Origin of the sequence: Marinicrinis lubricantis, assembly GCF_042658665.1 — a bacterium.
GTDB lineage: Bacteria > Bacillota > Bacilli > Paenibacillales > KCTC-33676 > Marinicrinis > Marinicrinis lubricantis.
On sequence record NZ_JBHSQV010000033.1, the window covers coordinates 1 to 55169 of the forward strand.

Sequence of the window (55169 nt, forward strand, 5' to 3'; positions counted from 1 at the left end):
GTAAATCACTGCCATTTTCAACTGGGTTAGTTTCGTGATGCCTTTTTTCCTGACTCGTAGGAGGTTATCCTCAAAACTTTTTCCAATTTACACGAATCAGGGACTTGACATCATACCGCTGGACTTTTTAATTTTGAACATCTTCGTAAGGCTTCCGTTCCATTGTATTCAGAACAAAGGACAAGAAATGTAAAGTTTAATGCGATTCAAGCAAACAATGTCTAGATAACTGACTTTTTTTGTACTAATCTAGCTGTAATTCATTAAGGAGGGATACACGAATGACAAAAAAACGTTTTGCACATGTTGGGACAGGAGGACGCGCTGCCTTCTTCTATGAAGCACTCGTTGGTAAGTACCATGACAACAACGAACTGGTTGCGTTTTGCGATACGAACCAAACAAGAATGAATTATGCGAATCAGCGGCTGCAGGAAAAGTTCTCGCATTTTAAGCCGATCCCGACATACAAAGCAGACCGATTCGACGAGATGATCCAAAACGAAAAGCCGGATACCGTCATCGTCACCTCTGTCGACCGCACACACCATACCTACATCATTCGAGCGTTGGAGTTAGGCTGTGATGTCATCACGGAAAAGCCGATGACCGTCGATGAGGAAAAATGCCAAGCCATACTTGATGCTGTAGAGCGCACTGGCCGCCATGTCCGTGTCGCTTTCAACTATCGTTACTCAGGTCATGCCACTAAAATCAGAGAGCTCATTCAAGAAGGGATCATCGGAGACGTATTGCACATCAACTTTGAATGGCTTCTCGATACGAGACACGGCGCAGACTACTTCCGTCGCTGGCATCGTGATAAACGCAACAGCGGGGGCTTATTGGTCCATAAATCGACACATCATTTTGACCTCGTCAACTTCTGGATTGCCAGCGAGCCGCAGCAAGTGTTCGCCATGGGCGACCTGATGTTCTACGGCAAAGAAAATGCGGAGAAGCGCGGCGTCACGAACTTCTATCAACGAGCGTACGGCAGTCCCCACGCGGAAAATGATCGATTCGCGCTGCATTTGGATAAATCGGAGTCCCTGAAAGGACTGTACCTCGATGCGGAGCACGAGGATGGCTATCAACGCGATCAAAGCGTATTCGGTGATGGCATATCCATAGAAGACACCATGAGCGTTCTCGTACGTTACAAAAATAAAACCATCCTTAACTATTCCTTGCACGCCTATGCCCCTTGGGAAGGTCATGTCGTTTCCTTTAACGGTACAAAAGGAAGAATCCAGCTTCGGATCGGTGAGAAGTCTTATGTCAATGCCGGTGGAAAACAAACCGATGAAGGTGCGACAAGAATGAGACAGCTGCTCGTTCAGCCGCATTGGGAAACACCTTACGAAGTTCCGCTTGAAAACGCTCCCGGAGGTCACGGCGGCGCCGACCCGATTCTGCTTGAGCAGCTATTCGGCAATCCGCCAGAAGATCCGTTAGGTCGTACGGCAACACATGTAGACGGTGCCATGTCCATTCTAACAGGGATTGCCGGCAACATTTCGATGCGCACCGGCAAGCTGGTCAATATTAAAGATTTAGTGCATTTCTACTCCTAATTCAGATATGCGAAGGCCGGCCTTTCTTCAGAGAGGTCGGCTTTTTTGTCCGCTTTTTTCATGAGAAGAGCCGGGATCCGTTTCATACCGGTCCCGGCATCTACTCGTTACATTATTGTCCTGAATCTGTAATTTTCTGATTCGACTCTTCCGCATACTCTCTGAAAATCGTATTGAAGTCGCCTTCCAAAACGACTCTTGGTGCCGCTTTCGCGTATGGAGTTACCAGAGATCTATCAAAGTCAGACTTGTAAGAGATCGGAGCAAAATCATTGTAGAATGCAGCCCCGAAGTTTTTCCCCTTAAACATGCTGTCTTCGCCGAACTGCTGAATGATGCTGTCATTGTTAACGATCGGCATGACACCCATTCGAGACAGCTTCGACTGAACCTCGTCAGAAATTAAATACTTAATGACTTCCATTGCCGCATCCTTATTTTCTGCCATGTTGGTCACACTGAAATACGTCGGGTAAGCTTGCGTACCCACTCCAGGCGCGTCGTCAAACGTAGGCATCGCCACCATATCCCAGTTCATCTTAGAGAACTCTTCCGGGAAAACGAATGTGATCGATGACAACCATCCGAACATCGCTAAATCTTGTGCTTCTAAAAATTCCTTACGGTAAGGCAGCTTATTCGCATGTGCTACCATATATTCTCTGTAACCCGATGCGTCAGCCGGCTTTACGAAAACGGTTTCATAATAATCTTTCCAACGCTCATCTACATCTAATGTCGCCTTCTGTGTTTCAGGATCAACGAACGGAATGGAAAGCTGATTCATGAGAAGCATATGCGTTTCGGAAGTTGACAACCCGGCGTAAATTTTATCGCCTTCCGTACGAGTCAGCTTCTTAGACAGTTCAGCAGCTTCCGTCCATGTCATGCCATCCTTCGGATAATCGACACCAAATTTGTCGAATAGATCTTTGTTATAGTACATGACCATCGTGTTGTTGAATACCGGTAACCCATAGATTTGGTTATCGCCAGAAATTTGCCTGATCGCATCCATCGAAGTCGATTCTAACTGTGTCAGATCGATACCATGCTTCTCGATCAGCTCTGTCATATCATACTGCATATCAGCGCCAAGCAAATAGGTGGAGAAGCCTCCGATGGATTCCCAGAAAATATCGATTCTTTGACCTGCAGTGATCAGCTCTGAAAGACCAACCTCATCCGTTTTCGGAATATATTCAATCGTGTAATTCGGGAATTTCTCCTTCAGCAAGTCGCCGAAACGCTCATTCCAGCTTTCGACCGAGTCTCCACTGTTGGAATACACATAAAGCGTTAATTTCTCATCTCCAGTTGATTCGTTGTTCGTTGCAGGTTGTTCATTGTTATTGCCTTCGCTCGTCGTCGTCGGATTGTTGCCTCCGTTGTTCGAGCCTCCCCCATTTCCATTACCATTACCACATGCAGCAATCGTAAACATCAAACAAATGGCTAACATTAGACTGATGATTGATCGATGACGATTCATCCAATTCCCCCCGCTATGAATAATTTCATTAAACAAATTCAACTCATAAAGCAAGATTTTCGTTCATGTCGTTCATTCTCAACTTCGTTTTGTTCGCACTCACCCCCTAATCTTAGTAAAATCGGACTTCTGTTTGAAACATAGAAATTATGAGCCTGACGGATTGCTGTGAATGCGCAATTGCTGCTTCGGCTTCATCCGGATATGGTAAGTTCCATCATGAAGGGTTGAAGCATGGTATTCTACATCATCGCCTGACAGCACATAGGATTGGAACGGTTCTGGAAGCTTCAACGTGATATCGGTCGCTCGATCAGCATAAAGCACCGCGTCGAACTGGCCTGTGTTAAGGTTCCAAGAAAAGTCGATTTTACCCGTACAGAAGTGGAAACCGCTTGCTCTGCCTTGCTTCCAACGATCTGGAATGGCAGGCAGCACCTTGACCAAACGCGGGGAAACATAAATTAACATTTCCTGCACCGCATTTGTAATTCCGAGATTCGCATCCAGCTGAACCGGCGCCTGGATTTTATTCATGCTGACTCCCATATCGCGCCAATCGTTGTGGACAGTAAAGAAATTACTAATTAAACAGCTACGGGCTAAAATATCGAGAGACTCTACCGCTTTCTCTCCATCGCCGAGCCGGGCATAAATGGAGGACATATGTGCGAGCGACCATCCCGTTTGTGCTCCAATCAACCGTTTATTAACAGCCGTCTCAAAGCCTTTAAACAGCTCCGGCAGTTCCTCTCTCGCAAGCTCCTGGCCAGGAAAAATCGGATATATATGAGACAAGTGCCTATGATTGTAACGATCATGAAACGCCGGGTGCTGCCATTCTTTGACTGCTCCCTCCTCGTTCATCTCATAAGACGGCATTCGCTTCAGCAACCGCTCCCACTTGGGGATTTCCTCCAGGTATACTCCGCTTGCCCGGCTTCCTTCGATCAAATTGGAGAGCAGCTCCTTCACAATCGCGATATCCATCGTTGAATTGATCGTTGTAGGCATCGGATGATCCAATGACTCTCCGTTACCTGGCATCATGTTGGAAGGCGTATTTTCCGGAGAAACTGAAGGATAAATTTTCATCTGTCCTTGCTCGTCTTCCACTAAGAAATCCTCGTAAAAGGCGGCTGTTTCCCTCATGAATGGAAGTGCCTCTTCAATTAGAAATTCTTGGTCCCCAGTGAACAGGTAATAATCGAAATAATGTCTGGCAAGCCATCCTGCCGCACCCGTCCAATTCAATATGACCGGAACGATTTGCGTGGGTACCCCCATACCTGGCGTTGTGCCCGCGGGGATAAATATCCCTTTGCAGCCGTACAGTTTTCTTGCATTATCGCTGAACGTATCCATCAAACTGCGATAGTGCCGAAACAATGCTTTCATCAGCGGCGTTAACCCGCCGACGGGTGCGTGCCAATTCATCATTTGAATATTCTCGTTCGCCATATAATGGCACCACATCAAACGGTAATCTCCGCCCCACAACCCGTATAAAGGCATGGGCAAGCCTTGTTCGCTTGTCGCGGAAATATAGAGGTATTTCCCGAATGCCCAAAGCTTTTGAAACAGCACATTGGGTGCTTCTCCCGCATAAGAATCCAGCAGCAGCTGCTCATTCGGGATTCCATTCTCGTCTTCGCTTAATTCCAGAGACGTTGCATGATAGAGTTCTCCATGAAGCTTCTTGTGCTTTTCCAAAAGCTGACCGTATGCTTCATCCACTTCAGCCAGCTCCGATTTTAACCGATTCCATTCGAGCATTCTGCTGCTTTTCACGAATAATTTAACGAGGATGAGAGCTCGATCCGTACCGCTGATTCGAAGCTTTCCGTCATCTGCCGCCGAAAGTTCGCCGCCGTTAGCCAGAACCACACGCAGCACGGCTCCGTAATCTTGACCATCCTCATTCTTTGCCGCATAGAAAATATAGTCTTCTTCCGCTTTGAATTGTGCGGTTTCTCTAATTTGATTCAGCTTCGCGGCTTGGTTTGGGTTATCGCTTGGATGAATATCAAAATAAATATTTGTTTCCATCACGGGTTGATCTGCACGAATTTCATAGACAATCATGTGGTCTGAACGGGAGACGAACAACGTTCGTTCATATGAAACCTCACCATCTCGCCAAGTGACGGAAACTTCACCCGTTGCCATATTCAAACGACGCTCATATTCGCGAAAGGCGTTTCTTAACGTCATCGAAAGCCTCAGGTCCCCAGCAGGACGTGGTGAGGAAAGTCTGCTCGCATAGCCGGATTCCTTTAATGCATTTGTCAAATTCCAGCTGGCCTGCATATATTCTCCTTCGTCAATCAAACGCCTAGTCTCCGCCAAAGTATGGCTGACGTCAGGCAGCGGATCTACTTTCCCTCCATGCCACAGCTCTCCGTGGGTCAGCATGATCGTTTCATCTTGAATTGCACCATAAACCGATGCTCCTATGATGCCATTACCAGCAGGAAGTGCCTCTCTCCATTTGCCCTTCCACCAAGAAGCCGGATACTTCAGTATGAGCTGGTCCGAATGTGCATGCTGTCTATGTTCCTTATGGCTTGCCTCAATTGTCCTTTTCTGAGTAAGAGTCATCTCCAATGCTCCTTCCGCGAACTTAACCAAGTCAAGAATGCGTTTACATTTTATCTTGCTTCTTGACATCCAACCATTAAAATCTCCGTGACTTGACATTCCTACAACAATTTACAACGTCTATTGGGTTTTATTCAAAGCTTTTAAAGACATGCTTCTTTATTAAGCCCCATATCATATCTTTCATCTCGTTTTTACCATGTACGAAGTGCAATGATCTACTCATTTCTTGCCTAATAAAAATCAACTTGATCTTTTTTGTCATTAATAAACTCATCTTTTCAGCTTTTACCGCTACTCAATTGGTAACAAAAACGGTATAGTATAGGCAAACGGATCTTCACCGAAGGGAGTTTTCGAAATGGACGGTTTTGCAATTTATCCAGCAAAGCGCAAAGGTTACTACACTATGCCCAAATACCATTACCATGACTATTACGAAATCTATTATTTGCTTTCAGGAGACCGTTATTACTACATTGAAAACAAACGATATTCCATTCAAAAGGGCTCGATTCTGTTCATCAATAAAAACGAAATCCATAAAAGTGTCGATTCGACAGTCCCAGACCATGAGCGCTTTTGCCTTTATTTTAGTTCAGATTTTTTAAACCGCTTTCACGAGGATCAGAAGAAGCTTATTTTAGCTCCTTTCCTCCATTCTAATAAAAAAATTCAGTTCAATCTCATGGACCAAAGCTATATTGAACGGCTTTTGTTTCAAATGCACAATGAGTTCAACCAACCCGATGGCTATGGACAGCCTGTCTTCTTTGAGTCACTGCTTGTCCAGCTGCTGCTCTTTTCTGCACGAAAACAAAAAAGGGATCGTCCCGAGCATCAGGAAGACCCAATGAACTCGAGAATGTCCCAAATTATCGCTTACTGCAATGAGCATTATCGCAACGACCTGCGTCTTGAACTGATGGCCGAACAGTTCCATATCAGCTCTTTTTATTTGAGCCGTTTATTTAAACGCACGACCGGATTCACGTTCAAAGAGTACATCAATACGCTGCGTATTCGTGAAGCGGAAAAGCTGCTTCGAGATACGAATGTAAAAATGATCGATATCTCTGAACAGGTCGGTTTTGCTAATGTCTCCCATTTCAATCGCAAGTTTAAGCAGGTGACTCGCATGTCACCGCGAGAGTTTCGAAAATTCATTCACAAAAAAGAGTAGTTAAGCGAGCTGATCCTGCCATTTGCTTCGGTATTGTCCGGGCGTAACACCTTCATTTCGTTTGAAAATTCGGTTGAAATAACTGTGCTGGTAACCGACATGCGTTGCAATATCACTAATTTTCAAATCCGTCGTGCGGAGAAGCTCCTTCGCCCGGTCCATGCGATACTGAGTTACATAATCAACAAAATTGACACCGGCAATTTGTTTGAATGCCTTACTGAGCGTATAGGAGGTCGTGCCAACCATTTCCGCACAGCTTTCCAATGAAATGTCCTCCATATAATGCTGCTGCAAATACTCCATCGTCACTTCCACCATATGCTTCAGCTGCACATTGGACCGCTCTTCAATTTGTGCGATGTATGGATGAATGACCTCTTCCTTAAAGCATTTGGCCAACTGCTGCGGTTCCCTAATTTGTGCAAGGCGATCAAACATGTTGACTCCTCCAAACAGCTGATCCGGCTGCATCCCCGACTGCATAATCGTATACTGGATGCTGCCAAACAACTGCAGGACACACTGCTGTACCAAATACTCCTTCCTCTGTCCGATAAACACCTCTTCAAGAAACTGATCGATGAGCTGCTCCGTCTCCTCAAGCTGTCCCATCCGCATCGACTGAGTGATTTCGCGATCCAAGAGGAAAGGGTATTCACCGCCGCTTTCTTTTGCGATTGGAATCAGCTCCTCCATATCGATAATCTGATTTTCATCCTTGAACAATCGGAAACTCGCCGCCTGCGTCACATCCATAAAAAGCTCAGGCAGCGTGCTGACCATCACGGTTGGACGACTGATCGTTATCGTGACCTTCAGCTTAAGAAGCCGGTTGATCGCGTCGGTGAGCTCCCTGGCAAAGACATGTATCGCTGCATGATTCGGCTCCTCAAGAGGCGTGATAATAAGAATGCCGATCGATAAGTTATGAAAGTTTAAAATATTGTACTGTTCAAGCCGCTGGGAAGCCAGCTCATCGATAATATTCGCAGCAGCAAAGGTTACGAGACCCTCGTCTCCATCTACAAATCGATCCTTCAAATGAGATAAGCCCGTCAGCTGCAAAGTGGCGATCGTAAATTGTTTATGACTGACCTGCCATCCATAATGCTTCATCCGCTCTCGCAAATCCTTCTCGGTATATGCATGCAAATGCCCTTGAATCAGCTGAATGAGAAAACCGTTCTTTACCTGGGGCATCTCCTCCTCCAGCCTCAGCTGAAGCGACTTGCTCTCCCGTGTGATATGCTGCCACTGCCTTTCAAGCAGCTTAAACTCATCCATTCCCTGCTTTCCTAGCTCTGATGGGGCATCCCTTGTTAACAAACGCACTAAACGCCCTATAGGGGAGTAGATTTTATGTGATGCAATCCATGCTAAGACAAGTGCCGTGAGAAGGACGCACCCGCTAATAATCAATATAATTTTCGATGCCAATACCACAGGCGAGGTAATCGCTGTCATCGGTGCTGCCGCCACATAAGTCCACTGCTTATTCAATCGATGGAAGTCACCGTATGATACGGAGTACACTGTTCCTTTCCAACGCTTTACGAAACTTCCGCTGTGCTCACCCGATTTTTGGATATCCTCTCGCAAGGATCGCTCGAATACCTCTCCCTCTGGACCATCCTGAGAAGAAATTAGTATGTTATGATCTTCATTCATTAAGAATGTCGTGCCCTCATGATAAGGTGTAAGCGTCATCAACAGATCCAGCAGATGTTCCGGCTTGAGTGTAACGACCAGTGCTCCAAATGGATGATCGTCATTGCCTAAGAGATGTGAGAGCATGATGACCGGCTCAGTTTTGGACGGCCCATCCTGCGAAGCTCCTCTCCATTGGATGGGCTTCGTAGACCAAGCGATGGGTGTCCCCTGTCGCATGAACGATTTGTGCTCCTCTATGACCTTCGGATCATGCACTTGGCTGTAGTCCGGATTAAATAAATAAGAAGCATCCTCCTGTTCTACATAGAGAGAGACCTGTTCGATCATCGGATGCGAACCTTGAAGAACCTGCAAGGCTTTACTCAGATCCTGTGTTTCCTTGAACCGAAGGGACAGATCCTGCTGCATTAAATCTTGATCGAATCTTGGATCTGACGCCCACTGGGAAAGTGCCAGTTCAAAATAAGAAAAGGTTTCATCCACCGCGTGAACGCGTTCCTGCATTTGGCTGCTGTGCAGCGCTTTCAAATCTTGTTCAATCGAGCCTACCGCAAATAAATAGATTCCGAGTCCTGTAATCAAGCCCGGAATGCTTGTAACCAGTAAAATGACAAGCAGGCTTTTTCGATAGAAGCTTCCTTTGGGATATCCTTTATTCTTCATCCGCCGCCACTCCCACCTATTCTTTTCCAGATCTGAACAAGTACATTATAAGTAATGTACTTGTTCATTTCTATGAAAAGCAATAAGCAAAAACAATATCAAATTAACAATTTCTCTGGGCGCATCGCTTTAAGCTGCTTTTCATACAATTCCCGATATAATCCACCTTGCTGCAGCAGTTGCTGGTGGCTGCCTCGTTCCACAATACGCCCTTGATCCATGACGAGAATCAGATCCGCACGAACAACTGTCGCAAGCCTGTGTGCAATGATGAAAGTGGTGCGACCTTCCATAAGCCGCTCCAGCGCTTCGGTCACCAGTGCTTCGGATTCAGCATCCAACGCAGAAGTGGCTTCATCTAATATGAGAATTTGCGGATTTTTCAGAAGTGCGCGTGCGATCGCGATTCTCTGCTTCTGTCCTCCTGATAGTCGAAGGCCCCTCTCCCCGATCAACGTATCATATCCATATTCCCAACGCGTAATAAAATCATGAGCATTCGCCGCCTTCGCTGCGGCTACGACCTGCTCCAGCGTCGCTCCTGGGTNCAGATCAGCGACATCGTAATCTCGCAGGTCACGGCCGTCTAATGTCACCCGTCCTTCATCAGGATCATAGAAGCGAGGAATAAATTGGACGAGTGTCGACTTGCCGGCCCCGCTAGGCCCAACGAGTGCAATGACCTCACCTGCTTTCGCGTGAAGTGAAATATCAATGAGTGCTAAATTTTTCTCCTCTACCGTGGGAGGCGGATCCAGCTTCGTCTTCGGAGGAAGCCAGTAAAACTTCTTGAACGGCTTAATGGTCTCCGCAATGTCTGGATCGATTCCAGCTTGGGTCTCTTGCGGACGCTTAGGTCTTTCGGAAACATAAGTAAACGTGACATGCTCGAACGCGATCTCCCCGCGGCATTTCGGAAGCGATTTCACACTTGGCGCATTCTGTACATCTGGTTCGTAATCAAACACTTCAAAGATTCGCTCAATATTCGACATCGAGTTTTGTATGGTGACGTTTACTTGGGAAAAGCGCTGAATCGGTCCATACAACTGTGACAGATAAGCTTGAAAGGCGACCAGTCCTCCAACGGATATTTGTTGATGGAGGACCGCGTAGCCGCCGACAAACCAGATCAGCAGCGTGCCGATATGATTGAAGGTTTGACTGATCGAACCGAGCAAGTTGGACAATACATGTGCCTTCATCGCATATTTTCGATGATACTCTGCCTGCTTATTGAAGCGGCCGAGCTCCGCTTGCTCCCGGTTGAAGGATTGTACAACCTTCATACCGCTGATTCGCTCTACCAAAACACCGGAGATGCGTTCCATTTGCCGATGTACCGAGCGCCATGCGAAACGAATTCTTACATTCAAATTGGTAAACGTCAAATAATAAAGTGGAAGCAGCCATAAAGATAGCAGTGCTAGTTCAAGATCCAATGTAAATAACATAAAGGCGGCAAAAAAGATCAAGAATAGATCAACGACCAAATTGATCACGCCGCCGCCTATGAGATTTTGAGCTCCATTCACATCGTGCAGTATTCGCGATACAATACTCCCGATCTGCCTTGTATCAAAAAACTTCTGCGACATGGTCTGAATATGCTCATACAGCTTCCTTCTCAGATCAATCGCCATTCGATTACCTAAATCTGCGGTGATATAATTGCGGACATAGTTAATGATAATGCCTGATAAATAGATGAGTCCCAATACAATCACGATTTTATCAATTGTCCAAGACCCTTCTACGCCCAGGAGCACTTCATCGATCATGATCTTCGTCATCCAAGGTCCTGCAAGCGGCACTGCAAACTGCAGCATGCCAAGTGCGACAATGATAAAAATCGTGAAACGATATGGCTTCACGAACTGCATATACCGCCTGATCAGCTTTTTTCGCGCCTGCTTCTGTATCTCACCATCGGCGATCTTTTGCAACCGTTCGTCCCCCCTTCGAATCTACCCGCTGTTCAGTCAGCCTTCCATCATTTGCATGAGCTCTGTTCCGGCCAACAGCACGATACCGATTCCGTGTGTATCATTCAAATTCCATGATAGACGATCTTTATAATAACTGGCAGTGAATGAATAGCCTGAGCCCTTGCAGACGCCGTACACATTTCCGAATTTATCTAAAGCATGGCGTACAATCGCGGTCCAGCCGCGCATCGACGATTTTGCGTAAGGCAGCGTATCTTCCAACCAGCCCAGTCTTACCCCACGTGCAAAAGAATAAATAAACATCGATGTACAGGACGTCTCGGCATACGAATCATGGTCGGTCAGCACTTGATGCCACATACCGCTCGGCCCTTGGAGCTTCAAAAATCCTTCGCACAGCTCCCGATAAAACGCCATCAGCTCCTGGCGCATCTCGTGTGTTTCCGGCATCACCGTAAGCAGCTCCGTCAGCGAGAACAGCACCCAACCATTCCCTCTTCCCCACGGCACGCCTGTCTGTTTATCAAATTTCATGTCATATACATGAGACATGATTTGCTGCTCGGGCATATAAAGATACTTTTTGTACTGCAAAAACTGGTGGGCTGCGTCGTTTAAAAACGTTTCCTCGCCAGTCAGTTCATAATATTTGGTCAAAAATGGCGTGCTCATATAGAGATCGTCGCACCAAATCGTATCCTGCATAAAATCTGTACTTCCATGAGCCCGATACAGGGTGCCGTCGGGCAGGCGGTCCTGAACGTTCGAAATATAATGGGCGACACGATCAACCGCTTCGCGGGCACCGCGAAGCGGCCTTTGATTCATCGCGGTTAATGTGACAGCACCGAATGAGCCGCAATCATCCAATGTATCAATCGCTGACAGCTGGTGATTCAATCCTGCTGCACCGTATTGCTCCTTATCCCAAAGAGCGTACCGATCATAGGAAGTACAGCATTCAATGTGCTTCAACACGTAATCCGTGTAATCTGAACGTCCCAAGTCAATGCCGGATTTCAGAATCCCGTATAATGTTACCCCTAAAGGATAATTCCACTTGCCGAACAATGCATTTTCCATGAACGGACGAATCCATGTATCCGGTTCATCGATTTTCCAATACGTCTCTCCTTCCTCTGCAGGGAATACACGATCCATCCGGCAAAGTTCCTCTGGATCGAGCTGCTGTGCGACAGGTCCTAAATAAAACCATGATTCATTCGATCCTTGAACGGAAACCGGCGGTTCAAAAGCGTATCCGTCCGATAATGAAGTGGTTGCAAACCCCCATACTTGCCCCGTACAGCTGCTGCGAATCACAATATGCTGCTCGGCATAACGCGGTGCAAGGGGAATTGCGAAGCTCCCCGCGTGTTCTGCTTTATACACCAGCTGTCCATTGAGCCACACCTCGAGCGAGCCTTCATGCGTGCCGCACCACTCACCTGGACGATCTGCATGCAAACTGTCGAGCGTCGTCCAAGCATACGCCGTACGACCTGCATGCAATCCAAAGCTGCGGCCAAATTGACCTAATCCTCTTTCCTCCGGCGTCCACTCCCGTCTTGGGTACCAATTCAATTCGGATTCTTCTTCCGAAAGCCCTTCAACAAGGAGCTCTTGAAGCTCAGTAAGTTGACACGGCTCACAGAAAAGCCAGCCCTCTCGTCCGCTTCTCTCCACTGATGGCATAATGAAGTGGAGCGGCATGCCCTTGATCGAACTGGTGCCGAATCTTCCACCGCAGCCCGTTGCCGTATGGGTAAAGCATAGAACGAAATGATTCCATCCCTGCTCGAGCTTTACGCGAAATCCTGCTTTACGTTCTGGAAACACATCATCATTAAGGTTCGATCTGTGGACAGGTTTGCCGTTAACGAATACTTGGACCGGACCCAAGCAGCTTAAACTAAGACCGATCGTCATCTCGCGTTCTGCCCACAGCTTCGACCATGCATACACCGCTTGACCTTCTGCCATATGTGGAAACTGCTCATTAAAATCAAAGACGTAGCGATATTCGCTGTCCCTCTTGATGCCACCCCGGTAACTGGCTCTAAAAACAACAGAGTGAGCTGGATGCTCACCGATATAACGATTGATCATCGTCTGCAGCACCCCCTCCACTTGACGGGGATGCTGATGGTACATGCTAAGGTTTGGACTTACATAGCTCAGGGCTCATCGACTCCTTTCCGTGTACAACCTTGCTGGCAGTTATTTTATAAAAAAAATCAGCTGATTCACATCTGATATAATTCGATTCTCACCGGACCCATGAGCCCCGATGGAAGACTTTCTTTATCGTAGCGGTTGGAAAGCGAATTGGTCACATTCACTCTTAATTTGTTCAATCCCACTTGCAATTGCTCCTGAACTGAAAGGCGATATGGCTTCCACATTCGAACACCAACCTCTTCTCCATTCAAGAACACACGTGCAAGCTCGTGCACTTCTCCCAAGTCCAAAATGACATCGGAGTATGGAATATCTGGAATCCACTCAAGATCGATTTCGTAGCTCACTGTTCCGGAAAAATGCTCATGCCCCTCCCACGCTGTCCATGTTTGTAAAGAAACGAACTTAGAACGATCAACGAGACGCCATCCTTCATTCAATTCAATGATGGAATGAAGCTGAGGCAAAGTCGGATTGGATTCGATAGCTTCCCCTTTCGGATCAACGACTGCGACAAGCGACTCTCTTCGATCCAGCTTCAATTGAATCGCTAATCCCTCATTCTGTTTAGCGATAGGGACCGTTCGCACACTTCCGTTCCATGCATCCCACACCTCGGTATAGCCCTGCTCAGGAATGAGCAGTGTTCCTTCGATCGCAGTATCGCCTTCATTCGAAAGCAAATAGAAGCTGACTCCATCTTTTACAACATGGCTCATGCGAAGTCCAGGGGACAACGGTTCAAATACAGGTATTTTCTGGTGCGCAGCACGCAGTTTTTCAATGAGTTCATTCTCGGAGCTTACTCGCCATTGCCCGATATTCGGACGATGTTCGTCTCCCGCTGCTGGGGTCTCCGCACACAGCTCAATGACCGTTCCTCCTTGACTAATAAACTGTTTCAACTTCGCCCAGCTTTTTGATTCGTACGAGGTGCCCTCTTCTAATAAAATCGTGTTATACCGCTGCTCTGCAATGAAGAGTTCCCCTTCTTTCAGCTCGCATTCATCCTGAAGCAGCTCTTCCTCCAAATAATTGAATTCGATTTGCTGTTCGAACAGAGGCTTTGCCAGCTGCCAAGAAAGGCGTTCCGCTTGACATAGAACCGCCAGCTGAGTTTGATTCACACTATCCGACATGACCCAGCTGAGACGCTTGATATACCTGGAGAAATGCGCATAATCCTGCCACCAGATATTGTTTGGTCCAACATCCGGTGCTCGCTCATGCAGCCTTTTGCCCTCGATAGAATAATAAAATGCATGCGGCGTAATCATGTTGACGCCACGAACAAACAACCAATCCAAATACCATTTCATATCATCCGCTGTAAGTGCCCAGCTTTGATTTTTGCCGCACACACCAAAGCATTCATTGAGGTTTCTGGAACGTCCGCGATGCCGCGCAGCATCCGAAGAACACTTGCCCATCGTGCTGTGCTTTCCGGTAATGCCTTTGTCATCTTCGGGCGCTAACCAACGCCATACAATGTCCTGTCCCGGAATATGAAAATATTTCAGCAATCCGATATCCTCGCTGCCTGCAGGATGACCTGTAAGCGCAATCCCTCGCTGCTCGCACCATTCGTAAAGAGGTCTATAGTAGACCTGCTCCATTCGCGTACGAACCGCTTTACGGAAGTTCGCACGGATTTGTTCCGTATTCGGTCCGACTGTCGACCATAATGCGGGTAGATCCTGCTCGCGGTTTCCGGCTGCTGTAAAATCGTTCAAAAATCCATTGGTCCAAGGAACGATTCCTTTGCGATGCTTACGACCCAACAAATCCGGTTCGTCCGTGAACATGGCAATGACAGTGCTGCCGAAGTGTTGGCCTATATGCTGTTCATAGCGTTCATGCGTCAGTTCAATGAACCGTCTGACGGCATCCGGATTCAGCAGATCCGCCGCACGAGGCGCATCCGGTTCCCCGTCATCCTGGCCGTAGTGAATCCCGCGAATCGTTCCTTTCGAGAAGCATTCGATAAACGCCAGAAGCGACCACTCCCCTGCATCCGGCGCAGCGAAGGATACGCGACCGTTTTGAGGACGTAGGATCTGATTCGATGCGGGATCAAGCTCTCCGTTACTTCGCTTCTTGGCAGCTTGAACGGAAACGAGATATTCCCCGTCTTCCAGTGCAGGCTGCCACTCAGCTGAAGCGTCTTGAAGTACGGTATGCTCCATCATCCGAAGCCCTCTGCTGGCGAATTCGGGATTACTTCGCACCACTTCACCGTTCGCCGCACCTGACGGGTACATTCCCTCGTCATAAAGGATGACCTGCATATTCAAGGATGCGGCTTCCTGTACAGCGGCTCTCACCAGTTCCATAAATTCATCCGACAAATACTTCATGCTCCCCGGAATACCGATCCGGGGATGTAGCACGAAGCCATCGACTTCCTTTTCATGAAAGTCGTGAATTTGCCTGAGCAGTTCTTCTTTCGTTAGCTGATCGTTCCAGAACCAGAACGGAATAGGCGAATACTTCGTATCCGGTTCCAGAAATTTGCTACGCAGCGTTTCTAACATTCAGCTGCACCCCATTTCATCGTTATTCGACCAGTCCAGTACGGTCTACCCCTTCAACGAACCAGCGCTGTGCAAAGATATAAAGCACAAGCGGCGGCAGGATCATAAGGAAGGAGGCGGCCATCTTCATCGGTTCATCATAGATCGATGGTCCGATCTCCTCCGCTCTCGCATTAATAGCGCTCGTGATGCTGGATACGCCGACCGAGAGAGGCTGATCCGACAACCCGTGCAGGAAGATCGTCGGCGAATAGGAATCGTTCCAGTTCCATACGAAGGAGAACAGGAAGACGACGACAATCGCAGGGCGAGCAAGCGGGAGCATGACCTTCGCGAAGATGCGCAGTGCACCCGCGCCATCCATCGTTGCGGCCTCTTCCAGCTCCTTCGGCTGTTTGGAGAAAAACTGTCGATAGATGATGACGAACAGCGCCCCCTTCACCCCTTGCCCGAACAATGCCGGCAGAACGATCGGAATGTACGATTGCAGAACCCCTAACTGACTTGCCGCAATCAGCTTTGGCAGAATCGTCAGCTGCGGCGGTACAATAAATGTGAGCAGCAGGCAGAAAAACCAAAAGTTCTTGAGCGGAATATCCAATCTGGCAAAAGCATAACCTGCCACTGCACAGCTCAGCGTCTGACAGACGGCAATGACCAGTGACATGGACACACTGATTGTGAATGCCTTCGGGAACTGCAGCATATCCCATGCATCCTGCAGCATGCCGAAGTATACCGATCGCGGCACCCACTGTACTGCTGGATCGACGAGGTCGGTGGAATCCTTGATCATGCTTGTTACCATATAAATAATCGGATTCAAGTAAATATAAGCCGTATTGATTAAGATGAGATACAAGAAGCATTTAAAGATCAGACCTTTATCTGCTTCCAGCCCAATGACCTTGGTCTTGAGCAGCTTAAGCGTGCTGCGCGGCAAGGCTTTCGTTTTATTCCATGCAATCTCGGGTTTAGCCATGTGTAGACCTCCTTATCGGTAAGCTTTAGACGGCCTGGATATTCTTGAAAAAATGAAGAAAATGATGCCGAGAAACACGAGAATAATGCCGAAATAAATCCATGCCAGCGCACTCGCCACGCCGTAATCCAGTTGACTGACTCTCGTGATAATCGGGTTCGTTGGAAATGTAAACAAGTCGACCACCGTGTAAATCATGTTTAATAAAATAAATGGCGTCATTTCCGGCAGCGTAATTTTCCAAAACGTCTCCCAAGGGGATGCGCCATCGATTCGCGCCGCCTCATAGATCGAGTTGGATATCGTTTGCCGCCCTGCAAGGAAGATCAAGATCTGCACGCCGGAATACCATAAAACGAGAACGAATGAACCAAGAACGGAGATAATCGGCGCCGCCCACGTTTCAGGGAAGATCTCCTGTACGAAGTAGGAGACATTATAGCGGTCTAGGAAGCTGATGTTTCCTTCGCCCTGGTTCATGAACTCCTGTATGATTTGGCCTGTTGTAAAAATAACCGGCAGGAAAAAGATGACCCGAAATGCCGTTCGTCCGGCAAAACGCTGGTTGAGCATGATGGCGATGAGCAGTGCGAAAATGACGATCACCGGAATCATGATCAGCGCTTCCCTTAAGAATGGAAACAATTCTTCATACAGATAACGACCGTTCTCGAACAAAATCGTCCGATAATGCGACAGCCCTCTGTACTCCACCTTTAATCCAGTGGCCAATATTTCTAGATTGTGAAAGCTCATGTAGAACGAATATGCAATGGGAAAAGCCATGAATACAAGAAATCCAATCACCCAATTGGAAATGAACAGCGATCCCCATAATTTCCGTTGGACTGCGGCACTCATTTTTCGCTTCTTTTTATTCAATTGCCGTCAGCTCCTTTCAGGACCGCGTAATCCATTGCAGCCACATTGGTTCCTTCATACAAATAAGGGTAATCGGTATAGTTCACGACAATGGTCGTTCCATTCTCGTATGTTGTCGCCATGACTCCTTGCGCCAGCATTCGATGATCTACGATAAATTGATTCTGTACTTCTGCAAGCGCGGCATTGTAGCGCTCATATTCCGTTACAATCGCATCCTCCCACTCATCGAACTGAGAGCTTTTAAGCTGAATGCCGTAGGCCTCCGTTAACATATCGGTCTCCGAAGCCGTCAATACAAAGGATGGGTATGCCCCAAACTCAATATCCTTCAGAAAATCGTTCGTATACTGCTGCCGTTCGTTTTCTTCGCTTGAAGTATACGTAACAAGTCCATGCAGCGCGATTTGTGCGAATGGAACCGCTTTTCTGGAGAACAGGTCGTACGAATAGTCATCCGCCAGATCATGTATATGTGACGCGTGACTTACCGCATAGAAATTCGGCATCTCAATCTCCACACGACCCAACGCATCTCTAACCTTTTGTAATATCTCTTTTTGCAAAAACATTGCCTCAGTCCGGCTGCTGCCTAATCGATTATTGTAATCGCTCGCCAGCATCCCGCCGGTTGAAAGCATGAGCAGTCCATCGACCTGTAACTCTTCATAATCGGATAGATCATCCTCTACCGCATCCAATATAAATCTTGCGCTAGCGAGCGATACCCTGCTGCCGCGAATGCGGAATTCTTGAATCGTTCCCGCCATATCGCGTATGGCGTCATACTGCCCTCTAAATCCGTTCACACCGGTATTGTTGAGGTCGTAATTGACGCCTAACGTAACCGGTATATTCATAGAATGGGCAAGCTGGACGAAAGTTCGCATTCCCTCATTCCCGCCGATCCGTTCATCTACATCAAAATAGCCGCCGTAGGAGCTGTAACCGTCCTCCTGCCAGCCTAAATACGTTACGTTCATGTTGCCTATCCCGTTTTGATGAAGCGTCTGCAGCATCCCGCCGGCTTCGTCCGTTGTCGTCGCCTTCAAATATTTGTCTCCGAACATCCCTTCGCCGACATCTGCTCCAACGATAGACAGATAAAGCGGAATATCTTCCACTGTATTTTCGATCCTGCTCATCCCCTGCTCTTCCATTAAATAAGTACGATAACGTGATGCCATGCCCACGTAGTCGGCTTCATCTTCAGGGAGGATGTAATAGCGCATGACGCGATCGGTTCCGAATCTATCTTCCTTATTGTAGGTCGTGAAGCTGGTGCCTTTATTGCGATTCGTAATTTGTTCAAAGGACGACCTGTAGGTCTGCTGTGCTGTAATCCAGTTGTACTGGCTGTACAATCCTGCCGGAGCCGCGAACACATCACTATACTCTGCGCCCTCATGAATGACGGCCAGCATCGCTTTTGTACCTGATCGAAGCCCATAGATCGGCATTTGAGCAGGATATCTCGATGTGAAGCCTGATTGGGTGAGGTAGGAAATATCGACGCCATAAATGCTTTCCTGGTAGCCACGGTTGACTGCCACCCGATTCTCGTCAAAGTCGATGATGGCTCCAGAACCGTCAGGAATCAGCATATATCCTTCTCGATCCGCAGAATGCTCCGCGGCAAAGAACGGAAACAGTCTCACCCACAGCAAACTGTAACGGTCTTCCTGAATGCCGCTGTCGATGATCCTTGTTTCGACATAGTCATCCTCGATGCGGATCTGTACCGGAATTTCGATTCCCAGCTCCGGCATAGCGTATACCCACTGCACACCGCCTTCGATCTCCGTCACATTCTCAATCGTTCCGTTTAAGCTGACGAAATTGCTCTCCCGAGCAGGCGAGTTATAGATGGTGAAGTCCATGTATTGGAACATAATCGGTGACGCCAAATGCCGTCTCCACATGCCTCCAATCTCTTCATTTTCCCAATCCAATGGATCAGGAAAAGATCTCCAGATTTGTCCGTTACGTTTATCTTCAACGATGAAGTGCCCCGTCGTCCGATCCACTTTCAGACGCAGTACATCCGTCTCCGCTGCTTGCTCAAACACGCTGTCAGCTGGTAGAATAACATCTTTTTGCTCCGGCTCCCCCGCTTCGGGAAGCATCGCAAAGGCGGAGTCGTCACCTCGGAATTTATATTCCACTCGGCTGGCCGCTATGACAAGCAGGACGGCCAGAAGTCCCATGATGATTAGTTTCCTATGCTTCCACAGCCTCATCGCAGCACCACCTCCTGGTACACTTCATAGATGAATACGATCAGCTCATTCGTCAATCCGAAAATGAGGAATATCAATACCGCCAAAATCATTAAAGCAAATATGGACAAGATGATATTCAGCATCGTTTCACCTACGGAGTAATTGTGAAGCGCCTGCACCATCCAAATAAACATGAGCGCCAACCATATATACATTCCATTTTGCAAATAATCGTAAATTGTTCCTTCGGCATGCGTCATGATATTGGAAAGTATCGCCAAAGGCAATCCAACAATAATAAAAGGAACTAAGGCGTAAGCGCTGCCGACGAAAACATCCTTAAATCGGCCCTCTCCATGATAGATGGAGCTGACCAAATAATTGCACACGACAAACCCGAACCATACGCCAAAAAACGGCAGTAACACGGATCCGATGTTGATGCTCGACGGCGGGACTGGATTAAAGGCAAAGCTGGTCGTCGTTTCCGTGGCCACTAATGCGGTGCTTGTAGCCGCCAGCAAAATAAACGCGCTCAGATAGCTGCCCTTATTCTCATACCTCAGCGCCGTAAACCCATCGACCGGATGCCGGATAATGACCAATGTCTGCTTCAGTTGATCCAAAAGTGCCATTCGATTCCCGCGCATTCCTTGCTGCCATAGCCTCTTCACGTTCCATTTGCGCGATAGCCTTCTCAGGATGAAGAACAGCACCGCGATGATGATGACCGTGTTTGCGAAAATAGAGAATCTTTTTTGAAACCACTGCAGACGTATTTGCCAAAACGATTCCGAATAGCCGACCGCGTTCCCCGCTCTCTTAAACAGCTCAGCAGCCTTTTCATAATCTTCCTTCTTATAAGCGACGCGAGCTAAACCCAGAATGGCGGGCAAATACTCCGAGTTAAGGCGTAAGACCTCTTCCCATGGCTCCTCACTCTCCACATATCTTCCCTGCTGTGTCAATCGGTTCGCATGGTGAACCAACGCTCCGAATTCCGACAGGCGATAAGCCTGCAGCATATTTTCCTGAGAATCGAGAACGAACAGATCTCCCTTGGAATTGATTTCAATCGCAGACGGCGTCTTAATGAGTCCGAGCTGCGAGGTCGCCGCCGATGAAGGCCCGCCCCAATAGAACAATAAGTTGCCGCTGGCGTCATATTGGCTCAAATACGTATAGTAAGAGTCTAGTACCGTAAAATTTCCTTCCTGATCGACGGCCACATCGATGATCTGCGGCTGCATGGATACTCCGTCAACAAACCGCGCATCGAATCGGTTATATTCCCCAAACGATTGCTTCGCCGTACCGAATTTACTGTATTGGGCCAATATATTTTCGCCTTGATAATTGAGCTTCTTGATCTGCTGCGAGGATACGCCTTCCCCGCTGGTTACGGTATAAATAAATCCTTCATGATCAATGGTCGCATTGTTGATGGAAGGCGGAATTTTACTTGTTTCATTCTCGTACATTTCCCGTGTATAGATCGCCCGCTTAATGGCGTCCATGAAAGAGAACGGCGCTGCGTTCGCTCCGTAAAACCGCTTAAATTCTCCATCGGGATCAAGCTGTACCATCCCATAATAGCCGCCCATGGTCACAATATAAATGTATCCACGCTTATCAACGACGACCTTCGTCGGGTCAAATTTCAACGTTTCCGGCACATTCCTTGACTCTGGACGGTGATACTCATTCAGCAGCTCCCCCTCTTGAGACAACCGGACAACCCGCTTATTGCCGGTATCGGCGATGAAGATATCGCCATTATCCGTAACGAACACCCCTTGCGGTCCGTTGAGCGCATTGTCTTCCAGCTGATAATACCGTAAAAATTCTCCCTCTGGGTTAAATTTGACGATTCGATTATTCCCCGTATCCGCAATGTAAATATTGTCCTTATCGTCAATAAACACATCGCTCGGTTTTTGCAGAGGTGATGGCACTTGAATCGACGGGTCTTCTGAATCGGGCACCGTTAATTCCGTGCCGATCATTTTATAAGGTGTATATGCCGGCTGTGTTATGATTTGATGGCCGAAGCTGTCCTTCGTAAACGTGCCGTAAGTGACTTCGGCAGCAGCTTTGATGGGTGCCAGGCTTGCTAGGACAACCGCAAGAAGGCAGAGGATTGACAGCCGGGCCCATGTTCGTACATTTGAACGCATGCTTTCTCCTCCCCTTTATTTGATCCCGGAGTGCGCCATCGTAGCGATCACTTTCCGTTGGAAAAACAGGAACATGATGAGCGAAGGCAGGAACATGATCAGCGCGGCAGCCGCAGCGGCGGTCTGTCTGGCAACCGAATTGGCCAGATTTTGCGTAATCGTCGTCAGGAAGAACGGGAACGTCTTCATCGCATCATCCTGCATAAACAAAGTGGATGTCGAAATGTCTCCCCAGATCGACTGGAATGACAATATCGCCACCGTTGCCGCAGCCGGCATGGTCACCGGAATAATGATACGCATAAAGATGGTAATTTCCCGCGCCCCATCGATCTTGCCTGCCTCGATCAACTCATTCGGCACCTGTTCCATAAACTGCTTCATGAGAAAAACTCCCATCGTACTGGCGACATGCGGAAGGATGTGTGCCCAATACGTATTCATCAATCCTAGATTGGCAACAACCACATATCTAGGAATATTGACGGCCTCCTGAACGAACATGAGCGAAATGACGATCATACCGAACAGAAATTGGTGCCCTGGGAATTTGTGCTTTGCCAGCGGATAAGCGCATAACGCACTCGTGATCACAACGGCTGCCGTTCCGAGTCCCGCCACCATGACGCTGTTGAACAAGTAGCGTGTAGCCGGTATGACAGAATCCCGCGTCACAACAAACAGCTCGGTGAAGTTGCTCAGTGTCGGCTCCCGCACGAAAATATTCGGCGGAAAGATAAACAGTTCAGAATACGGCTTCAACGCATGATTGAATATATAGATTAGCGGCAGCAGCATAAACAGTCCGAATAAAGAAAGGAACACGATGAGCACCTTCTGCGTCATATCCATCCGCATGCCGCTTTTTCTTCTCCATTTAAACCACTTGCCTGCTGTTTGACTCCACACGCTCATCTCAATCCTCCTTCGATCCGAACAATTTCCAGCTCAAACGGTTAAATACAAAAATGAATACGAGCAGTACGACGGAAAGCGCTGCAGCATACCCCATCTCAAACCGGATCAAACCGAAGTCATCGATGTGATTGACGAGCGTGTGTCCCGCGTATTCCGGTGTCGGCTTGGTCTGTGACAGCTGTTCACCGATCGCTCCCGCTTTGAAAGCGGATACGATCGCCATAACGGAAGCGAACAGCATCTGCGGCCGCATGTATGGAATCGTAATGTACCAAACTTCCTGCAGACGGCTTTTCACCCCATCGAGACGAGCTGCTTCATACAGCGTTGGGTCAACATTCAAAATTCCGGCAAGCATCGCCAAAAATCCAACACCCATACTGGACCACAGCGTTACGATGATCATCGCATTCATCAAGTAGGCAGGATCGAGCACCCACTGCTGCGGTTCTTCGATCAGCCCGAGACCCAGCAGGAAACTGTTCAAATATCCAATGCTGTCTCCCGCAAGCAGCGGAAGCCAAATGATCTGCATGACAACCCCTCCAGTTAATGAAGGGGCGTATATCGCAAGTACAAACCAAATTCTGAATTTATCCGGAATCTGGGCGATCAGATAGGCCAGAATAAATGAAAGAATTAATCCTCCAGGGCCGACAATAACCGCAAACTTAATCGTATTGGGGATGGCATGCTCCAAAAAAATCGTGTCCTGCGAGAAAATGTAGGCGTAATTGTCCCAACCGATAAAATTAGGAAATTGAATCGTATTAAAGTCTGTAAAACTGAGACCGAATGCCGCCAAGACAGGAATCACGATAAACGCCAAAAAGCAAATCACAAAAGGCGCGATAAACAAATAGGATAGCCGGTACTGCCAAATCCTTTTACCAAGCAGGCTGAACCGCGTCTGAAGTGTTGGCTTGCCAGTAGGGACGTTCGTCTTCGCCAATGGAGTCTCATTCAATGACATAGGTATCCACTCCATTCCAAGGTTCTTTCACACGAGGCGGATCGTAGGTGTCCACGACCTGTCCCGCGTCATCAATATATCCGAATTCATTCGCTTTCCTCCATATTTCACGATCGATACGAAGTACAGCCTCTTCCAGCGAATCCCGGTAATTCTGTCCGCTCAGTACCGTCCGGTTCCAAGCATTGAGCAGTTCCCTGGAGATGAAGTATGAGCCCGGAATATTGGCAATATCCTTATACCAACGCCACTGCTCCAGCATGACGTTCAGCTCCTCTTGATTCCACGGCAGCTGCGTAAACGCTTCTAGATTGGCCGTGTTCCAGCGGAAAGCCACGCCGTAAAACCCTTCCAAGTCGTTGCCGAATCGCTGCTGCGTCTCTGCAGACAGCCACCACTGAATGAACTTCCATGCTTCGTCTTTATGCTGGGTCTTTTCAAACATCATTGCAGCGGTTTGATTGCCTCCTGTCCATCTGGACACTTCACCATTATCCTGCTTAACGCCGGGCAATGGCGCCATTCCCCACCAGCCTTCCAGCTCAGGAGCCGCGACCCGCATTTGCAAATACATATTGACATCTGCGATTCCGATCGGCATATCACCATCACGGAAATGCTGATAGAAGCTTGGTACCTGACGCTCAATTCCATAAATGGTAAACAGATCCGTCAGCATCTTAAAGCCTTCGAACGCTTCTGGTGAATCCAGATCTGACGCCATGCCGTCTTCTTCGTAGAACTCGGCTCCATATTGGTATAAGAACGTCATATAATCGTTGTACGGGATATGGAAGTTATAACCGTTTTGCTGCAATGTCGGCAGCATTTCGATCACGTCCTCCCAAGTATCCGGCACTTCCAATCCAAGGGTCTGTAAAATATCTTTGCGATAAAACAGAACTTGAAAACGCTGCGTTTCGGGAAGCGCATAATAACCATCAGCGTAGTAGTACGGCAGCGTAGAGCCCGGCGAATATTGCTCGAACAGCTCGTCGAACCCAGGATATTGGGATAGATCCTCAGCTGCGCCGCGGACAGCCAGTTCAATCGGTCTGCCCTCGGTAATGCCCAGCGCAACATCCGGCGCCCTGCCTGCGGCATTCGACATGACGAGCAAGTTCTCATCCGGCAGCAGATCCACCTTCACCTGAATCCCCGTTTCCGGCGTAAAGTATTGATCAGCCATCTCCTGAATCACATTCACGTAATCCCGGCCGTAATTCACCCATACATTGATGACATCCTCGTCATCGTAAGACAATCTTCCATCGTCGCTGAACGAGTGGAAAAATGCGGATACGGAACGGCCCATTTTCTCATCCCATCTTGCCGTCATCCTAGGCATGTCAGTTCCAACCGGAGCGACATACAGCTTATCCAGCATGAGCGGTGCGTGGGTTAAACTGTCCGTCAACGATCCGATGCGAGTCGATATCATCGACAAATCTTCAATTTTGTAAGGAATATCGTTCGGAAATTCCAAAATATCCTCTACATCTGTAATGGAAGTGGACAGCGCCTGCGAATTCGCATCGACTTCTCCATTCGCATCCAGCAGAAGCGCTCTCATCACCTTTAACTCAGCCATGATCGCTTCAAGCTGCGTAATCAGCTCCGGAAAATCCTCTTGGACTCTCCAAGTCCGATTTGGATCATCCACGCCTCCCACGATGGTATTGATATCCTCCGATAAATCCCGAATCGCAAACAGAACTTCTGCCTGCTTTTTCAACACTTCGCTGTATGGACTGTAGGTTGTTGTCATCGTCATCGTATGTTCGCCTTGTTCTAGGAAAAATTCATACGGCTTCCCCTGTTCATCCTCAAGGGTAATGCCCTGCCATGCCGTAGAATATCCGAATGGATAGGCCAGCAGCTCCTGGAATGGAACTTTGCCGTCGATATATATTTTTCGGAATACTTTTTTATTGGATTGGTAGCTTTGAAAAGCGCGCATACCGATCGTATAATATCCGTCTTTGGGAACGGTAAAGGTCCACGTCACGGAACCCGACCCCTCCTGCCAACGGGTGCCTCCGACCGCGTTAAAAATAGTCTTATTCCGAGCGTCCGGTGTCATAAGCGGATCCTGATCGACCGCTACCTGGATCGCCACATCACTTTTCGACAGCATATTCTCGGCTTCGATGATGATGACCTCGCCATCCACCTTCTCTGCATCTGGCTGAGATTGCTTCACCTCTGCATAAGTGTGAATCGTAGTAGGCGGCGTGAGTTCAATCTTCTCTATGACAATGGGAGTAAACGTTTGAAACCGAAGCGTATGCTTGCCCTGGCTTAAATTCCATCTCAGCGGAAGCGAGTAGGCGCCTTCCGAATCTTCGAACGGTTTACGAGTCCACTCTTCAAGTTCTATCGGTTTCGGCCGAATTTCATCCCCAAACTCATCCTTCTTGAAAGGCTGTTCATCCTTAAATCTTCTCGGGAATGAAATCGCTTTCGCCTCCCGAAATGGAAATGCCCCATCAATCGATACAGCCAACACGGCTGCCCGATAGTTTTGATAAGCACTTGATTTATCGATATACGATTGATACGTTAGCGCTATCTCATATAATCCGCTTTCTGGGACTTCGATTTCGTATTCGATCCAATTCGAGCGGTCGCTGTTCCAGATCAGGACGTCATTCTTGCCCCCATAGGAGCCAATCTCGAACTTCGCCTGTTCGGAATGTGCCGACATGTCACTTCCTTTCAGTGTCACCGTGCTATTCGCAGCTTGAACCTGCTCTTCCTCCCAACGATTCAATATATCGCTGTAGTAAGGTTCTGAAGCGCTTTCAAATTGCTCAGATAATTGCTCTGCCGCAAGCAAAGTGGCTTCATCCAATACTAGAGACGATGGATCGATTTCTTCATCGGGCAGCAGCACTACGATCAGTGCGATACATATGGCCACAATCAACAATCGCCTTACCCAAATCATATACTCACCTCTTCCTGTCGTGCATTTCGATTCTATTCATATCTCAGACCGCTTGTTCGGTCAAAAAAGAGAACCTTGTGCATATCCATGACCATTCTAATTTTCTCATCGTCCTCAAAATGATTTCGAGGATTAACGCGCACAACCAAATCCTTATCGGTACCAATATCCACGTAAAGAAAACGATCCGCTCCCATCAATTCACTGAATAAGTGCCTTCCATAAAAGGCTGCGTTAGGGAAGGCGTCGAATACGATCGGCTCGATACTGATATTTTCTGGACGAATGCCGAGCAGAACGTAGCGTTCAATTAAATTGTGCTGGCGGAGCACCTTAGCCTGGCCGTCCGGTATTTGAAGCGCATGCCGATTGGTGTGAAATTCAAGCTTATCGCCGTTTTCAAGTATTTTTCCTTCGATAAAATTCATTTGGGGCGAACCGATGAAACTGGCCACAAACATATTTTTAGGCTGGTTGTAGATCGTTTCCGGGGAATCGACCTGTTGAATGATCCCGTCCTTCAGGACGACAATTCGGCTTCCCATCGTCATCGCTTCCGTCTGGTCATGCGTCACGTAAATCGTCGTGACACCGAGCTGCTTGTGCAGCTTAATGATTTCAGTTCGCATATGAACGCGAAGCTTGGCATCCAAATTGGAAAGAGGTTCATCCATCAAAAATACTTGCGGATTGCGGACAATAGAACGCCCCAAAGCGACACGCTGCCTCTGTCCCCCGGAAAGCTCTTTCGGCTTTCTTCCCAAATAGGCTTCAATTTCCAGAACACGTGCGGCTCTTTTGACCGCGAGATCGATTTCGTGCTTTGGCATCTTTCGTAGACGCAAGCCAAATGCGATGTTTTCGTACACGGTCATATTGGGATACAGCGCATAATTTTGAAACACCATCGCAATGTCTCGATCCTTTGGCGGCTGATCGTTGACCACTTCACCATTAATGAGAATTTCTCCCTCAGAGATATCCTCCAATCCAGCCAGCATCCTTAGAGTCGTTGACTTGCCGCAGCCGGAAGGACCAACGAAGACAATAAATTCCTGATCATCTACATCCAGATGGAAGTCCTTTACAACCGGTTCTTTGTCCTTTCCATATCTCTTATACACATGGTTAAACCTGATTTGCGCCATTCATACTTTCCTCCTCGCCAATAGGTTGCAAGTGGTGGTGGTGATGTCTCACTTGGTAGTCTTTTATTTAATATGAAGTGATGTGAGATTTCCTGCAATCACACACTTTTGCAGCACAAAAATAGACTTCAAATCTCCTGAACTAACGTCTTCGGACTTTTTTGCATGCTTTGTATTATTTTGAGCGATCGTGTGCAAACCTTGCTGTACAGCGGATGAATGGCCCGCCGCCCTCCTGCTTGAACAAAAAAACAGGGAGGAGCTCACGAATGAAACCCTCCCTGTAAATACTTGTTTATTACATCGTTTTTAGGAAATCGGCGCTGAAGTCGGTGAGCGAAAGACCGCCCTGAAGGCGGCCCTCTCCACCACTCGACGTTCACCTAATGTTACGACGTTTACTGTTCCATGTACACCATGACGATCATTGAAAGATCCGCTACATCCACCTGACCATCTCCATTCAGATCGTATACTGCGTCGTAGGCTCCTCCGATTCGCTTGGCCACCGCTACGATTTCGTATAATTCAATCGAACCGCTGCCATCAAAATCACCCGGTATCGTTCCGATAGAAATCGAAGCAATAATGTCCTCATCTAATGGAAACAATTCATTCGTCACATCGGCATCGGATTGCGCCAAAGTAGACTCCTTGCTTAAAATCACCTGCGTATCTCCAGGCGATAAGGCTCGAAATGTGACCACGGCAACGTCGATGTCCCCCCGCACAGCATGGTCGCCCAACTGGGAAGCTATGAATTGTATTATTCCAGGCTCGGACATATCGGATTGGAATAATACTTCATGGCCAGACTTGAACGATTCACTGACTTCAATTCGCTCAACCGTAAATTTCTGTGCATCATAGAGCAGTGTTGCGTCGACAGCGTAGAGATCTCCCGCATTTTTCACGGAGGCTGTTAAGTCGATCGTACCATTCACATAGATCGGATTGGAAGGTACGCTCAATTGAAGCATTCCTGCGCCATCCGGCTCTTCGCCCGGGAATTTGCCGTTGATGTTGAAATCGTCGTAATAGGCCGTCGTCATCCATGCTAATGAACATGAAGCAAACATGCGTGCGGTGACGGCGTTATCCGGCGCGACCGCAGACAGCTTCACTTCCTGCCAATTACCTTGGCCCGTTTGGATGTGAGCTAACGTATCGGAACCGACTTGTTTGCCTTCGGCATCATAAAATCTCCATAATACACTTGATCGGCCGCTTTCAATGAACAGCTGTACAGAAGCATCATATGCCTCTCCTGGAACAACTGCAATCGGATCACTGGCCAGCGCTACCGACTCGTTTGACGAAGTATCGGTAATCTTCAAGCTATTGCTGCCGCTGTACGCTTTCTCGCTGCTTATCGAATAGGAGATGTTCGGCGTTTCTTCACTGAAGAAATAACTCCATCCTGGAATCGATCCGTCGCTGGAGGTCTGCTCAAAGCTGCCGTTCATTACATTTAAATGCGGTAACGGCGGGTCCGTCGGTTCGGTGTCTTCTCCTGAAGTGACCGGAATCATATAAAGACGAGTCGATTGTGAGTAATATATATTTCCGTCATCTCCCAACGTAAACAGCGCCGTGTTCATACCAAGGCTTTGAGCTTCCAACGTATCGGGATCAATCACGGTCAGACGGCCTGCCAAGTCGGTATATAGCAGTCCATCCGCTCCCCATCGTATATGAATCGGACGCCACATCCCGTAGTTATCGGTTTCTGGATATACGTTTACGCTTTTCTCCACTTCATAGGTGTCTGGGTCTAATGCGAATATCGTTCCATTCGCTGCTGCCCACAACAATCCATCCGGTCCGAAGGTTAGACCGCTGATCATGGGCACATTTCTGGATTGCAGCAATTCTGGCGTGAATTCGGCAATCTTCTCTTCTGCAGCCGTATCCCATACGAACATCTTGGCCAAGCTTGCCGTTGTATCTGAGTCCAGTCCGCCATAAATCGAAGTCGAACCATATATTTTGCCGTCCTTATAAGCAAGTCCTACAATGCTTTGATCCTGCACGATATTGCGGAATACTTTATGCTTTGTTTCCGAGGTCGACGCGGAATCATAAACAACGAGTGCGCCTCCCAATTTACCGTAATCCGGGATCGTTCCCATGTACATCGTGCTTCCCGCCGTCAGATTCACATAAGGACGATCCTGCTCTTCTCCGATTTGGAATAATTCCTTCGGATTCGTTTCATCTATGGGCAGCGTAGTATCGAGTTCATAAATGTGGGCTTTAGGATATACATTGAATAAGGCCTTATCGCCAATAAATCCAATGCTTTCTGCTTGTCCCATCGTAAAGAGTTCGGTTTCCTGAGTCTCTGGATCATAGATCGCAGCCTTGCCTCCAGGATATCCGCTCATATAAAGTCTTCCGTCCGGTCCTTTCTCCAGCGCTTGGATGGGTACAGGAAGTCCCTTTACAATCGGCTGCTGGATGATGGCGGTTTCCGTCTCGATATTGAAGTACGCTACTCGACCGTCGAATGTAATACTGACGAGCGTCGCTCCCGGAAGCTGCTCATTTCCGTTAATATACGCCCATCCGCCGCCTTTCATCGAGAAATCTAACTCCACCTTCAGTTCTCTCGTCTCAAAAGAGGCAAGATCAAGCTCAACCAGCTTCAAACCGCCGTTTCCGTTTAATTTGAAATAGGCTTTTCCATTCATCGGTTGAGATACCCGATTGCCGTGAAAGTTATTGAACTGCTCGGTTCTCCACTGCTCAAGCTCTAGATCGTAAACGATCAGCTTACTGAGTCCTCCGCCGCTCAGATGGGCAAATAAATACTGATCGACAACGTCCAAATTATAAACATAAGGATATTGGCCACCCGTAACTTCTTCGACAGGAGGTAGCGGAATCACCGTTTTCTCACCCGTCACTGGATCCAGCTTCACAATACTGCCCGTTGAACCTATGCCCGCGTATATAGCACCGTCATGGAACGCAAGCGAACGTACATAGCTGTTCGTCTCGGACATCCGTCCATAGTCGCTGAATTGCTTTGTTTCCGGATCAAATCTCCACACTTTAGCATTCGGATACGTACCTCCATATACCGTTCCGGATTCATCCACCGACAAGCCGTAGATGGCGGTTTCACCGGCAACAATGACGCCCAGGTCTTCGATCTCCTTCGTTGAAGTGGAGTAGCGGTATAAGCGCTGATTGGAGGCAATATATACGTAGCTGCCATCCGGAGAAATCACATGTGTCCATGAATCCTTAGCTAATGGAAGAGGGATGGCTCGGATCACTTCATATGTGTCTAAGTTGATGACATTGAACTGTGCCGGCTCCCCCGAAAGGGTCGTATACAGGACATTGTGGCCGTCTTCTTGTCCAACGACACTATCATAAATTGCAATCGTCGAATCCGACTCCAGAGGCTGTCCGATTTCGATAGGCTCGCCGAATGTTGTACGAATGGCTGCCTGTGCTTGCTGTGTCGGGACGATACATAGCAGCAGTGCCGCTGCCAGCAGCATAACCACCCATTTGGGCATGTTTCTCATAAGAATCATAGGAGTGCTCCTCTCTATTCTTGATTCAATAGCCTACTGCTCATGAATTGATAGATGAATACAGCCATATCCGCTCGTGTCGATGACGCCAGAGGATCCAAACGATTCGTGCCGTCGCCCTTCACCCATCCGAGACTTCGTGCAACATAGACATCTTCTCTTGCCCAGCTGCTAATGAACTGATCATCGACAAATCGCTGTGCTGCTTCCGAATCAATTTGCTCAGAAACGCCTGCAGCACGTATGAGCATGGAGACCATCTGCTCCCGGCTCACGAGTTCATTAGGATGAAATTGACCAGCGTATCCTTGAGCCGCACCTTCACGATAAGCCGCTTCCACCGCACCAGCAAACCATTGGCTTTCCTTAACATCCGTGAATACCCCGCTGTGGGCAGTGGCTTCCCAATCAAACACTCTCGCTAATACAGCCGTAAATTCTGCACGGGTTAACGCCCGATTCGGGGCAAAATAGCTCTCGTCCACTCCGCTCAGGATATGCTGTGCGGTTAACACGTCAATCGCACGCTGCGCCTGCGCATAAGTGCTTGATAAGTCGGTAAAGCTTTGAGTACGTTCTAACACGGCATACTGGCTGAAATGATCCAGTTTGACAGTAAAGATCCAATTCGCTGGATCGTGCTTGGCCTGCTTCATGTATTCCCATCGGCCTGTCTTCTCATTGAAGTAATAAAAGCCAAGTTTCTCGGTATCGAGTGAACCTTCTTCGTACTGAACCTCCACAGTCACACCGTCTGTGAAAGAATCGATCCACTCCAATGTGCCTTCGTCGTCCCAGCCAGCCTCAAACTGATAGATTGCTGCTGGACGGTAACGGACGGTACCCTCAAGAGACTCGCTGCCTGATTGTGATGCGATGCGGATGACTACATCCGAAGGCTTGTCTGTGAACGAATCAATCGGAAACGTCACGATTGCGCCATGCGCCCGAACTTGAACATCCAGCTGTAATTCCGATAAAGTCTCTATCATTTGCGCGGACATTCGTAAAGGGAGATTCCCACCTCTCTCGATCGAAATTGAAAATGGAATTGTACGATCGAAATCCAGTTCCTTGTCGTTCGCTGCAGCTAACCATTGTTTATACATTTGAATCAAATTCTGAAAAGTGGTCTCTTCCAGCAATAAATACGATGAGGAATCTAGTGATGAGAGGTGTGAATTCATATGTAGTAATTTTCCAATCAATTGATGAGCCGCTTCACTCACGCTTTGTTTTTCTACAGCGGATAAAGAATCCGAACGGCTTTCAAGCCATTCCAGCAGCGTTTGCAGCGCCTTTTGAGGATCATGTTCAGATAATAATTGCTCCAGCATGTCCACCAGTTCCTCACTCACTCCGCCAGGATTTCCAGGATTGCCTGGATTTCCAGGGCGTCCGGGGTTTCCAGGGTGTCCGGGGTTTCCGGGCTGCCCTCCCTGATCGTTACTTGGAGTGATTTGAAGTCGAAGGGGGGCTGCGTTCACTATCGGGATTACTTTTAGATCGTTACGGCCATATGTATTGACATATTTTTCGGTAGACACCGCCTTGAGTTGTCGCAGCTCGATAACAGCACTTCCGGCTTCCAGTGCCTCGAACGTGAAGGAAGCCAATTTGATCTGCTCTTTAAACGCCGTATCTGATAAAGAGCTGCGGGTAAGCGGAAATAATGTGCGTTCCAAATCTGCTGCAGGATCGGCATTTTTGAGAACATCATTGTAGCTGCTTGAAATCGACCTCTGTACGATTTTCAGCTTTTGAGGATCGTACACGACTTCGAATTGAATACCGTATAAATCTGTCACCTGCTCGATGACGACATTCACTGTCACCGATTCACCTACTTTTAATGCCTTGCTAGAGCTGCTAAGCACCGCAGCAGAAGAGCTAGTACCGCTCGCCCCTATAGAAGGGGTTACAAGAGACACGCAGACGATGAAACTCCAAAGCGCCGTGAACCATTTTTTCATTCTTGCAAACAGCTCCTTTTTCCACCGTTATGGGTAAATCATGAATCATATCCAGTTCATGTTGTTTATTATTCCTGTTCAGCCCCCTTCACGATATATTAGGGGAATTTTCATCCCCATGAGTTCTTTATAGAAAATTTTAAGACGATGTCTTTAAATCAACAATGAGGCAATCTTTTGATTTATATCGTGATATTATGATATTTTCAGAACATTCACGCATTTCGTCTTTTAACGACATAAATCGAAAGGTTATGCAGACCCACATCATCATTGTCTTCCTTCCCATTCGTACTTCATGAACTTCAATGTTCATCATGAAAAAAACCGCCTTTTGAAAAAAAGACGGTTTGAATCTTTTATTTATCCTCCCATTTTTCTTTTGAACTCCATGGGATTCAGGCCAAAATGCTCTCTAAACAGCTTCGAAAAATGAATACTGTTCTCGTATCCTACCCGCATCGCGACTTCATAGCTTTTCATCGAGCTTCTCAAGAGCATATCCCTTGCGTGCTGCATCCGAACAGCTACGAGGTAATTCCAGATCGTCATCCCGGTCTGCTGTTTAAACAAATTCGATATATACGTCCTGCTCATGGATACGGCGTCTGCCACATCCTGCAGGTGAATTTTTTTCGCATAGTGTTCTTGGACATAGCGTTTCACTTGCTCTACCGTCTGGTGCTGGGCCGAACCGTTTTCCTGAATGACCTGCTCGAGTTCCTCCCTAATTTCAGATTTCGATAATCGAATGCGATCTTGAAAACGTCCAACATCAGGCAGAGATTTTTTTCTATCGATTTGATACCAATATGCGGTACTGGACCAATCTCCCTGCTCGTCCATATCAGCCGCCGGCTCGATGCAGAACCGGAATGAATCTTGGAAATATATAGGGTCTTCAATATGAAATCGAAAGTAGGAATAACGATCTTGATCCAGTCCTTTTTCGTCTTTATAAGCATCATAAGGTAAAGAAAATGACTTCTTGAGCCTCGATTTCACGGCATTAGGCGCAGACGTCTTCGCGCGGCTTACATTTCGCGGCCATCGCTCATCGTCGACACACAAAATTTCATTACCCGTACTTCGCCCTCCTGAACCGGTAGAATCGGTATGTAAGACAAACCCGACAAAGTGCCCCCTGCCTTCCGCCTCCAGAACCGGATATGGTTCAGCGGGAATCATAAACGATTTCATTTTTCTTTTTATATTGGGAATCTTTATTGGCTTTGGCGCGGTGACCCGTTTTCTGTTCCAGCTGCAATGAAACCTGCCCATCGCATCACAATTAAAGACACCTTTTTGATAATCAATAGAAAAATACAATAGTGCCTCCTGTGCCGTATCGTTCGTGATCGTAATCGTTGCACCTTCAGCAAAAGGCATGGAAAACCAACAGTGCATGCCGAATTCCGTCGATTGGAGCGGCAGGCTCATCAAAGGAGCCTCTTTAGCCGGGCCCTTACCAAAAAAATCGCCTAAGGGACACTGTACTGAAGGATCGGCTTCGCCATCCCAATACATCCGAAGGACTAACCCTCTCATTGAATGGATCGATTCGTTCGTCATCATCCAAATATGTTTGATGATCCCGACTCCTTCAATCGTTGCGAGTGTAATGGTTTCACCTCCGGGTATGCGCCAATAATCTTGTGCATCATCCAGACCGGTAGACGATATTCTATGGCTGGTGACACCCTTCTTCAACTGCGCCAATTTAAGCATTGAAGTTGTTCCATCCATCATCAGGCTTTCCTCCATTCACTCCATCGTACCGTTACCTTTATCATACCAAAACTTTTTTCATGTTCGTTGTCCATTAAACGTCTATATTGCATATTCGACACGAAGAAGCTAGACGGTCTGGAAAATGATGCGTCAATCCGTCATAATAACGGGTATAGATGCGATAGGAGGAATTCGGCACAATGAAAGGAAAAAAGACAGCGGAAGACCATAATGAAAAGGAATTAAAGCTGCTGAAGGAAAAGCTGGGAATTGACAATTTATCACCTGACGGACTTAGAGACGCGCTCAAGCAGCTCACGGATAAAAAGGTGATCGCCGACTTTAAGATTAAGAAGGAAAAAGAATAGATACGGATCAACTCACAATCTACCAACCATCACCTGCTTGATCCCATTGAGCTTTCTGCCCAAAAAAAGAAACGGGACGAATCATCGTCCCTTGTACTTCGCTCAATCTATGAGACAAAATGCTGTATGACCGTTCCGCTCCTTCTGGCCGCCTCCGCGGCAAAACCAATCGCATGGCCATAGATGGATTGGTCCAGACTCGTATAGGAAATCGAAGGCTCGGCTCCCAGCAGCACATCGACGAAGTCTTCGACGAGCCTCAAATCTCCGCCGCCGTGGCTGTCCCCCTTAACGTCCAACGCGATCATTTGTTCTGTATACCTTCCTGCATGAGCGATATCTGGCTTGCGAAGAACAAAGCAACCATCATCCATGGTCCCTTGGATTTCGCCTTTCGTTCCAATGATATGCAGGGTTCTAGACGCCTTCGCCGCGCCTCCCACCATATTGTGCGATGCCGTAGCCCCATTCTCAAATTCGACAATGACGGATTGATGATCGACTACATCGTTATCGCTGTGCCAAACACAGCGTCCATATGGGCTTTCATCCCGCAGCTGCTTCAGCTTCTCCTCCGCGCTTATTTTTTGTCCCAAATGCGCATTGTCCCAAACATATTGTCCCCATAAGGCTCGTTCCAAATAGTGCTTTCTGGCCGAATACACACAGCTGTCTTCCATCTTGCAATCGACTAAACATCGTTTCCCCGCACCCTCTGGGGCTTTTTCGGGCCTAAAAAACATCCGCCCTCCATAGCTGCTGACACTCGTCGGTTTAACCCCGCCCATCATCCATGCGAGAATGTCCAAATCGTGACAGCATTTCTGCAGCAGCATCGACGAGCCGCATGCTTTCTCGCTGTTCCATTTGCCCCGGACAAAGGAAACCGCCATATGATCATAACGAACATGCTCTGCCGTCTGTACGTTCAAAATATCTCCGATGTCTCCCGCCTGGATCATGCGGCGAATCGTCATATAAAACGGAGCATAGCGAAGTACATGGCAGATCATCACCAATCGTCCACAGCGCTCAGCCGCCTGCCTGAGCTTCCATATTTCGTCCATATCGATTCCAATCGGCTTCTCTAACAACACATCATAACCCGCTTCCAATAATGGCACTGTCGTCTGCACATGCAAAAGGTCCATTGTGCCGTTAATGACTGCGTCCGCAAGCTTGGGACCAGCTACCATTTCTTCGACAGAAGAAAAACAGTGTTCAGGACCGACATCATGGGCTTTTGCAGCCAGCTCTCTGCGTGCTTCGTTCGGTTCCACGATCGCTACAATTCGGAGACGTTCCGGGTGCTTGATCGCGTAAGAAGCATAAATCATGGCCCTTTGACCCGCACCTACAATAACAGCTGTGATCGGTTTTGATTTCATGAGTTCACCCCTGTGCCGTAGGCATGTCTGCGAATCATCGCATTCACTTCCTCTCGCTTCGAGAGCAGCCATTCCGATTCGCGAGGGTAATGTTTCCAAGTGATCGGCTCATCCAAGCCATCCTCCAGCAGCTGCATAACGCGCTCTCTGCCGACATAGCTTTCTAACAATTCCAAAGCGCGCAAATCCTGTAACGCTTCATGAAATACCTTTAATCGAAGCGATTCCACCGGTCCATTATCCCCGGGGTAGACTAGGAAAGCATCCCCAGAAGGAAAAGCCAACCCGCTGTCCGTTATACGATACGGATCGATCGGATGTACGGAATATTGTGCATTCCAGAAGTTATAGCCCCAATGCAGAAAACCCTCGATCCGATATTTATACAGCTGAATGCCAATGATTCGATTACGAACAGAGGGGAAACAAAAGAACCGGTTAGATACTTGTAGGTATTGGGAGCAGCAATAATAGGTCCACAATCCCTGCACACCCTGCTCAAGAAAGGGCTCGAGATGGTTATTTGCCGGAATCGGACATGGCACTAAGCCTTGTTCATAAAAGGCATAATCAGATAATGCATCGATTCTCGGAAATTGAGCCAAATGGCGATCCAAAATGGATGCTGCGGTTTTGTAGGCTTCCAGATGCTCCAGATGCGGTTCATCCGATACGTGAAAATAACTGTACTTTTCGATTCCATACTGCTTAATGAAGCGGACGAGTTCAGGTAAAAATTGATCCAAAAACTGCCGGTATTCCTCGCCGGCCGCATCGGTGTGCCAGCCAAACAGCAGCTTCAGCTCTCCATCCTCAAGACCTACAATTTTCGGAGCATGCTTTGCTCCCCATTGCGTAAATAGATGCGAAAATTCAAAAAATTGAATGCCTGCAGCTCTGCACATCTGAACCCACCTGAGAAGCGCAGCGAATCCAAATTCATAGCGCCTGCCTATTTTTCGCACCTCTACGAGCTGGGCTGTAGGTCGTTCACCCCCTACGGCCGTATCGAGAGGCGGAGTAAAGAGCGGGGTCAAAATCATATTCATCCCGTGCTTTACCGCCGTTCTCACATATCGTTCCATTAGGTGCCAATGCTTCTCACTGAACATTGCGGTATGGTGAGCCGCTGCAATACAATCGCAATGAAACCATTCGGTATGAATAAGCCTTTGGAGTGGAAGCGCAGCGGGAAGCAACTCCAGCTCCAAGACGGCTTCCGCCAGCAGTTCCCCCTGAGCGGATTCGGCCATGACACGGATCGGATATGTACCAGGCGCTGCCTTCGAATCGCGATCCACTTCGATCCAGAATGCACGCCATTGGCCTCCGGGCAATTTACACAATCGATCCGGCTCCAAGACATAAAGTGGATCGGGGTAAAGACCTGGTTCACTGCGAAGCACGAAATCGTCATGATCGCTGTATACAGGCAATTCGGACGGTACAAGTCCCACTTCATAGACGGATATATAAGGTGCTAACGGCGATTCCACACGAAATCTCAATAGGGTCATCCGTTCCGTGGAATAAAGTGCAGCTTGGAATGAGATGTTCTCTTCCATCAGAGCGGTTAATCGTGTCATTGAACGTTCTCTCGGATGTTCATCCGGAAATACCTTTGAGAGTGAGCTGATCAGCTGCAGGATCATTGGATTCTCCCCCATTACAACGTTCTCATATTCCATATTCGAACGGGTGCATGTTGAGCGGACATTTACTTTGTATTCACTTGAATGCAATCCCACCTCATTAGAATTCATTCGAACACACTGCTTCAGGCAGCATCACATGGTAACTTTCCGTTTATTCCTACCTCTCAAAGCGGCTCTTCATTCCTGAAGAGCCTTGACAGCGGTTTAATTATCTTTCGTACCAGTATCCAGGGATCCCTCTCTCTAATCTCATTAACGCTTCAAGGTAGAAATAGTCTCCCCAAATCATGAAATCATCCGGCCCTTTTCCGGCCAATACGTGATATGATCCATGCTTGATCAGGCCTTCCGCTTCAGATTCGCCCATGGTCGAGTAATTTTGCTTCAGCGAAACCATCGTGCGCTGAATCGCCTCAAGCAGTGTGCCCCGGTCGGCATGGTCTTCACCGATATGCTGTACAATTTCAAGCATGCCGCATACGGCAATTGCAGAAGCTGAGCTGTCACGAGGCGTACCTTCCTCCACCGGCACATTGAAATCCCAATAGGCTACTGCGTCCTCGGGCAGCTGCTGGATGAAATATTTCGCTGCGCGCAGGGCAGTATCCAAATAGAGCGGATCACGAGTATATCGGTAGGATAGAGCGAATCCGTACACAGCCCAAGCCTGCCCGCGAGACCACGTCGAACCATCCGTATACCCTTGATGGGTGTTGCCGCGTACAGGGGTTCCATCTTCCATATTAAAATCAAACGTATGATAAGAGGAATCGTCTCCCCGCATTAAGAATCGTCTGCTCTTATTCGCATGCGTAACGGCCGCATCCCGGTATTTGGAATCTCCGGTTTGTTCATAAGCCCAATACAGCAGCGGAAGATTCATCATGCAGTCAATAATAATTTTGCCGCCTATAGCCGGGTCACCCTTTGCGCCCCATGCCTGAATATATCCGCCTTCAGGTCTCCAGCGGGTCATGAGATGATCCGCTGCCTCAAGTGCCAGCTGTTTTGCTTCTTCATTCTTATCAATGAGCCAGCCTGCAAAAGCAGATGGCATATACAGAAATCCTATATCATGATGATCGAGCGATGTTTTCATCCGAAGCCGCTCGCGGAAATTGTCAATTTGTCGGTAAGCCGCATTCTTAAAAAATTCGTCGCCCGTAAATTCGTAGCTCAGCCAAACGAGTCCGGTGTAAAATCCTTCAATCCAATCGTTGTTGTCTCCCCATTGATAGCGGTTTCCTTCAGTAATATGAGGAAACTGTTCACCGTGATTCATCAAATTCTTCTTCGTCTTTGCCACTGCATCTTCAATTGCTTGCTGCCACATACCATCAGCACTCCTTTTTCAGATTTCACAATCATAGACGATGATTACTCCTTGATCGCCCCGATCATTACACCTTTCACAAAATATTTTTGCAGGAACGGATAAAGAAACAGAATTGGAAGCGTTGCCACCATAATCGTAGCGTACTTAATTGTCTCTCCGATCGGCATCTTGTCTCCTCCCCCGACGGAGGTCGTCATGTTGTCTGTGCTGTTCTGAATCAAGATTTCCCGCAATATGAGCTGCAAAGGAAATAAATCCCGGCTGCGCAAATAAATTAGAGCATCAAACCACTTATTCCAATGCCATACACCGTAGAATAATACCATGACCGCCATCACCGGAAGCGACAGCGGGATAATGACTCGAAACAATATCGTCAAATCATTCGCTCCGTCTATTCTTGCCGATTCCTCTAACGTAACGGGAATGCCTTGAAATGCGGTGCGCATGATAATCAAATTCCAGGTCAGAATGGCGCTTGGGATGATGAGAGCCCAACGGGAATCCACCAGTCCCAAATTCAGCATTAATATATATTTTGGGATTAATCCACCTTCAAAGAACATCGTCAGTACAATCATAAACATGATCGTATTTTTCCACAAGACGTTTTTTCTTGATAATCCATAGGCTCCGAGCGATGTCATCAGCAGACTGAGCAGCGTCCCAACGACGACATAAAACAATGTATTTCCATATCCCATGATAATATTGGGATTTTCAAATACTAATCGGTACGACTCCAGTGTAAAGCCTTTCGGCCACATGAATAGGCCGCGATGCTGCACAAATGCCACCGGATCGCTGAGCGATGCGAAGAGCACATATACAAAAGGATACAATGTTATCAATGACAGAAGAACCAAAAACGTTATGTTCGATGTATCGAATAGATGCTCACTCCATGATTTCCTATAGTTCATCTCTCCCCCTCCTACCAAAGCTTCGTATCGCTAAACCGTTTACTTAAATAATTGGCACCAAACAGCAGCGCAAAATTAATCAGTGAATTAAACAGTCCGACCGCGGCGCTAAAGCTGTAGCTTGATTCCAATATCCCTTTTCGATACACATAAGTTCCAATGACGTCAGCGGTTTCATAGGTCATCGGATTGTACATCAGCAGTATTTTTTCATCTTGAAGCACCATCAGAGAGCCAATCCTCAAGATGAACAAAATGATGATGGTTGGCATAATCCCAGGAATTGTAATATGGAATACCTGTCTCAAACGACCCGCTCCATCCACTTTGGACGCTTCATACAGTGTCGGATCGATGTTTGAAATCGCCGCTAAATAAATAATCGATCCCCAGCCGATCTGCTGCCATACGGCAGAAGAGGTATATAAGAAGCGAAACCAGCTCGGTTCCCTCAAGAAAGAGATCGGCTCGCCGCCAAACATGACAATCAACTGATTAATCAATCCGTTCATGGACAAGAAATCGACCATCATGCCAACGATAACAACCACCGAAATAAAATGAGGAAGATAGGTTATCGATTGAACCGTTCTCTTAAAGATCCGATGGCGAACCTCATTTAGCAGGAGCGCCAGTCCTATAGAAGCCGGAAACACGAATATTAGATCATACAGCCCAAGGAGCAGAGTATTGCGAATAATTCGAACAAAAAAATAACCTTCAAAAAAATCACGAAAATGATCAAAACCCGTCCATGGACTGCCCCAGATGCCCAAGCCCGGTGAAAAATCTTTAAATGCGATTTGAATTCCGTACATGGGTCCATAATGAAATACAGCATAAAATAATACAACGGGAAGCAGCATGAGATAAATGAGCCTGTTACGACGGAAATCCTTAATTACCCGCCGACGAAGGGTTTGTCGGTACAGCGGTGATCCTGTGACGCTATTCTTTTGCAGCTCTGCCATCGGCAACTCCTCCATTGTAGAATTTAACCGCAGAGGAAGAGATTCATTATCGCCTCCTCTACGTTCATCGAATGCCTAGCGCTTGTTGAAACGGTCCAATCCTGCCTGCTGGATTTGGATCGCTTCCTCAATCCCCATGCCTTTGATCGTTTGTACAAATGAGTCGAAGTTGTCTAACGGTTCAACTCCCATAATGAACTTATTGATCATTTCCTCATAGTACGTGTTGACATCGTTCATAATGGACGCATATCTGGAGCTTTCTTCCGAAGTTGGCGAAATCGGCGGCATTAGCCGATCATTTTCCGTATCCATCCAGGTTTCAATGGCATCTTTTTGAGCGGGCAATGCTGAGTACTGTTCCATGTATCTTCTGTCCTGTACGAATGGACCGGAGAAGCTGGCGATCGCATATTTGGACATGGCTTGGGTTACTGGCAGATCCGGATGATTCATTACTTCATCGGTATATGTCGGATACCCATCCTTCATTTCATAGCTGACGCCCTCAATTCCAAAATTGAACAGTATATGCCCTTCTTCACCGTACTTGTAATCGAGCCATTTCACCGTTTCTGCCGGATTCTCATTCGATCCTGTTATTGCGGCACCCACACCGGTAAATGGGAAATCCTTTTGGCCGATGAGCGGACGATCGCCCTTATTCAGTACGACGTTTGGCGCAGCGACTAATTCAAAGTCGGGATACTGCTCCTTCATCAGCTCCGTGTAACGGCCAATGCCGCTTCCCGTATACGTTGGCAGTGCGGCCAGCACATTCCCCGTCACCTTGGCATCCTTCAGCTTGCCGTCGGTCGCGGCATAATCCGGATCAATAAGTCCTTCTTCATACCACTTATTCATCGTCGTCAGGAATTCCTTGAACTCCGGTTGAATCGGTCCGTAGTGAACCTTTCCGTCGATTTGATAAAACATGCTTGTAATGCCCCACGCACCTAAAAAGGCATTATTCAAATTTAAATTCGTCCCTTTAATATCAATGAACAGCGGAATCTCATCCTGCTCTCCATTCTGATTCGGATCTCCTGTTTTAATAGCTGTTAACACCTCGTACCATTCATCAATCGTCTCCGGCACTTCTAGATTGAGGGTATCTAACCAATCCTTGCGTATTGTAAGACCATTGAAGGTTAACAAATATTCATCCCCGCGAAGGAATGGGAACACGTAGATATTGCCTTCATCTGTTGTGACTAATTTCTTAAATTCCGGATTTTCCTCAAGTACCTTTTTGAAATTCGGCGCATACTGGTCGATCAACTCATTCAACCGAATAATGGTACCGTCTTTGATTGCCTGATCCGGTCCTCTCGTGACGTTGGCCCAATTATGCTCGATCACATCCGGAAGGTCTCCTGAAGAAATCATTAAATTGAACGCATCGGTTTCCTGTCCCTGCGGCGGATGCTGAAATTCCACCTTCGTACCTGTTAATTTCTCCAGCTCTTGATAAGCAGCGATCTCATTATAGCTCTTCATCGTTGCCGAAACATTTCCATTCAGAGCAACCCAGTATGAGAGCTTCTCAGGATAGCCGACTTCCTGCGGCTCCTGGCCTCCCTCATTTTGATTTTGCTGTTCACGGCTGCCTTCCTGATTCGTCTTGTCGGATGCTTGATTGCTGCATGCAGCCACGACAATGACGAACCATACAGCCAGCATACATACGCCGATCAGCTTCGGTTTGATTTTGTTCATCTCGTTGACGCCTCCTTTTTATGATCATCTGGATTAGGGGAACGGTTGGCCGATCCTTAGATCGTATTGTAAAAAAATGCCCCCTCTGTCGTATACCTTCACCTTTCAAGATACGCCTTCAAATCTTAAGGAAGCGGACTTACAACATTTACGATGAACCTATCATTTTTAAGAATGAATCATTTCTTTATATTTACCCGGCGTAATTCCCTCGTGTTTTTTAAACATTCGGATAAAACCAACGTCGTTCGCATAGCCAACCGATAAGGCAATTTGTGTTATCGTCAAACCCGCATCTCTCATCAGTCGTTTCGCATGCTCGATTCGCACCTTAGCGGTATAATCCGATATATTCATACCGCTGTGTTTTTTAAAAAAGGCCGACAAATAAGGAGAAGTAATCTGAAAATGATCGGCGATCGAAACAAGGCTCAGCATCGGATCTGTGTAATGCTGATTGATATACTGCTTCATTTTTTCAACCAACAGCATATGGGAGTCGCTTTTATGTGCATTCACGTGCATACACAGCCTCTCGTACATACTGAGAACCTCATGGTAGAGCTCTTCCATGTTGACTCCGCTGAAAAGCTTGTCAAACGGGCTGTTTTCTGATCCGAATACTTCTTCAAACGTTGTGCCAAGATCGTTTAGCAGCTTGTACAGCGTGCTGATCAAATTTGAAAACAGCAATCTGCCCAGCTCCGGGGTCATTTTCCGCTGTTCAAAATTGCTGTGATACAAGCTGCCAATCAGCTGCGTCACCTTCTCAAGATCTCCGCTTTTGATATAATTGATCAACTGCACTTCCGCCTGCAGAGGATAGTCATAATACGTTTCGTGATGGTGTCCAATATCCTCAAATTTAATAATCGCTTGATAGTCTTTAAAGATGGAGTAATCCATTGCTTTCAAGCTTTCGTTGAAGCCGTCGGGAATACGTTCCAAGCCTTCATGTATTTGACTTGCTGCGATCGTAACCATCGTTTTAAACCGCTTTTCAATAATTTGCTTGAGTTGTTCCATCCATTCCTCGTAAGCTGCTTTCTGGTCCCTGTCCGGCAGATTGAGGATAACAGCGAGCTGCTCTTTCTCCAGCTCCACCGAATAAGCGCGATACCCTGGTATTTCTTCAGATATGTTCCCAATCACGAAACTAATCAGCGCCCATTCGCTTTCAGAATTGTTGCGAACGAATCCGCTGCAGTCGTCTACACGAATAATGATGACTGCAAAATATCGATACGGCAGCGAGATCCCCATCATCTTCAATCCATCGGTCTCGACCCTGCTCACATCGACGTAACCTTTCAACAACCTTCCTAGAAAGTTAGAGCGAATGACGGGCGTTTGGCGGTACAGCGTTTCCTGCAGCTCTTCCTGCTTCTCATAAGAATCCAGAACAGATGATTTAATCAACTCATATTCATTCATTCCGGCTGAAACCGGAGCATGCTTCCGTCCGCGGATATAGCTAATGATTTCCTTCAATGGACGGTAAGCTCTTTTCGTCATGAGATAACAAACGATCGTCCCGGCAGCGAGGCTGCAGAGCAGCAGGATGATGGCTGTCGTCTTCACCATATTCACCTTTTCCCAAAATACGTGGTCAGGAACAACCGAAATGTACTCCCATCCGTTATGGCTGGAACGCGTTGATACCGTCATCATATTGTCATCTTGATTCAAGGAGTTACCTTCCTGCGCTGCATCACTGCCCGTACTGAGCAAGATATTGCCCAGCGCATCTCGTATATAAATCGTGCCATGATTGGCTTTAATAATTTCCTCCAGCAGTCCTTGAATTTCTTTTTCATTAATAAGAACGACGAACGTACCAAGGGGCTGATTGCGTTCTCCAATAGGCAGCGATTGGACATAGGTGATCATCGATTGCTCATGATGCCCCTGCATAACGACGGCTGAAGGGAGAAACTGCTGATGATGAAGTCCCAGCAAAATATCATCCTTCCACTCATCGATTGTTTTGTCTTGATATCCATACATGTGATTGTAAAACATCGCCAAATCCGTCTTCATCGACGGCGTCAAAATGGTACCGCTTTCATTAAAAAATACATAAAAATCATGAATAAAGCTGTTACCATTTCGATACCTCTCCATTTCTTTCATAAAATCAAGAAAAGGGTATAACTCCTCACCGGACTGAATGACTTTCTGCCTCAAAAGACTGTTTAATTTCGGATATGTTGTCACCTGCCTGGACAATTGATCCAGCTCCTCCAGCCTGCTGTCAACAACTTGCTTGACCTGTTCAATCAATGCGAGATTAGAGCTTCTCGCATTGTCTACCATGATCCGCTCAAATCTTCCATAGAGCAGTCCTCCGATTGTCACCGGAATAAACAATACGACTAAGTAAGACAGGAGAAGCGTCGTGAATACACTTCTCCTGCTGTCATTTCGGTTCCTCTCACTCGTCAACCAACGGATCAGATAAATTCCCCCTTTTCATGAATCTCTTGCAGGTCCATCTCCTTTGAAGATAAGACCAGGAACCAGAACGATGTAAGACATATGCACTGCAAGTACATTTCTATTTCTGTAAAAAGAATTCCTTCGAAACCTTCATTTTTTCGATTGTACCATTCAAAAAAATGGAGAGAACCTTAGAATGCAAAAAAGGAACCAAGCTGCTGCCAATTCCTTCCATTTCGTTAATAGAGTGAAGAACCACTAATTTATTTGATCTCTAACTGTTTATCGAGGAATCGATAAGCCATTTCACGAATAGCAGGAGGAAAATCATGACCGCAAGCTCCGCACAACGCCATAAATTGATCTGCCACTCCGAGAAATTGATATAAGTCCTGTAGATCATTCAAGGCTTCCATATAGGAGGGCCAATGCGGAAATATCGGATCCTTCGTTCCGCTCCAATTGAACCAAGCGGCAGGTGCGGCTAAAGCGGCTATCTCATGAAACTCGAATGGAACCATGCCGATCTTTAGGCTTTCTGAGATTAAAGGGAAATGAGAAAACCAATCACGCTGTCCCCAACGGTACGGATCTGGATCTCCAGTGAACGTACTAAATCCGCAGCTGGTCACAATTGCAGTAATTCGTGTGTCCACCGCTGCTGCAAAAAGAGCATTATATCCGCCGAGGGAATGACCTATCGCACCGATCCGATGCTCGTCTACATACGGCAGCGAGCATAAGATATCAAGCCCATGCAGATGATCGAAAATCATTTTTCCGACGGCAGTCCATTGCGGATATTTCTCATAGAAGGGAGCGGTGAAATATGGCTCATTCCCCGGATATATTCGTTCTCCCGCCGTGATGCAGTCAGGCGCCAGAACGACATATCCTCTGCGAACGAGCTCGAGGCCATACTGCCTATTTTCTCTGCCTGACATGGTCGCCACATCCTCCTTTCCTTCCGCCGCTGTCGGATGCAGCGCCAATACAGCAGGACTTTTGAAATTATTTTTCGAATGGTTACGTTTAGCAGGAATAAGCAAATAAGCAGTTACTTCATCATCATCCGAGGTTGAATAGACGATATTCAGACGTACATGATCCCCCTCATCTATTCGTGTACGGACTGCATACTGTACTTCTCTTCTCTCAGGTAGCCCGCCTATCGTCTTGATCCAATTGAGATGCAGCTGTGACCTTTTTTGCTCCCACGCCTCACATGTTTCTATACCATCAAGCAGTCTGGGGATCCCTTCTTTTTGCAGCTGCAAAAGTGAATATGTCATGACTTTCCTCCTCCTTCCACTTGAAATTGACCCAGCGATTTGCCTTGCAATCCATTCCAATCACCGTACTTATGTTGACATCAATCCGAGCATGGTCTAATTAATTCTACTTGTTCGTTAGGGTCGTCTCGCAAAGTAACGATCCGCTGCCATAATAAACTCGATTCCCTTTACATGCAATCCCCGATGTTGCTGGCCTAGACAGCCCAATGGTTTGCGAGATCCGGTAGAACACCGGATCGATAATAAGCAACGTGGCACTCATTAGTATCACAAGCTGACCATCGTCCGTCCAAGCGAGTCCTTCCCGTACAATTCTACCGAATCGAGCCAACGATTCGTGATAGAGAACTGTCCAAGAAAGTGTATCGAATACAAAATAAACCGCATCCCCTGTGAGCGCATGAAGATGATACCTGTTATCCATCTTCATCAAGGATATCTCGCGGGCGCCTGGGATGGGTACGATGCTGCGAATGACTTGTTTTGTCATAAAATCCATCTCGTACAGCACGGCTTCCGACGCTTTCGGTTCTGCTCCACCTGGTGTATGGATGCTGGTGCCCCCCATATATTGTGATTTCTGCCTTCTGCTAAACACAACGTGCTTTGATACGGCACCACCTGTTTGTGAGTCCGAATTGTGCCTCGATCTTTATCGATCTCATAAAAGCATAATCCGCCGCCAACCATGCCGTATCCGGGAAATCCCCCGTAAATAACATGGTTCCCGTCCGAATGGGCTAACGCACACCTTGGACGATGGATTTCCTCATGCTCCGCAACCAGTCTTGGATTCCGGATAGATGTTTTTTCGAACGTCAGAGGCTTCGCCGTATCTATAATATGTAAGTACCCTCCGGCGTAAGCCGCTCCCAGAAGTAATGAGCCTTGAATCGCATACGCGTAGATGTTGCCTCCTCCCCCTTTTTCAATCGCCTTACCGCCGAATGATATCATTTGTCCTTTTTCCGGGTCATATCTATATAAATGCAGTGGATGATTGGATGTCCCATATATGCACCCGTCTGGACCCATCGTTAAAGTCGATAACCGGGCACCCCGGGAAGCATAATGCAATTCGATACGTCTCACTTCCTCCGTTGATTCGTCACGAACAATAACCTCTCGTTCAGATAGATCGAATCGTTCAATACACAAAGGATCTGGTAAGTTGCGATGCAGGGTGTGGAAGCCTGAGCCGTTGTATTCAGAAGGCGGAAGAAGATTTGCAGCCGTCGGAAGCGCATGTCCTTGTTTGAACTCGTGCCACTTGGCTTCATTATGTTCGTCCATATCCCAAAAACCATAAACGGCTCCTTGAATACTTGGATAAACATGCCCAGAACCTCTCTTTCTATCTGATTCCGGAACAAAAGAATGATGTCGTCCGGTGGCTGGATGGAACGCCACTACATTGTGACGCTCCGTGCCAATCCCAACGTAGACCCATCCGAATGCATCACAAGCCATACTATTCGTATATTTTTCCGTCTCATCCAACCTTACGCACGTTTCGACCTGTTTCAGATACGGACTATATCGAAGCAAATAACAGCTTGGATACGTCGTGAAATAAATCCAGCCGTCCGGAGCCTCCGCGAATCGGTACCCCACAATTTCCTCCGAAGGTATTGGAACATGCACATCGATAAACTGTTCTTGGAACGGATCAAATACCATGAATTGCTTTCCGGCTCCCGTATAGAGCAGACCGGATCTGCTAGCAAGACACGCATATGGATAATCCTCATCTCCGTTCGGGAAATATACCTGCTTTACATCACCGTTTCCTACATGAAGAGTGAGCACAAAGCCTTTTGCCGCAATCACAAGTCTGCTCTCCCCCGCGGCATTCGTACATACGGCTGCTGTTCTTGTCTCGTCTAATTGCACGGGAATACCGATTTCTCGTATTTGTGTCATCTTATCTCTCCTAATCAACTCTTTATTGGTAGGGAGTATAACATTCAATCGAACCACTAGAGTTATGTATGCCGCACAGATTATTTCTCTTGATGCATTGAATTGTATACCCATATAACTATTAACACCTGTATATAACCTGTATTATAATTGTTTCAAGATATACCACTTGAATCACTTCATGTCAATGACCTTACTGCATCGAGTCCATTTAGATGCGATCGATAGATTAAATCAACTCGACCAAGGTCTAGCCTAAATTCCGTCTCACAGCCCCTGTTCAATTCGTCTAATTTTTAATAAACTATGGTTAATCTAGGAAATATTCTTGATTTTATATAAAGGTGATCCAAATGAAAACTCGAAAAATTTATATTTTGTTAACAGATACAGGAACGCTGCTTTCCAAGCTCATTGGTTGGTACACAAGAAGAAACTTAAATCATGTATCGATCGCATTGGATGAGCAATTAACCGAAATTTACAGCTTTGGACGCACAAACTCCAGCAACCCTTTCGTCGGAGGCTTTGTTCGGGAACGGTTGAATGGTGATCTGGTTCGAAATCCGCACCGAGTGACACCCTCCTCTATCTATTCATGTACCGTCAGCGAAGAAGTCTATGAAAGAATACGAGTCAGAATTCGTTATATGCTGGAGAACAAAGATATTTATAAATACAATCTCCTCGGGCTGTTCGCCATCATGTTTAACTTCGAGCTGAACCGCGACAACAATTATTTTTGCTCCCAGTTCGTCGCGGAAATTATGTCTCGAGAGGGTTTAAGTCTGGCTAAAAAGCCGACATCCCTTACTACACCTGTAGATATTCAAGCTTCTCCGTTACTAGAACACATTTATACTGGAGATTTAAGAAACTATCAAGGCTGGGTTGATGATGACTCTTCACTTGTCTTTGCTTCGTGATGTAAGCAGCCTCATTTCGTCAAAAACTTCCCGACTCGTAAGAGCCGGGAAGTTTTTTGTCATTACTTATGTTCCAACATTTTTACCACAACGATCGAAACATCCTGAATATCAATCGTTCCGTCACCATTCACATCCAAGATCATATTCTCTTCTGTGACAACGGCTCCGATTTGCTTCGCTACCGAAACAACATCGACAAGATCGACCCTTCCATCACCATTGACATCCTCCGGTACTGCGCGCACCAGCGTTACGGTTCGTGTAACATCCTGATCCATCGTATACACTTTCCCGGTCACATCTGCATCGAAAGCCGCTACGCTGGAGCTTTGCCGTAGTGTGATTTGTGCCGTTCCAGTATCGCTCAGCGCTTTGAACGTAAGTACAGCATAATCCGTATCTGTCCGCACAGACTGTTCTCCTAGAAGGGTTTGAATCATTCTTAAAGTGCCTTCGTTCGCCTCGTGTTTCGTCGTTATTGCAGCCTGCTCCCCAAGGAAGGCGCCAGCGGCATTTATTTCAATCAGCTGCAGCTTTTCGTGATCATACGTAAGGCGCGAATCGATACTGTACAAATCCTGAACATCAGCAGCCTTCAATTCAACCGAAAAAGTCTCATCCTTTGCTGCCGATACGGGTGCGTTCAAATCCAGTCTAGCCGGGATTCCTGTCTCCGGTTCTTCTGTATTGATCGTAACTCGGTGCATCAGTGTTCTGTTCTCTTTAGGTGCATAATAGAGATGACCGTCCGGTCCAATTGTAAAAGCTTCTGTCCCCGGCAATTCAATGTATTCTAATGTTTCTGGATGAACAGCATACATCTTGATTCCTAAATTCGCAAGAAGGATACCCGTTTCATGCCATTCCAGCTTGAAACTTCCCCAACGGAATCCCGTGCCGGAATCCTGAGGGTTCAAATTGCGGTATTTGATCACTTTCATGGTATTTGGATCAAGTGCAAATACATAGCCATTCGCAGCGCCCCATAGCAGCCCATCCGGACCAAACGATAATCCCCCGATTGCAGGCGGATTTTTTAATCCCGGAATGTCCAAGGATATCTCCGTGATCTTCTCTTCGCGGACTGTGTCCCATACGAATAGCTTCGCTTCTTGTGCTTTCGGATCCACCGCCATTCCTCCGTTGATACTTGTACCGCCGTAAAGCTTGCCGTCCTTGTAAGCTAAAGATATGACACTTTGATCCTGAACGACATTGCGAAATACTTGGTAGGAGGATTCGATGTCCGGATTGGACGGATCAAACGAAGTGATCGCACCGCCCAATTCACCATAGGTGGAGATTGAACCAAAATAGATTTTACTTCCGGCAACGATTCCTTCACCAATCCGATCTTGTCCGTTTTCCAGCTTAAACAGCTTCTTCGGTGGAACGGATGGCGTGTTCGTATCGTATTCCTCAATCTCTCCGCCCGGGTAAACGCCGAAGTACAGCTTATCGCCAAAAGGAACAACGGCTCCGGCCTGCCCCATCGGGAATGTTGAAGCTGTATTTGTTCCGATATCATAAGCCGCCGCCTTCGATGCTTGCATGCCGGTGACGTATATTTTTCCGTCTGGTCCAGAAGCGAAGCGATGCGTAATCGAGGCATTCGGAGGCAATATATTCTCATAACGCTTCACCGTTTGGGTTTCAGGATTGAAGAATACAATGATTCCCGCGAAATTCATCGTTACGATACTTTTGCCCGGTAAATCTGGATCATCGACTTCCACCCAATTTGCCCCACGGAAAGCCGTCTCGTACTCCATACCGGAATCCTCAACAACATGAGTCTCCACATCGAACATTTTAATCTTTTTGTCTGCTGGGAAATATATTTTTCCATCCAATGATTCCTTTGGAATTTGCAAACCGGAAGAGCTGTTCTCGACAACGACGTCAAGCCATTCTCCCTTCTCGATATCATAGAAGTATCTTTTTTGCGAAATTTCCATCCGAATGATCACATATCGATCATCAACAATATTCAAATCGTATACATAACCGGATTCATTCAGTGGTCCGGCGATTTCTGTTTTTTCCCCAGTCTCCACATTGACCTTATAGACCTTCGCGTGTGAAGTCGCAGCATACACATAACCGTTACTGTAATCGATGGCTCTGACATACTGCTGTCCAGCGCCGTCTACCATCGTGCCGTAATCTCTGCTTTCCTTCGTGACGGGATCGAACTTTACGACTTTCCCGCCAGGCCCAGTACCAATATAGATATTCCCTTGTTCATCAATTGCGAGACACCAGAACGTATTTTCACCCGCATAGGTAAATACCTTTTCTGCCGTCTTCGTCACTGGAGAATAAGCCCACAATTGACCGCCTGAAGTCATGTATACCGTACCATCCGGTGCAATTGCATGATTCCATACATCGCTTCCTCCTTCAAGAGGAACGCTGCGGATCAGCTGGTAATCGTCAAGATCTACAACATGCAGCATTGGAGGAATGCCCTTTACTGTTGTGTACATAACATTCTTTCCATCCTCTATGCCTGCTTCCCCGTCAAATACGCCGACGGCATCCGCAATGGGCGCCAGTAAATATTCCGGCTGTCCAAAAGTTATCTCTTCTAAGTCGACAGGGGTTCCGCTGCCGGAACCAATGGTCACGATTTGAGTTATATCGGAGAATAGTGCCTCTTTACCGTTCAATTTAGAGCCTCTAGATAAAATAACCCACGCGCTTCCGTTATCGCCCACAACCTTGAACGTGATTTCCGCAACACCCGATTCACCCTGAATTGAATTCGCTTCCTGTAAACCTCCGCTCAAACGAATATAATCGCTATCGACATTGGCCTCGAATGTGGCAGACTCATCGGCAAATGCCCCTGATGGATTCACCTCAATGATCTGCAAACGCGCACTGTCAAAATAGACAGCTGCGTTCACACTTTGCACATCCACCGCTTCGGAAAGCGATACGGCAACTTGGAATTGTTCTCCAAGCTGTGCAGAGGACGGCATACTCATATGGAACACCCCCGCCACTTTCACAGGCTCTTCATAAGAGAATCGAATATCATCGAAATATGCGGTAGCGGTGCTGTAGGAAGTCGTGTATACGATCACTCTAGCATATACGGCTCCCTCAGGGGCTACCGTGGAAGAAGATACATCATGCCACTGACCGCGGGAATAGCCCTTATTCGGATCTACGTGGAGTGGGACCTCCTGGTTCTCCGCTACGGCTTTTCCCGCCGCGTCATAATACCGAAAATTCAAACTGGCTGTCGCACCGCTTTCAATGAAAATCTGTGCTCTAGCGGTATATGTGAATCCACTTGTCACAGGGATACTGTTACTCATAAGCGCAACGGATCGATTCTGATACGTATCCACGATTTTCAGACTTTTCGTACCGGACTGACTTTTTTCATCCGACACTTCGTAATACAGCGATCCTTCCTCCGTTTCAAACATACTCATCCAACCCGGGATTTCACCGCCGGAAACTTCTTCTTCGAAACCTCCGTTCACCATAGGTATCGATATTTGCGATGAACTTGCTGAAGCGCTTCCAATAAAATGAAAATTCATTGAGATCAGTGTAAATGCCAGTATGATCCATACATATTTCTTAACACGTCGATTAAGCAACAAATAAATCCCTCCAATGTTTAAGCTGGAATACTGCCTATTTCTTACATCATGTCAAAGTGCTTGACAATCTGCCATTGGAATTATGTATTCGCCTCGAGTAATAAATCATTGATTCATAAGATGTGAGAGTGAAAGTGAAAGAGTCTGCTTGGCTCATTTGTCCAAATGGAGCCCATCATCGTTCGATCATGAGGTGATGCGAGTGAGGAAAGTGCTAGATGTGGTATATCTAAGTGATGTCAGTGTTCCTATTTTCTATCAGTGGATCATGTGTACACCTCCTGGTTACTGGTTCATATCTGGTTCATAACACATTCCTATTTTAAGATGAATTCGAGATGATTTCAATAACGAAATCAAATCCTTTATTTTACTACCATGCGAAATTTGGAAGTTATATGGAAATTATAAAAATTGCATCGTGACAAGTACCCACCCTTATCGTTTTTGAATACCGTATAAAGACACATTACTCAAGGAGGAATTTATCACTGATGAACGAATTTATAGCCAAATCGAATAAAGCAGCAAAAGCTAAAACGTTAGCATGGCACGAAACATTAGAACTGCACGAATTAGTTGCTTTCCAAAGTAACGCCCTGATGCAATTAAAGAAAACCGTGCCTGATGTTACGGATCAAGCTCTAAAATCTCTTTACACAACTTCCATTCATGCCATCGAGAAAAATATAAAAGAGCTTATCTCTTTCTTCCCAAGAGCCCCTATTCCATATGAAGAGAACTTAACTCGAAACGATGAAGGTTTCTATTCCGGCAGCCTTCTCGGACTTGCAAAAACGTCTGTAAGGAGTTACGCCATCGCTGTAACAGAAACAGCAACGCCTGAGCTGCGCGACGTGTTGTCCAAACAATTGAATGCAGCTGTCAAATGGCACGGTCAAGTTTACAATTATATGTATCAGCACGGCTATTATCCATCTTACGATTTAAAGGCTCTCATTGCGAATGATATCAAGAATGCACAAAAGGCACTTACGATGTAATACTTATATGAAAAACAAATCAAAGCCTATCCGTGAGCATGTTTTGGACTTACCCCTGTCAAGTAGACAGCTTTAAAAAGACTAAGCAGCCATCTGGTGTCGATATTCTATCGGTGCCAGATGGTTGAGTCGTTTTTGGAAGCGTTGGAAGTTATAGAAGTAGATATATTGCTCAACGGCTTGTCTAATTTCTTCCTCAGAATTGTCGTTTAACAGATACAAACACTCGCTTTTA

Annotated in this window: 34 protein-coding genes; 5 read left to right on the top strand and 29 right to left on the bottom strand. The window is 47.0% G+C overall.

All coding sequences use genetic code 11. The annotated features are described in order from the left end of the window. The first annotated feature begins 281 nt into the window (after positions 1 to 281). Positions 282 to 1577, top strand: coding sequence for a Gfo/Idh/MocA family protein (locus tag ACFPXP_RS05445; RefSeq protein ID WP_379893145.1), 1296 nt, complete (start codon positions 282 to 284; stop codon positions 1575 to 1577). A gap of 112 nt (positions 1578 to 1689) precedes the next feature. Here ACFPXP_RS05445 and ACFPXP_RS05450 read toward each other — a convergent pair whose 3' ends face one another. After that, positions 1690 to 3069: an ABC transporter substrate-binding protein gene (locus ACFPXP_RS05450; protein ID WP_379893147.1), complete on the bottom strand. Its 1380-nt coding sequence runs from the start codon at positions 3067 to 3069 to the stop codon at positions 1690 to 1692. Between the two features lie 147 nt (positions 3070 to 3216). Then, positions 3217 to 5670 carry a glycosyl hydrolase family 95 catalytic domain-containing protein gene (locus ACFPXP_RS05455; protein WP_379893149.1) on the bottom strand — a complete coding sequence of 818 codons (2454 nt, stop codon included), beginning with the start codon at positions 5668 to 5670 and terminating at the stop codon, positions 3217 to 3219. 361 nt (positions 5671 to 6031) lie between these two features. Between ACFPXP_RS05455 and ACFPXP_RS05460 the strand changes: the two genes are divergently transcribed. Continuing rightward, positions 6032 to 6853 carry a helix-turn-helix transcriptional regulator gene (locus ACFPXP_RS05460; protein ID WP_379893151.1) on the top strand — a complete coding sequence of 274 codons (822 nt, stop codon included), beginning with the start codon at positions 6032 to 6034 and terminating at the stop codon, positions 6851 to 6853. Here ACFPXP_RS05460 and ACFPXP_RS05465 read toward each other — a convergent pair whose 3' ends face one another. From ACFPXP_RS05465 to ACFPXP_RS05535, 15 genes are all read right to left on the bottom strand, one after another. Continuing rightward, positions 6854 to 9190: a helix-turn-helix domain-containing protein gene (locus ACFPXP_RS05465; protein WP_379893153.1), complete on the bottom strand. Its 2337-nt coding sequence runs from the start codon at positions 9188 to 9190 to the stop codon at positions 6854 to 6856. Between the two features lie 98 nt (positions 9191 to 9288). Continuing rightward, complete coding sequence (locus tag ACFPXP_RS05470; RefSeq protein WP_379893202.1) at positions 9289 to 11073, bottom strand: ABC transporter ATP-binding protein; 1785 nt, start codon at positions 11071 to 11073, stop codon at positions 9289 to 9291. Between the two features lie 99 nt (positions 11074 to 11172). Then, positions 11173 to 13248 carry a glycoside hydrolase family 88/105 protein gene (locus ACFPXP_RS05475; RefSeq protein WP_379893155.1) on the bottom strand — a complete coding sequence of 692 codons (2076 nt, stop codon included), beginning with the start codon at positions 13246 to 13248 and terminating at the stop codon, positions 11173 to 11175. Between the two features lie 137 nt (positions 13249 to 13385). Next, positions 13386 to 15854: a glycosylhydrolase-like jelly roll fold domain-containing protein gene (locus tag ACFPXP_RS05480; protein WP_379893157.1), complete on the bottom strand. Its 2469-nt coding sequence runs from the start codon at positions 15852 to 15854 to the stop codon at positions 13386 to 13388. A gap of 22 nt (positions 15855 to 15876) precedes the next feature. After that, entirely contained in the window at positions 15877 to 16836 is a 960-nt protein-coding gene (locus ACFPXP_RS05485) for a carbohydrate ABC transporter permease (protein WP_379893159.1), read from the bottom strand. A 12-nt stretch (positions 16837 to 16848) separates the two neighbouring features. Next, a complete protein-coding gene (locus tag ACFPXP_RS05490) occupies positions 16849 to 17697 on the bottom strand; it encodes a carbohydrate ABC transporter permease (RefSeq protein WP_379893203.1) in 849 nt (282 codons plus the stop codon). 17 nt (positions 17698 to 17714) lie between these two features. Continuing rightward, positions 17715 to 19958, bottom strand: coding sequence for a DUF5696 domain-containing protein (locus ACFPXP_RS05495; protein ID WP_379893161.1), 2244 nt, complete (start codon positions 19956 to 19958; stop codon positions 17715 to 17717). Further along, the gene (locus ACFPXP_RS05500; protein ID WP_379893163.1) at positions 19955 to 22117 is read right to left on the bottom strand and encodes a YIP1 family protein; all 2163 of its coding nucleotides are present in this window, start codon (positions 22115 to 22117) and stop codon (positions 19955 to 19957) included. The genes ACFPXP_RS05495 and ACFPXP_RS05500 overlap by 4 nt, the downstream gene beginning before the upstream one ends. Positions 22118 to 22132: 15 nt before the next feature. Then, a complete protein-coding gene (locus ACFPXP_RS05505) occupies positions 22133 to 23032 on the bottom strand; it encodes a carbohydrate ABC transporter permease (protein ID WP_379893166.1) in 900 nt (299 codons plus the stop codon). Position 23033: 1 nt separating this feature from the next. Continuing rightward, positions 23034 to 24008 carry a carbohydrate ABC transporter permease gene (locus tag ACFPXP_RS05510; protein ID WP_379893168.1) on the bottom strand — a complete coding sequence of 325 codons (975 nt, stop codon included), beginning with the start codon at positions 24006 to 24008 and terminating at the stop codon, positions 23034 to 23036. Beyond that, positions 23995 to 26958 (bottom strand): extracellular solute-binding protein, encoded by a 2964-nt coding sequence (locus ACFPXP_RS05515; protein ID WP_379893170.1) that lies wholly within the window; start codon positions 26956 to 26958, stop codon positions 23995 to 23997. The genes ACFPXP_RS05510 and ACFPXP_RS05515 overlap by 14 nt, the downstream gene beginning before the upstream one ends. Before the next feature lie 32 nt (positions 26959 to 26990). Beyond that, complete coding sequence (locus tag ACFPXP_RS05520; protein ID WP_379893172.1) at positions 26991 to 28106, bottom strand: ABC transporter ATP-binding protein; 1116 nt, start codon at positions 28104 to 28106, stop codon at positions 26991 to 26993. 398 nt (positions 28107 to 28504) lie between these two features. Further along, positions 28505 to 31657: a cohesin domain-containing protein gene (locus ACFPXP_RS05525; protein ID WP_379893173.1), complete on the bottom strand. Its 3153-nt coding sequence runs from the start codon at positions 31655 to 31657 to the stop codon at positions 28505 to 28507. 14 nt (positions 31658 to 31671) lie between these two features. Continuing rightward, positions 31672 to 33630, bottom strand: a complete 1959-nt coding sequence (locus ACFPXP_RS05530) for an S-layer homology domain-containing protein (protein ID WP_379893175.1) — start codon at positions 33628 to 33630, stop codon at positions 31672 to 31674. 363 nt (positions 33631 to 33993) lie between these two features. Further along, positions 33994 to 35379: a DUF2961 domain-containing protein gene (locus tag ACFPXP_RS05535; RefSeq protein ID WP_379893177.1), complete on the bottom strand. Its 1386-nt coding sequence runs from the start codon at positions 35377 to 35379 to the stop codon at positions 33994 to 33996. A 182-nt stretch (positions 35380 to 35561) separates the two neighbouring features. Between ACFPXP_RS05535 and ACFPXP_RS05540 the strand changes: the two genes are divergently transcribed. Continuing rightward, positions 35562 to 35729, top strand: coding sequence for a hypothetical protein (locus tag ACFPXP_RS05540; RefSeq protein WP_379893180.1), 168 nt, complete (start codon positions 35562 to 35564; stop codon positions 35727 to 35729). Between the two features lie 107 nt (positions 35730 to 35836). On the opposite strand, the gene ACFPXP_RS05545 is transcribed toward ACFPXP_RS05540, so the two are convergent. The 10 genes from ACFPXP_RS05545 to ACFPXP_RS05590 all read right to left on the bottom strand — a co-directional run bounded on the left by ACFPXP_RS05545 (position 35837) and on the right by ACFPXP_RS05590 (position 49378). Continuing rightward, positions 35837 to 37117 (bottom strand): Gfo/Idh/MocA family protein, encoded by a 1281-nt coding sequence (locus ACFPXP_RS05545; protein WP_379893182.1) that lies wholly within the window; start codon positions 37115 to 37117, stop codon positions 35837 to 35839. Beyond that, positions 37114 to 38784: a DUF4091 domain-containing protein gene (locus ACFPXP_RS05550; protein WP_379893184.1), complete on the bottom strand. Its 1671-nt coding sequence runs from the start codon at positions 38782 to 38784 to the stop codon at positions 37114 to 37116. The genes ACFPXP_RS05545 and ACFPXP_RS05550 overlap by 4 nt, the downstream gene beginning before the upstream one ends. Positions 38785 to 38980: 196 nt before the next feature. Continuing rightward, the gene (locus tag ACFPXP_RS05555) at positions 38981 to 40105 is read right to left on the bottom strand and encodes a glycoside hydrolase family 88 protein (RefSeq protein ID WP_379893186.1); all 1125 of its coding nucleotides are present in this window, start codon (positions 40103 to 40105) and stop codon (positions 38981 to 38983) included. Positions 40106 to 40149: 44 nt separating this feature from the next. Then, the gene (locus ACFPXP_RS05560) at positions 40150 to 41031 is read right to left on the bottom strand and encodes a carbohydrate ABC transporter permease (protein WP_379893188.1); all 882 of its coding nucleotides are present in this window, start codon (positions 41029 to 41031) and stop codon (positions 40150 to 40152) included. 11 nt (positions 41032 to 41042) lie between these two features. Next, entirely contained in the window at positions 41043 to 42002 is a 960-nt protein-coding gene (locus ACFPXP_RS05565; RefSeq protein ID WP_379893190.1) for an ABC transporter permease, read from the bottom strand. A 75-nt stretch (positions 42003 to 42077) separates the two neighbouring features. Beyond that, a complete protein-coding gene (locus tag ACFPXP_RS05570) occupies positions 42078 to 43721 on the bottom strand; it encodes an ABC transporter substrate-binding protein (RefSeq protein ID WP_379893192.1) in 1644 nt (547 codons plus the stop codon). Between the two features lie 168 nt (positions 43722 to 43889). Beyond that, positions 43890 to 46166, bottom strand: coding sequence for an AraC family transcriptional regulator (locus ACFPXP_RS05575; protein ID WP_379893194.1), 2277 nt, complete (start codon positions 46164 to 46166; stop codon positions 43890 to 43892). A 257-nt stretch (positions 46167 to 46423) separates the two neighbouring features. Further along, on the bottom strand, positions 46424 to 47452 hold the full coding sequence (locus ACFPXP_RS05580) for a dienelactone hydrolase family protein (RefSeq protein WP_379893196.1): 1029 nt from the start codon (positions 47450 to 47452) through the stop codon (positions 46424 to 46426). Between the two features lie 106 nt (positions 47453 to 47558). Further along, positions 47559 to 47945, bottom strand: a complete 387-nt coding sequence (locus tag ACFPXP_RS05585; RefSeq protein ID WP_379893197.1) for a hypothetical protein — start codon at positions 47943 to 47945, stop codon at positions 47559 to 47561. Then, positions 47942 to 49378, bottom strand: a complete 1437-nt coding sequence (locus ACFPXP_RS05590; protein WP_379893198.1) for a hypothetical protein — start codon at positions 49376 to 49378, stop codon at positions 47942 to 47944. Before ACFPXP_RS05590 ends, ACFPXP_RS05585 begins: the two co-directional genes overlap by 4 nt. 353 nt (positions 49379 to 49731) lie before the next feature. Between ACFPXP_RS05590 and ACFPXP_RS05595 the strand changes: the two genes are divergently transcribed. Further along, positions 49732 to 50304: a hypothetical protein gene (locus ACFPXP_RS05595; protein WP_379893199.1), complete on the top strand. Its 573-nt coding sequence runs from the start codon at positions 49732 to 49734 to the stop codon at positions 50302 to 50304. 62 nt (positions 50305 to 50366) lie between these two features. Here the strand turns inward: ACFPXP_RS05595 and ACFPXP_RS05600 are convergent, their stop codons facing one another. Further along, positions 50367 to 53930, bottom strand: a complete 3564-nt coding sequence (locus ACFPXP_RS05600) for a cohesin domain-containing protein (RefSeq protein ID WP_379893200.1) — start codon at positions 53928 to 53930, stop codon at positions 50367 to 50369. 494 nt (positions 53931 to 54424) lie between these two features. On the opposite strand from ACFPXP_RS05600, the gene ACFPXP_RS05605 reads away from it, so the two are divergent. Further along, positions 54425 to 54934 carry a spore coat protein gene (locus ACFPXP_RS05605; protein ID WP_379893201.1) on the top strand — a complete coding sequence of 170 codons (510 nt, stop codon included), beginning with the start codon at positions 54425 to 54427 and terminating at the stop codon, positions 54932 to 54934. Between the two features lie 81 nt (positions 54935 to 55015). Here the strand turns inward: ACFPXP_RS05605 and ACFPXP_RS05610 are convergent, their stop codons facing one another. Next, positions 55016 to 55156 carry an IS3 family transposase gene (locus tag ACFPXP_RS05610; protein ID WP_122971801.1) on the bottom strand — a complete coding sequence of 47 codons (141 nt, stop codon included), beginning with the start codon at positions 55154 to 55156 and terminating at the stop codon, positions 55016 to 55018. Positions 55157 to 55169: the final 13 nt, after the last annotated feature.

Coding starts and splice junctions, on each gene's coding strand:
- ACFPXP_RS05445 (WP_379893145.1), top strand. CDS start 282: ATGACAAAAAAACGTTTTGCACATGTTGGGACAGGAGGACGCGCTGCC.
- ACFPXP_RS05450 (WP_379893147.1), bottom strand. CDS start 3,069: ATGAATCGTCATCGATCAATCATCAGTCTAATGTTAGCCATTTGTTTG.
- ACFPXP_RS05455 (WP_379893149.1), bottom strand. CDS start 5,670: ATGACTCTTACTCAGAAAAGGACAATTGAGGCAAGCCATAAGGAACAT.
- ACFPXP_RS05460 (WP_379893151.1), top strand. CDS start 6,032: ATGGACGGTTTTGCAATTTATCCAGCAAAGCGCAAAGGTTACTACACT.
- ACFPXP_RS05465 (WP_379893153.1), bottom strand. CDS start 9,190: ATGAAGAATAAAGGATATCCCAAAGGAAGCTTCTATCGAAAAAGCCTG.
- ACFPXP_RS05475 (WP_379893155.1), bottom strand. CDS start 13,248: ATGATCAATCGTTATATCGGTGAGCATCCAGCTCACTCTGTTGTTTTT.
- ACFPXP_RS05480 (WP_379893157.1), bottom strand. CDS start 15,854: ATGTTAGAAACGCTGCGTAGCAAATTTCTGGAACCGGATACGAAGTAT.
- ACFPXP_RS05485 (WP_379893159.1), bottom strand. CDS start 16,836: ATGGCTAAACCCGAGATTGCATGGAATAAAACGAAAGCCTTGCCGCGC.
- ACFPXP_RS05490 (WP_379893203.1), bottom strand. CDS start 17,697: ATGAGTGCCGCAGTCCAACGGAAATTATGGGGATCGCTGTTCATTTCC.
- ACFPXP_RS05495 (WP_379893161.1), bottom strand. CDS start 19,958: ATGAGGCTGTGGAAGCATAGGAAACTAATCATCATGGGACTTCTGGCC.
- ACFPXP_RS05500 (WP_379893163.1), bottom strand. CDS start 22,117: ATGCGTTCAAATGTACGAACATGGGCCCGGCTGTCAATCCTCTGCCTT.
- ACFPXP_RS05505 (WP_379893166.1), bottom strand. CDS start 23,032: ATGAGCGTGTGGAGTCAAACAGCAGGCAAGTGGTTTAAATGGAGAAGA.
- ACFPXP_RS05510 (WP_379893168.1), bottom strand. CDS start 24,008: ATGTCATTGAATGAGACTCCATTGGCGAAGACGAACGTCCCTACTGGC.
- ACFPXP_RS05515 (WP_379893170.1), bottom strand. CDS start 26,958: ATGATTTGGGTAAGGCGATTGTTGATTGTGGCCATATGTATCGCACTG.
- ACFPXP_RS05520 (WP_379893172.1), bottom strand. CDS start 28,106: ATGGCGCAAATCAGGTTTAACCATGTGTATAAGAGATATGGAAAGGAC.
- ACFPXP_RS05525 (WP_379893173.1), bottom strand. CDS start 31,657: ATGATTCTTATGAGAAACATGCCCAAATGGGTGGTTATGCTGCTGGCA.
- ACFPXP_RS05530 (WP_379893175.1), bottom strand. CDS start 33,630: ATGAAAAAATGGTTCACGGCGCTTTGGAGTTTCATCGTCTGCGTGTCT.
- ACFPXP_RS05535 (WP_379893177.1), bottom strand. CDS start 35,379: ATGATGGATGGAACAACTTCAATGCTTAAATTGGCGCAGTTGAAGAAG.
- ACFPXP_RS05540 (WP_379893180.1), top strand. CDS start 35,562: ATGAAAGGAAAAAAGACAGCGGAAGACCATAATGAAAAGGAATTAAAG.
- ACFPXP_RS05545 (WP_379893182.1), bottom strand. CDS start 37,117: ATGAAATCAAAACCGATCACAGCTGTTATTGTAGGTGCGGGTCAAAGG.
- ACFPXP_RS05550 (WP_379893184.1), bottom strand. CDS start 38,784: ATGGGGGAGAATCCAATGATCCTGCAGCTGATCAGCTCACTCTCAAAG.
- ACFPXP_RS05555 (WP_379893186.1), bottom strand. CDS start 40,105: ATGTGGCAGCAAGCAATTGAAGATGCAGTGGCAAAGACGAAGAAGAAT.
- ACFPXP_RS05560 (WP_379893188.1), bottom strand. CDS start 41,031: ATGAACTATAGGAAATCATGGAGTGAGCATCTATTCGATACATCGAAC.
- ACFPXP_RS05565 (WP_379893190.1), bottom strand. CDS start 42,002: ATGGCAGAGCTGCAAAAGAATAGCGTCACAGGATCACCGCTGTACCGA.
- ACFPXP_RS05570 (WP_379893192.1), bottom strand. CDS start 43,721: ATGAACAAAATCAAACCGAAGCTGATCGGCGTATGTATGCTGGCTGTA.
- ACFPXP_RS05580 (WP_379893196.1), bottom strand. CDS start 47,452: ATGACATATTCACTTTTGCAGCTGCAAAAAGAAGGGATCCCCAGACTG.
- ACFPXP_RS05585 (WP_379893197.1), bottom strand. CDS start 47,945: ATGACAAAACAAGTCATTCGCAGCATCGTACCCATCCCAGGCGCCCGC.
- ACFPXP_RS05590 (WP_379893198.1), bottom strand. CDS start 49,378: ATGACACAAATACGAGAAATCGGTATTCCCGTGCAATTAGACGAGACA.
- ACFPXP_RS05595 (WP_379893199.1), top strand. CDS start 49,732: ATGAAAACTCGAAAAATTTATATTTTGTTAACAGATACAGGAACGCTG.
- ACFPXP_RS05605 (WP_379893201.1), top strand. CDS start 54,425: ATGAACGAATTTATAGCCAAATCGAATAAAGCAGCAAAAGCTAAAACG.